Raw genomic sequence first — 57,671 nt, forward strand, 5'->3', positions numbered from 1 at the left:
CGGCCTCGTACTGGACGTACTTGGGCGATTCGGGCGTGCGTCCAGGCGGGATGCCCGGCGTCGCGCGCCTGGCAAGATCCGCCGGACAGGCCCTAAGGTGATCCGCATGCTGGTAGCCGCCGCCGTGTGCCCCTGTCCGCCGCTGCTCGTCCCCGAGGTCGCCGCCGGGGCCGCGCCCGAGCTGGACGGGCTGCGCGCCGCCTGTGACGAGGCGCTGGCGGCGCTGGTCGCGGCCGGGCCGGAGCTGGTCGTGGTGGTGGGCACCGGGCCCGAGGCCGAGGTGTGGACCGAGGGCGGGGCCGGGTCCTTCCACCGCTACGGGGTGCCGCTGGTCGCCAAGCTGCCCGGCGGGCGGGTCGAGGGGCCGGAGCTGGCGCCCTCGCTGACCGTCGGGGCCTGGCTGCTGGAGCGCGCCGGGGTGACCGTGCCGACGCACGCCTGCGCGGTGCCCGCGGACGCCCCCGTCGACCGGATGCTCGGCCTCGGCCAGGGCCTGGCCGGGCTGGCCGACAAGGTCGCCCTGCTGGTGCTCGGCGACGGCAGCGCCTGCCGCTCGCTGAAGGCCCCCGGCTACCTGGACGAGCGGGCCGAGGGCTTCGACGCCGGACTGGCCGCCGCCCTGGGCTCGGCCGACCTGCCCGCCCTGGCGGCCCTGGACCCGGCGCTGGCCGCCGAGCTCAAGGCCGAGGGCCGGGCGCCCTGGCAGGTGCTGGCCGGCGCCGCCGAGGGCGCCGGCCTCACCGCGCGGCTGGGCTACCAGGACGCGCCGTACGGGGTCGGGTACTTCGTGGCGTCCTGGGCGTAGGGCCCGTCTCCGGGCCCCGGCCGGTCAGGACTGCGGGGGCTGGCCCCCGTCGCCCGGCTTCGGCTTGTGGGCGAAGTCGCCCACCGCGCCCTTGGCCTTGTCGGCGCCGTGCTCGATCTTGTCGCTGTACTTGCCCTTGGTCGCCTTGTCGATCGCGCCGCCGGCCTTGTCGACCATCTGGTCGATCTGGTCGCTGTGCTTGCCCGCGAGCTCGCTGGCCTTCTCCTTGAGCTCCTCGGCCTTGCCCTTGAGGTTGTCCATCAGGCCCATGGTGATCTCCTTCGTTCCCTGTCTCCTGCACAACGCACGTGACCGGTCAAGAGTTCGCAAAGCCGGGCCGGGGTGCGGGGCAGGCCGGAGGCAGTCCGGGGAACAGTCACATCCTCGCGCAGTCGGCGGCGGGCGGCAGCCCGGCCCCGGGTGCCGCGACGGTTTGGGAGACTGGAGCGGTGAGCAGCTCCCGTGTGATCAGCATCGTCGGCGCGACCGCCGCCGGAAAGTCCGACCTGGCCGTCGCCATCGCCCGCAGCCTCGGCGGCGAGGTGATCAACACCGACTCGATGCAGCTGTACCGGGGCATGGACATCGGCACGGCCAAGCTGACCGTGGCGGAGCGCGGGGGAGTGCCGCACCACCTGCTGGACGTCTGGGACGTCACCGAGGCCGCCAGCGTCGCCGAGTACCAGCGGCTGGCCCGGGCCGAGATCGACCGGCTGCTCGCCGCCGGGCGCACCCCCGTCCTGGTCGGCGGCTCCGGGCTGTACGTCCGGGCCGCGATCGACGAGATGGCGTTCCCCGGCACCGACCCGCAGGTCCGCGCCCGGCTGGAGGCCGAACTGGAGCAGGACGGCCCGTACGCGCTGCACCGGCGGCTGGCCGGGCTGGACCCGGCGGCCGCCGAGGCGATCCTGACCGGCAACGGGCGCCGGATCGTCCGTGCCCTGGAGGTCATCGAGATCACCGGGCAGCCGTTCACCGCCAACCTGCCGAGCAACACCGCGGTCTACGAGGCGGTGCAGATCGGCGTCGCGGTGTCGCGCCCCGAGCTGGACGAGCGGATCACCCTGCGGGTCGACCGGATGTGGGAGGCCGGACTGCTGGACGAGGTGCGCGCGCTGGAGCGGGTCGGGCTGCGGGAGGGCCGGACCGCCTCCCGGGCGCTCGGCTACCAGCAGGTGCTCGACCACTTCGCCGGGGAGTGCACCGAGGACGAGGCACGGGCCGAGACGGTCCGGGCCACCAAGCGCTTCGCCCGCCGGCAGGAGTCCTGGTTCCGTCGGGACGACCGCATCCACTGGCTCTCCCGCCCGGCCGGGACCGACCCGGTCGAGCTGCTGGAACGCTCCCTGGAACTGATCGGCCGTCAGGGGGTTCCGGCCGCGTAGTCGGGCCCTGGGGTCCGTTCCGGCCAATTCGGCGGTGCAGCTGCGCGCGCAGGCGACCGTGCAGGACGAACCGGGGGTCACGGCCCGATCACGTGATGGCCACGGATCACCCGAGGACCCCGTCAGGCCCCGAACGTCCCCTCTGGACATGCCATCATCGATGCCGTAAGGGTCGGCCCGCGCGGGCCGACCGTGCCCGGCCGCGAGTCCGCTCGTGTCGAACTGTCAGGGGAGGCCGCGTGTCGACGGGTACCGGCCCCGAATCCGGCCAGAGCGGGAGTGTCACCGCACCGGCCGAGGAGTTCGACGAGTCGACCAGGGGCGACCTCCCCGTGCTGACCGGCCTGGAGGCGCCGACCTCGTACGCGGCCGCGGTGCCCGCACTGGACACCCGCACCCCGCCGGACGCCGCCGTGCACGAGCGGGAGATCCGGCCGCTGCGCCGGCTCCGCTGGTGGCAGACCCTGCCGATCGCCCTGCTCGGCACCCTCGGCTCGCTGATGTTCGCCTTCCCGCTCGCCTTCGGCTCGGCCGGGGCGCGGGCCACCATGGTCGGGATGCTCGGGCTGCTGTTCACCGCCGCCTCGTTCGGCTGGGGCGCGATGGCCGCCCGGCACGCCGGCTACAAGTGGCCGGGGCTGCCGCGCCGGGGCTCCGCGCAGCGGGCCGGCTGGAAGGCCATCGCGGTCTACACCCTGATCGCCCTGGCCGCCTGCGCGCTCGCGGTGTGGCGGGTCGCCTACCTGCGCTGACCCGGGCCCCGGCCTGCCCCGCCGCCGCCCTCAGTACCATCGGTGGGGTGAGCGCATCCTCTTCCCCGCGGGTCGGCCTCCCCTTCTTCAAGGGGCACGGCACCCAGAACGACTTCGTGATCGTGCCCGACCCGGACGGCGTGCTGGAGATCGGCCCGGAGGCCGTCGCCGCGCTGTGCGACCGCCGGGCCGGCATCGGCGGCGACGGGCTGCTGCGCGTGGTGCGCGCGGCCGCCGACCCGGCCGCCGCGGACCAGGCCGACCGGGCCGAGTGGTTCATGGACTACCGCAACTCCGACGGCAGCATCGCCGAGATGTGCGGCAACGGCCTGCGGGTGTTCGCCCGCTTCCTGGTCGAGGCCGGCCTGGCGAAGCCCGGCGGGCTGGCGATCGCCACCCGCTCCGGGGTGCTCACCGCGACGGTCGCCGAGGACGCCGCGGACGGCACGCCCGGCGAGGTCACCGTCGACATGGGCCGGGCGAGGCTGCCCGGGCCGGACGGCATCGAGGTCGCGGTCGGCGAGCGGCGCTGGCCCGCCCTGAACGTCAACATGGGCAACCCGCACGCGGTGGCCTTCGTGGCGAGCCTGGACCACGCCGGGGACCTCTTCACCGCCCCGCTCACCAGCCCCGCGGGCGCCTACCCGGAGGGCGTCAACGTCGAGTTCGTGGTGGACCGCGGCCCGCGGCACGTGGCGATGCGGGTGCACGAGCGCGGCTCGGGCGAGACCCGCTCCTGCGGCACCGGCGCCTGCGCCGTCGCGGTGGCGGCCATCCGCCGGGACGGCGCGGACCCGGCGGTCACCGGCGAGGCGGTCGCCTACACGGTGGACGTGCTGGGCGGCCGGCTGGTCATCACCGAGCACCCGGACGGCCGGGTGGAGATGACCGGTCCGGCGGTGATCGTGGCGGAGGGGCGGATCGACCCGCGCTGGTGGGAGTCGATCGCCCGGGCCTCGTAGCGATGGCCCGGTTTGCCCACTTCGTACGGTGACGAATCCCCCCGATCGGGTGATACCGGTCGCGGACGGGAATCACGGCGTCGCGGAACGTGCTCTGCTCGGTAGCATGGACCACCGGGTCACCCCACGGGGAGGGGCCGCACCCGGCGACGTTGCCGGAGGTGCCGATGACCATCGAAGCCGGGCAGTCCCTCACGGGGCAGCCGACGACCGCACGGCAGGCCGGGGCCAGGAGGCCCCTGGGGGAGCTCGGCCGGGCCGCGCTCGGCCGGGCCGGGCGGGCCGCCCTGCTGGCCACCGGCCGGCCGCCCGTGCCGGACGCCCTGGAACCGCTGGTCCAGGTGCACCGGCGGCACCACCCGCAGGCGGACCTCGCCCTGCTGGCCCGGGCGTACCGGCTGGCCGAGGCCAGCCACCGCGGCCAGAAGCGCAAGAGCGGTGAGCCGTACATCACCCATCCGCTGGCCGTCACCATGATCCTGGCCCAACTCGGCGCCGGGACGACCACCTTGGTCGCCTCGCTGCTCCACGACACCGTCGAGGACACCGAGTTGACGCTGGAGCAGGTGGGCGCCGGGTTCGGGCCCGAAGTCGCCTACCTGGTCGACGGGGTGACCAAACTGGAGAAGGTCGACTTCGGCGCCGCCGCCGAGGCCGAGACCTTCCGCAAGATGCTGGTCGCCACCGGGGACGACGTCCGGGTGATGGTGATCAAGCTCGCCGACCGGCTGCACAACATGCGCACCATCCGGCACATGAAGCCGGCCAGCCAGGTGCGGATCGCCAAGGTCACCCGGGACGTGCTGATCCCGCTGGCCGAGCGGCTCGGCATCCAGGTGCTCAAGGCGGAGCTGGAGGACATCGTCTTCGCCACCCTGCATCCCGAGGAGCACGCCCGCACCCGGGGCCTGATGGCCGGTCACGAGTCCGAGCCGGACGCCCTGCTGGAGCCCTTCGCCCGCCGGCTGGCCCGCCAGCTCGCCGAGACCGGGGTCGCCGCCGAGGTGACGGTACGGCCCCGGCACTGCGTCTCGCTGCACCGGGTGCTGATCAAGCGGGCCGCCGCGCCCGGGCGGGACGGCCGACCGCAGGAGCCGCAGCCGGCCGACTTCGGGCGGCTGCTGGTGGTGGTCGAGGAGAACGCCGACTGCTACGCGGTGCTCGGCGAGCTGCACACCTGCTGGACGCCGCTGCCCGGGGAGTTCAAGGACTTCGTCGCCGCCCCCAAGTTCAACCTCTACCAGTCGCTGCACACCGCCGTCGCGCTGGACGGCGGCGCGGTGGTCGAGGTGCTGGTGCGGACCCGGCGGATGCACGAGGTGGCCGAGACCGGGGTGGTCGCGCTCGGCGACCCGACCCCGGCCGGTCCGGCCCAGGACACCGACGAACTGGACCGCACCGACCCGGCCCGGCCCGGCTGGCTCAGCCGGCTGCTGGAGTGGCAGCAGGAGACCCCCGACCCGGACGCCTTCTGGTCCGCGCTCACCGCCGACCTGGCCGGGGACCGCGAGATCACCGTGGTGACGGAGAGCGGTGAAACGCTTCAGCTGAGGGCCGGGGCCAGCTGCGTGGACGCCGCCTACCTGCTCGGCGAGGAGACCGGCCACCGATGTATCGGCGCCCGGGTCAACGGCCGGCTCACCGCGCTGTCCACCCCGTTGCAGGACGGGGACGTCCTGGCGGTGCTCACCGAGAGCCTCCCGCCCGGCGGCGGGGCCCAGCCGTCCGGGCCGTCCCCGGAGTGGCTGGCGCACGCCCGCACCCCCGCCGCCCGGCTGGCCATCGAGCGCTGGCTGGCCGACCACCCGGCCCGGCTGCCGGTGGTGCGCACCGGCCCGGCCGGCGGCCAGCCCGCCCCGCCCGCGCACCGGCCCGGCGAGCGCCGCGCCGCCCCCGTCGTGGTGGCCGGCCGGCCCGGGGCGCAGGTGCGGCTGGCCCGCTGCTGCACGCCCGTGCCCCCGGACGCGGTGGCCGGCTACCCGATCCGCGGCGGCGCGGTGGCCGTGCACCGCACCGCCTGCCCCGCCGGGCAGCGGCTGCGCGCCGACGGGCGGGCCGAACTGGAGGTCCGCTGGCAGCCCGGGGACGCCCCGGCGGCCGGCCACCGGGTGACCCTGCGGGCCGAGGCGCTGAACCGGCCCCGGCTGCTCGCCGACCTCACCGCGGCGATCTCCGCCGAGGGCGTCGGCATCGTCTCCGCCGAGGTCGAACCGCCGCAGGAGCTGCGGGTCCGGCACACCTACACCGTCGAGCTGCCCGAGCCGGGCGCGCTGCCCGCCCTGATGCGGGCGATGCTCAAGGTTTCCGGGGTGTACGACGTCAGCCGCCCGCACGCCCCCGAGGGGACGCAGACCCGCCACTCCGGTGGAAATGGGGGTGACCGGCCCGCACCGGGCGTGCGACCATCGTGGGGAATTCACGGCCGGTCCACGGCGTTCTCAGGGCACAGGAGCCCCGGTGGGATCCAAGGGACCACGCCGAAGCCATCCAGCGACCAAAGGACAGAATGACCTCCACGTTCGAAGCCCGCGACCACGCCGACGCCCCGCGCCGCCTCGACGGTCTGCGAGCGGAAGCCCTCATGGACGAGGACCTCGCGGCCATCGACGAGGACCTCGGCCACAACTACGACGGCGACCAGTACGACCGCAGTGAGCGCGCCGCCCTGCGCCGTGTCGCCGGCCTCTCCACCGAACTCGAAGACGTCACCGAGGTCGAGTACCGCCAGCTCCGCCTGGAGCGCGTGGTGCTCGTCGGCGTCTGGACCGACGGCACCCTGGAGGAGGCGGAGAACTCGATGGCCGAGCTCGCCGCGCTCGCCGAGACCGCCGGTTCCGAGGTGCTGGACGGCGTCATCCAGCGCCGCGACAAGCCCGACGCGGCCACCTACATCGGCTCCGGCAAGGCCAAGGAGCTGCGCGACATCGTCGCCTCCAGCGGCGCCGACACCGTGGTCTGCGACGGTGAGCTCACCCCCGGCCAGCTGATCCAGCTGGAGGACGTGGTCAAGGTCAAGGTCGTCGACCGGACGGCCCTGATCCTGGACATCTTCGCCCAGCACGCCAAGTCCCGGGAGGGCAAGGCGCAGGTCTCGCTCGCGCAGATGCAGTACATGCTGCCGCGCCTGCGCGGCTGGGGTCAGTCGCTGTCCCGGCAGATGGGTGGCGGTGGCTCCGGCTCCTCGGGCGGCGGCATGGCCACCCGTGGTCCCGGTGAGACCAAGATCGAGACCGACCGGCGCCGGATCCGCGAGAAGATGGCGAAGCTCCGCAAGGAGATCGCCGACATGAAGAAGGGCCGCGACACCAAGCGCCAGGAGCGCAAGCGCCACCAGGTGCCGTCCGTGGCCATCGCCGGCTACACCAACGCCGGCAAGTCCTCCCTGCTCAACCGGCTCACCGGCGCGGGCGTGCTGGTGGAGAACTCGCTGTTCGCCACCCTGGACCCGACCGTGCGCCGGGCCGAGACCCCGAGCGGGCGGCTCTACACCCTGGCGGACACCGTCGGCTTCGTCCGGCACCTGCCGCACCACCTGGTCGAGGCCTTCCGCTCGACCATGGAGGAGGTCGCCGACGCGGACCTCATCCTGCACGTGGTCGACGGCTCGCACCCCGAGCCGGAGACGCAGCTGGCCGCCGTCCGCGAGGTCATCGTCTCGGTCGACGCGCAGAACGTGCCGGAGATCGTGGTGATCAACAAGGCCGACGCCGCCGATCCGCACGTGCTGCAGCGCCTGCTGCGCCGCGAGCCGCACGCCATCGTGGTGTCGGCCCGCAGCGGGGCCGGCATCGAGGAGCTGCTCAGGCTCATCGACGACGAGCTGCCGCGACCGGCCGTCGAGGTGCGGGCCCTGGTGCCCTACACCCAGGGCGCGCTGGTCTCCCGGGTGCACAAGGAGGGCGAGCTGATCGCCACCGAGCACACGGCCGACGGCACGCTGGTGCACGCCAAGGTGCCGGCCGAGCTGGCCGCCGAGCTGGAGTACTTCGCGGTGGCCCTGCAGGGCTGATCGGCGCGTTCCTGCTCGTTCCCGCTCGTCCCCGCTCGTCGGGGTGGCCCCCGGACGTACCGCGTCCGGGGGCTACTTCACGTTCTTGGCGAAGTAGTCGAAGGCCTGCTTGGCCTGGTCCTGGAGGGACGGCCCGGCCCGGTAGCCCGCCGGGCCGCGGCCGCCGAGCGAGCTGACGCTGACCAGGTTGGGCCGGCCGTCCCTGGTGATGAACCAGCCGCCGCCGCCCGCGCCGCCGCCCATGGAGCAGCCGATCGCGTACATCGGCGGGCGGGACCGGTCGAAGGACAGCCGGCCCGGCGGGGCGGGGGAGTCGCAGCGCTCCAGCTCCATGCCGTCGAAGGGCCGCTCCACCGGGTAGCCGAAGACCACCGCCGCGGTGATCTGCTCGCGCGGGGCGTTGAACCAGACCGGGACGGAACCGCCGACCGCCTCCTCCAGGGACGGGCCGGCCGCGGACTCGCCGCGCACCCGGACGATCCCGTAGTCGTACTGGTCGTGGGCGCCGACCCCGCTCTCCTGGAGCCAGGTCGGCGACACCATGGCGCGCACCGCCGTCCACCGGCCGTACGGGGCGGCCTGCTGCTCGTCGTACGGCTTGCCGCGGGCCGCCCGGCCGTCCCGGTTGAAGGCGGGGACGAAGACCAGGTTCTTCACCCAGCCGCCGCCCCTGCCGTCGTGCAGGCAGTGCGCGGCGGTGAGGACCAGGTTGCTGCGGCCCGGGTTGAGCGGGTCGGCGACCACCGTGCCGGAGCAGGCCGCGTCGCCCTGCGGCGTGGTCATCAGCAGCCTGCCGACCACGGCGGAGTCCGGGCCGTACGGGTGGGGCTGCGGCCGGGCCTGGACGACGGCCGGCGGGGCGTCGCGGTCGACGCCGGGGGGTGCGGCGGCGGTCGGGACGTACTCGGGGGTGGGCCGGGCCCTGGCGGCCTCCGTCCGGGCCGCCGTCCAGTAGCCCGGGGGCACCTGGTTGGCGAAGCCGCTGTCGGCGACGTAGCGGGCCCAGTCCTCCAGCTTCCAGCCGCTCAGGTCGCCCAGGCTGGTGGGCGCGGCCTTGGGCAGTGCCGCGGGCGGGGGGGCGGGGGCGGCGGGGCCGTCCGGTGCGCAGGCGGCCGCGGTGAGCGTCAGGGCGGCGAGCAGCGCGGCGCCGGCCGCGGCGGCCCGCCGCCCCCCGGTGCGGGGGGTGCGGCGGGTGGTGCCGGTGGAGTCAGTGGTGCTGGTGGTGCCGGTGGTGCGGGTGGTGCTGATGGTGCGCAAGCTGAGGAGTCCCCCGTGGTGGTGCCGGTCACTGCTTCCTGGAGATCCAGTCCAGGGCCTGCTTGGCGACCGTCTCCAGGTACGGGCCGCTCAGCGAGGTGTGCTCCTGGGTGCCGATCGAGGTGTTGCTGACCAGGGCGGTCCGCCCGTCCGGCATGGTGGCGAACCAGCCGCCGCCGCTGGCGCCCTGGGTCATGTTGCAGCCGATGGTCAGCATGGACGGGCGCTTGGGGTCGAAGGACAGCCGGACGGGCGTGCCGCCGTCGCACTTGTACAGCTCCTGGCCGTCGAACGGCTTGACCAGCGGGTAGCCGGTGGCCGAGACCTTGAGCTGGTCGCGGGGCGCGTCGAACCACACCGGGACGGCCGAACCGACCGTCTCCTCCAGGGACTTGCCGGTGTCGTTCTGGTTGTGCACGCGCATCACGGCGAAGTCGTACTGGTTGGCGGCGTCACCGGTCTGCCCGCCCTCGACCATCCACTGCGGGGAGGTGACGATCTGGTCGGCCCACCAGGTGCCCAGCGGGGCGAGGTCGGACAGCGGGGCCTTCTTTCCGCCGCTGGAGGCGCCCGAGTTGTTGTAGGCGGGGACGAAGACCAGGTTCTTGTAGAAGTCGCCGCCCTTGCCCTCGTGCACGCAGTGGGCCGCCGTCCAGACCAGATTGCTCCTGCCCGGGTGCTGGGGGTCGGCGATCACCGTCGCCGAGCAGTTGCCCCGGCCGCCCTGGGCGGAGAAGAACACCTTCCCGGAGGGCTGCTTGAGGTACGGGCGGGGCACCTGGACGGCCTTGACCACCGGCGGCTCCGGGTCGGTCACGCCGTCGGCGGCGGCCGGCTTGGCGGTCGGCGGCGCCGGGTCGGCGGGCTTGGCGTCGCCCATCTTGTCCGGGTTCCAGAAGTCCTTCACCACCGGGTTGTTGAAGACGTGCTTGGACGCCCACTTGTCCCAGTCGTCGTACTTCCACTTCTTGAGGTCGTCCCAGGTCTTCGGCAGGCCCTCCAGCAGGCTGGTCGGCAGGCCGGACGGCAGGGTGATCCCGCCGATGACGCCGCCGGGGGCGGCGGAGCCGCTCGCGTCCGTGCTGGGCGGCGGTGCGGCGACGGTCCGGTCGGCGCCCGCCGGGCCGTCCGGTCCGCAGGCGCTGACGGCCAGCAGCGTTCCGGCGACCAGCGCGGCGGCCAGGGCTGACCGGTGGATCGGTGGCATCGGTGGGCTTCCCCCTGTACTCGGTCGGACGGTGTCGGGTCGGTCCTCGGTGCGGCGGCCCGCCGCCCTGGAGTCTTCCATCGCCGTGGAGGACGGCGGCGGCCGCCCCCCGGGTTCCGCGACCGCCCGGAGGTCACCGATCCGTGACGCGGAACCGGCCCCGTCGTTGGCACAGCAGGGCCGCCCCGCCCGGTGACGCACTATCCCCGATCTTCACCCGGACGAGTGAGCCGTCCTTGTGATCACCCGTCAGGGATAGGTAACCCTTACCTGACGCGACGGTGCGAGCGCCCGCCCGACCCTCTCCACCACCCGCGCGCGTCCGCACCCCCACGCGCACCAAGGAGCAGCCTTGAGCACCGCCCTCACCGGAGCCCCGCCCGTACCGCCGCCCACTGTGCAGCGGGCCGCCTCCGGACCCGACCCGCTGCTGCACCCCGACCCCGCCGTCGCCGCCGAACAGGCGGCCCTGGAAGCCCTGTTGCGCTGCTGGGCCCGGGAGACCGGGGCCCGCCCCGGGCCGGACGGCCGACTGCGGATCGACGTCCTCGGCGGGGCCGCCCGGCTCACCGCCGCCGTCCGGCACTGGTCGCCCGGCGGCTGGCACCGCTTCGGCCCGGCCACCCTCTCGGCCGGGGACGGCGCCCCGGCGGGAGGCGGCGCCGCGGCCCCGGTGGACGCCGTCACCGCCGCCGCCCTGCTCGCCGCCGCGGCCGCCGAACGGCCCGACCCCGGGCAGGTCGCCGACCTCGCCGCCCGGGTCGCCGACTCGGTGGTGCGCACCGCCGAGATCCTCGCCCACCGCCGCACCGCCGCCGAACCCGGCGGGCCGGAACGCTCCGCCTTCCTCGCCGCCGAACAGGCCCTGCTGCTCGGCCACCCCCTGCACCCCACCCCGAAGAGCCGCGACGGCCTCGGACCGGCCCAGAGCGCCGCCTACTCGCCCGAACTCCACGGCTCCTTCCAGGTCCACTGGTACGCCGTCGACCGCGGCCTGCTCGCGGCCGGCTCCGCCGTCGCCGAGAGCGCCGACCGGATCACCGCCGCCCTCCTCGGCGGCCACGCGACCCTGCCGCCCGGCACCGCCGCCCTGCCGCTGCACCCCTGGCAGGCCCGCGAGCTCGCCCACCGCCCGACCGTCGCCGCGCTGCTCGCCGACGGGCTGCTGCACGACCTCGGCCCGGCCGGCGAACCCTGGTACCCCACCTCCTCGGTGCGCACCGTCTACCGGCCCGGCACCCCGTGGATGCTCAAGCTCTCGCTCGGCCTGCGGATCACCAACTCCCGCCGGGAGAACCTGCGCAAGGAACTCCACCGCGGCCTGGAGGTACACCGGCTGCTGGAGAGCGGCCTCGCCGCCGAGTGGCGGGCCGCCCACCCCGGCTTCGACATCGTCCGCGACCCCGCCTGGATCGGCGTCGACCACCCCGACCTCGGCGACCCCGGCGGGCTGGACACCGTGCTGCGTGCCCAGCCCTTCGGACCGGCCGAACGCGCCCTCTGCGTCGCCGGGTTCGTCGCCGAACAGCCGCGCGGCACCGGCGCCACCGTGCCGTCCGCCCTCGGCGACACCCTGCGCGCGCTCGCCGCCCGCACCGGCCGCCCGCTGCGCACCGTGGCCGCCGAATGGTTCCTGCGCTACCTGGACGCCGTCGTGCTGCCCGTGCTCTGGCTGGACGGCCACGGCGGCATCGCCCTGGAGGCCCACCAGCAGAACAGCATCGTCCTGCTGGACGCCGAGGGCTGGCCCCGCGGCGGCCGCTACCGCGACAACCAGGGCTACTACTACCGGGAGAGCGCCGCCGAGCGGCTCACCGCCCGGCTGCCCGGACTCGGCGAGCAGAGCGACACCTTCCTGCCGGACGACGTCATCGACCACCACTTCGCCTACTACCTCGGCATCAACCACGTGCTCGGCCTGATCGGCGCCTTCGGCTCCCAGGGCCTCGCCGAGGAGACGGTGCTGCTGGCCGGGCTGCGCCGGTTCCTGGCCGGCCCGCGGGCCGCCGCCACCGGCTCCGCCCTGCCCGCCCTGCTGCTGGACGCGCCCACCCTGCCCTGCAAGGCCAACCTGCTCACCCGGATCAACGGCCTCGACGAACTGGTCGGCCCGGTCGCCACCCAGTCCGTGTACGTGGACATCCCCAACCCGGTGGCAGGCGCCTGATGCCCGACGAGCTGCCCGGGTGGGGCGAAGTGCCCACCCCGGCCGGCCGGTTCCGGCTCCGCCCGGTCCGGCTGCCCGACCACCTGGAGCTGCTCACCGGATGGATGAACGACCCCGAGGTCGACGCCTTCTGGGAGCTCGCCGGGCCGCCCGCCGTCACCGAACGGCACGTCCGGGCCCAACTGGACGGCGACGGAAGCAGCCTGCCCTGCCTCGGACTGCTCGACGGCACCCCGATGAGCTACTGGGAGGTCTACCGCGCCGACCTCGACCCGCTCGCCGGGCACTACCCCGCCCGCCCGCACGACACCGGCGTGCACCTGCTGCTCGGCCCGGCCGCCAGTCGCGGCCGCGGCCTCGGCGCCCAGCTGCTGGCCGCCGTCGCCGCCCTCGTGCTGCGCCACCGGCCCGACTGCCAACGGGTGGTGGCCGAACCGGACGTCCGCAACCGGCGCTCCGTCCGGGCCTTCGAACGGGCCGGATTCCGGGCCGCCGCCGAACTCGACCTGCCCGACAAGCGCGCCGCGCTGATGGTGCGCGACCGCGAAGCGCCACTCCCCGCCTAGGACACCCCTGTGGACACCTCGACACCCCACGAACCCCCCTACGACCTGCTCGGCGTCGGCATCGGCCCGTTCAACCTCTCGCTCGCCGCCCTCGCCGAGCCGGTACCCGGGCTGCGCACGCTCTTCTGCGACCAGCGCCCCGAGTTCCGCTGGCACCACGGCATGCTGGTGGACGGCGCCCGGATGCAGGTGCCCTTCCTGGCCGACCTCGTCTCACTCGTCGACCCGACCAACCCGTGGTCCTTCCTCAACTACCTGCGCGCCCAGGACCGGCTGTTCCCGTTCTACTTCGCCGAACGCTTCCAGCTGCCCCGCCGCGAGTACGACCACTACTGCCGCTGGGCCGCCGACCGGCTGCCCAACTGCCGCTTCGGCACCGAGGTCACCGCCCTGCACCGGGACGGCCCGCTGTTCCGGGCCGAGCTGACCGACACCGCGACCGGCCGGCGCACCGCCGTACGGGCCCGCAACCTCGCGCTCGGCGTCGGCACCCGGCCGGTGCTCCCCGAGGCCTTCGCCGCCCTGGCCGACCGCCCGCGGGCCTTCCACTCCGCCGAGTACCTGGACCGCCGGGCCGAGCTCGCGGACGCCCGCGACATCACCGTGGTCGGCAGCGGACAGTCCGGCGCCGAGGTCTTCCTCGACCTGCTCCGCCGCCACCAGGACGACGGCGTCCGGCTGCGCTGGCTCACCCGCACCCGGGCGCTCGCCCCCATGGAGTACTCCAAGCTCGGCCTGGAACACTTCACCCCCGACTACACCCGCTACTTCCACGGCCTGCCCGGCCCGGTCCGGGACGCCCTGGTCACCGCCCAGTGGCAGCTGCACAAGGCCGCCAGCGCGGAGACCCTCGCCGAGATCCACGACCACCTCTACGAGCGCACCATCGGCCGCCCGATCGACACCGCCCCGGTCGAGATCACCCCCGGCACCGCCGTCACCGCGGCCCGGCCCGGGCCCTGCGGCGGACTCGAACTGGACTGCCGGCACACCGACTCCGGCGCCGAACACGTGCTGCGCACCGACGCCGTGGTGCTCGCCACCGGCTACCGCGCCGCCCGCCCGGCCGCGCTCGAACCGCTCGCCCACCTGATCGACTGGGACGAGACCGGGCGCTACCGGGTCGACCTCGACCACCGGGTCGCCACCCGGCCCGAGCTCACCGGCGGCCTCTACGTCCAGAACGCCGAACTCCACACCCACGGGGTCGGCGCCCCCGACCTCGGCCTCGGCGCCCACCGGGCCGCCGTCATCCTCAACGCCGTCACCGGCCGGACCGTCCACCGGCTGCCCGACCGCACCGCCTGGACCGGCTTCGCGCCGCCCGGGGCGTCGACCGCGGCGCCGGCCGCGGCCGGGCCCGTAGGCGCTCCGATCGAGCAGACCCCCGTCGTCCCCCACCCCCAGGAGCTGACCCGTGCCGCAACCGTCGGCCGCTGAACCGCCGCTCTACCTGCCCCCGCACCTCACCGCCGGGCACTGGCAGCGGGCCGGCCGCGCCCTGCTGGCCAAGATGCTTGGCGAGTTCGCCTACGAGGACCTGCTCAAGCCCGTCCCGGGCCCCCTCGACGGGGAGTACCTGCTGAAGCTCCCCGAGGCCGAGTACCGCTTCGCCGCCCGGCGCGGGGCCTACGACAGCTGGCAGGTCGACCCCGGGTCGATCCGCTGCTCCCGCCCGGACGGCCTGGACCCGCTGCGCTTCCTCCCGTACGCCCGGGACGCGCTCGGGATGCGCGGCGACACCACCGCCCACCTGGTCCGCGAGCTGTCCGCCACGCTGACCGCCGACGCCCGCCAGCTCGCCACCGCGCTCACCGCCGCCGAGCTCGCCGACCTCGACCACCCCGCCCTGGAGGGCCGGCAGGGCGGCCACCCGTGGATCGTCCCCAGCAAGGGCCGGATCGGCTTCTCCGGCACCGACGCCGCCCGCTGGGCCCCGGAGGCCCGCAGCCCCCGGCCGCTGCCCTGGATCGCCGTCCACCGCCGGCTCGCCGAGTACCGCGGCGTGCCCGGCCTGGAACGCCCCGAGCAGCTGTACGCCCGCGAACTGGACGACGAGGCCGCACTGCGCGCCCCGCTCGGCGCCGACGCCGACGACTACCTGCTGCTGCCCGTCCACCCCTGGCAGTGGGACGAGACGGTCCTGCCGCTGTTCGCGCCCTGGATCGCCTCCGGCGAGATCGTCCCGCTGGCCTCGGACGGCGACCCACGGCTGCCCCAGCAGTCCATCCGCTCCTTCTTCAACACCGCCCACCCCGAGCGCTGCACCGTCAAACTGCCGCTGTCCATCCTCAACACCCTGGTCTGGCGCGGGCTGCCGGTCGAACGCACCCTCGCCGCGCCCGCCGTCACCGCCTGGCTGCACGGGCTGCGCGACGCCGACCCGTACCTGCGGGACGAGTGCCGGGTGATCCTGCTCGGCGAGATCGCCTCCGTCACCGTCGACCACCCGCTCTACCGGGAGATGCCCGACTCGCCGTACCAGTACAAGGAACTGCTCGGCGCGATCTGGCGCGAACCGCTCGGCCCCTTCCTGGCCGGCGACGAGCGCGCCCGCACCCTCGCCGCCCTGCTGCAGAGCGGCTCCGACGGGCGCGCCCTCGCCGTCGAACTGATCGCCCGCTCCGGCCTCACCCCCGCCGGGTGGACCGCCCGGCTGTTCGCCGCGCTGCTGCCGCCGCTGCTGCACTTCCTCTACCGCTACGGACTGGTCTTCTCCCCGCACGGCGAGAACGCCGTCGTGGTCTTCGACGACCGCGGCACCCCGACCCGGCTCGCGGTCAAGGACTTCGTCGACGACGTCAACCTCAGCGACCAGGACCTCCCCGAGCTGCGCGCGCTGCCCCCCGAGGTCGCCGAGGTGCTGCTGCGGGAGAACCCCCAGGGGCTGTGCCAGTTCATCCACTCCGGGCTGTTCATCGGCGTCTTCCGCTACCTCGCCCCGCTGCTGGAGGCGCAGGCCGGCCTCGCCGAGACCGAGTTCTGGGCCCTGCTGCGCGCGGAGATCCACCGCTACCAGGCCCGCTTCCCCGAGCTGCGCGAGCGCTTCGACCTGTTCGACCTGTTCCGCCCCCGGATCGACCGGCTCTGCCTCAACCGCAACCGGCTGCTCATGGACGGCTACCAGGACCGCCCGCACCGCCCGCACGCCGTCCGGCACGGCACCGTGCCGAACGCCCTGGTCGGCGTGGAGGTGCGGCCGCCCGGCCCCCGCCCCGGACAACGGGATCGGATTGTCACCCCCGCCCCGTAGGGTGGAAGGGTCATGACGAACGACTCCGAATCCCACGACTCCGAATCCCAGCGGGCGACGGACCTCGGCGACGCGGCCGAGGAAGCCGTCGCCGTCCCGCGCTCGCGGATTCCCGAGCTCCTGCACGCCGCGGTCGAGGCCGTCGGCGGTGTGGAGCGCCCCGGCCAGATGCGGATGGCCGAGGCCGTCGCCGACGCCGTCGACCACTCCGAGCACCTGCTCGTCCAGGCCGGCACCGGCACCGGCAAGTCCCTCGCCTACCTGGTGCCGGCCCTCGCCCACGGCGACCGGGTGGTGGTCGCCACCGCCACCCTGGCCCTGCAACGCCAGCTGGTGGAACGGGACTTGCCGCGCACGGTCGAGGCGCTGCACCCGGTGCTGCGCCGCCGCCCGCTGTACGCGATGCTCAAGGGCCGCTCCAACTACCTGTGCCTGCACCGGGCCAACGAGGGCACCCCGAGCGAGGAGGGCGAGGGCCTGTTCGACCCGGTCGACGCGCTCGGCGGCCCCACCGGCAAGCTCGGCCAGGACGTGCTCCGGCTGCGCGACTGGGCCGACGAGACCGAGACCGGCGACCGGGACGACATGAGCCCCGGCGTCTCGGACAAGGCCTGGGCGCAGCTCTCCGTCACCTCCAAGGAGTGCCTGGGCGCGACCCGCTGCGCGTACGGGCAGGAGTGCTTCGCGGAGAAGGCCCGGGAGCGGGCCAAGCTCGCGGACGTCGTGGTCACCAACCACGCGATGCTCGCGATCGACGCGATCGAGGGCGCGCCGGTGCTGCCCGAGCACGGGCTGCTGATCGTCGACGAGGCGCACGAGCTGGTCAACCGGGTCACCGGCGCGGCCACCGCCGAGCTGACCGTCGGCGCCGTCAACCGGGCGGTCAAGCGGGCCGCCCGGCTGGCCAACGAGAAGGCCGTGGACGCGCTGCAGGCCGCCGCCGAGAACTACCACGGCCTGATGGAGACCGCTCAGCCCGGCCGGGTCGAGGAACTGCCCGAGTACTTGGCCTACGCCGTCACCGCGATCCGGGACGCCTCCCGGCAGGTGATCACCTCGCTCGGCGAGACCCGGGACAAGGGCCTCAGCGACGAGGACGCCGTCCGCAAGCAGGCGATGGCCTCGGCCGAGACCCTGCACGAGACGGCCGACCGGCTGCTGGAGGGCTCCGAGTACGACGTGGTCTGGATCGAGCGCAGCGACCGCTACGGGCTGGGCACCGCCTCGCTGCGGGTCGCGCCGCTGAGCGTGTCCGGGCTGCTGCGCGAGGGCCTGTACAAGGAGCGCTCGGTCGTCCTGACCTCGGCGACCCTCAAGCTCGGCGGGGACTTCAACGGCGTGGCCGGCTCGCTCGGCCTGCCCAAGGAGACCAGGCTGCCGGACCGGCGCACCCCCGGTGACAACCCGGAGGCCGGCTCCGGCTTCGGCGAGGACGCCGTCCCGCACTGGCGGGGCATCGACGTCGGCTCGCCGTTCAAGTACCCCAAGCAGGGCATCCTGTACGTGGCCAAGCACCTCGCGGACCCCGGGCGCGACCCCGAACGGCCCGACATGCTGGACGAGTTGGCCGAGCTGGTCGAAGCGGCCGGCGGGCGCACCCTGGGCCTGTTCTCCTCGATGCGCGGCGCCCAGGCCGCTGCCGAGGCGATGCGGGAGCGGCTCGACCACCGGATCCTGCTCCAGGGGGAGGACACCCTCGGCGAGTTGATCCGCGAGTTCGCCTCGGACGCCACCACCTGCCTGTTCGGCACCCTCTCGCTCTGGCAGGGCGTGGACGTGCCCGGCTCGGCCTGCCAGCTGGTCGTGATGGACCGGATCCCCTTCCCGCGGCCGGACGACCCGCTGATGAGCGCCCGCCAGAAGGACGTCGAACAGCACGGCGGGAACGGCTTCATGGCGGTCGCGGCGACCCACGCGGCGCTGCTGATGGCACAGGGCGCGGGCCGGCTGGTGCGCGCGGCGGAGGACCGGGGCGTGGTCGCGGTGCTCGACCCGCGGGTGGAGACCAAGCGGTACGGGGGCTTCTTCCGGTCCTCGATGCCGGAGTTCTGGTACACCACGGACCGCAACCAGGTGCGGCGCTCGCTGGCGGCGATCGACGCCTCGGCGGCGCCGGTGCGGCCGGTGGTGCAGCGGGGCTGAGCGGCCCCGGCGCGTGGCGCAGGACGGACGGAGGGGCTCCCCGCTGACGCGGTGGAGCCCCTTCCCGTCGTCGTGCCGACCGCTCGCGGTGGCGGCCGGGTGCCGCCGTCAGAGGCGGCGCAGGACCGCGACCACCTTGCCCAGGATGGTGGCGTTGTCGCCGTTGATCGGCTCGTAGGCCGGGTTGTGCGGCATCAGCCAGATCCGGCCGTCCTCGCGCTTGAGCCGCTTGACGGTGGCCTCGCCGTCGATCATGGCGGCCACGATGTCGCCGTTCTCGGCGACCGGCTGGCGGCGCACCGTGACCCAGTCGCCGTCGCAGATGGCCGCCTCGATCATCGAGTCGCCGCGCACGGTGAGGGCGAACAGCTCGCCCTCGCCGACCAGCTGGCGGGGCAGCGGGAAGACGTCCTCGACCGTCTGCTCGGCCAGGATCGGACCACCGGCCGCGATCCGGCCGACCAGCGGCACGTAGGAGGTGGAGGGCCGCCCGGCCGTCTCGGCGGTGTTGGGGCGGGCCACCTCGACGCCGCGGACCTCGTAGGCGCGCGGGCGGTGCGGGTCGCGGCGCAGGAAGCCCTTGCGCTCCAGGGCCATCAGCTGGTGGGCGACCGAGGAGGTGCTGGACAGGCCGACGGCCTGGCCGATCTCGCGCATGGACGGCGGGTAGCCGCGGCGCTGGACGGAGTCGCGGATGACCTCGATCACCCGGCGCTGGCGCTCGGTGAGGCCGGCCTCGTCGGTGCGGATGCCGGGGGGGCGGCCGGGCATCGAGCGGGCCGGGGAGGGATGGGTGTCGTCCATGGTGGGGGAGTGCTCGATCGGCTGGTCGGGGACGCGGCCCGTGGTGGAAACGGCCGGGCCGGAGAGGCGGTGGTCTTCGCTGCGGTCCATGCTGATGTCCACGCTCTGCTGATTCGTGGTGCGCTGCCCCACCTTGAACTGGGAGTGTTCCTGCACCGGGATGGTGTTGGTTTCGACGGTGTTCACGGCGGCCCCTCTCGACGGCTGTCCTCTCCCCTTTTCCAACCCAACGCGCCTCCTATCGAAAGGTTGCGCCAAACACACGTTCGAGTGAATTATTCGGGAGTTGACTGACTCGATCAAGGCTTTGTTGTACATCGAGTAAATGTTCGACCGGATGTCGACTCCGGAAGTCTAATCGGCGCCGACACGCCAGGGGTGTCACCTCCCCCCGAGACCTAGATGTAGTGGCTAGAGTCCTCTCCGTGCCCAGTACTAGTGGTCGCGCCGCATGATCAGCTTGCCGAAGGCGGGGGCGCATCGCATAGACTCAACCGGTCCGCACGTCCTGCCAGGGAGGGATCCCCAGGTGCACTGCCCCTTCTGCCGGCACTCCGACAGCCGCGTCGTCGACAGTCGGACCACCGAGGACGGCAGCTGCATTCGCCGTCGTCGACAGTGCCCGGACTGCGGTCGCCGTTTCACCACCGTGGAGACGGCCGCGCTGATGGTCATCAAGCGCAGTGGCGTCACCGAGCCGTTCTCCCGGCAGAAGGTCATCACCGGAGTCCGCAAGGCCTGCCAGGGCCGCCCGGTCACCGAGGACGCCCTCGCCCAGCTCGGCCAGCGGGTCGAGGAGTGCGTGCGGGCCAGCGGCAGCGCCGAGCTGACCACCCACGACGTTGGGCTGGCCATACTCGGCCCGCTGCGGGACCTCGACGTGGTCGCCTACCTGCGCTTCGCCAGCGTGTACCAGGCGTACGACGGACTCGAGGACTTCGAGGCCGCCATCGCGGAGATCCGCGCCGAGCGGCCCGCCCCCGAGGCGGACGGCACCTGCGTGCCCGTTCCCGCCGCCGCGCCCTAGGAGGCGCGCCGGGCCCCATGCGGGCCCGCCCAGGAGCCACCACCATGCGGCCCCCGTGGGCCGGTAGCACCACACCGGCCCCGCGTGGGCCCACGCGTGCCCGAAAACGGGGCACAGAACACTACAAACCGTGCGTAAGCGGACGGGGTCCCGTCTGCCCGCACACCGGAAGAACGAACCAGCGGTGCCCGGATTTTTCGGGGCACTTCGGGCGTTTGCCCAGGAGGAGGAGCGAGAAGTGACAGACACCACGAGCGGTTCCGCACGCGGGTCGAAGTCCGAGAAGGCCGTGACCAAGGGTGCCAAGGCCCCCAAGGGCGGTCTCCGGATCGAGCGCATCCACACCACCCCTGGCGTGCACCCGTACGACGAGGTCAGCTGGGAGCGGCGCGACGTCGTCATGACCAACTGGCGTGACGGCTCCATCAACTTCGAGCAGCGCGGCGTCGAGTTCCCCGACTTCTGGTCGGTCAACGCCGTCAACATCGTCACGTCCAAGTACTTCCGCGGCGCCGTCGGCACCCCCCAGCGCGAGTGGAGCCTCAAGCAGATCATCGACCGCGTGGTGCTCACCTACCGCGCGGCCGGCGAGAAGCACGGCTACTTCGCCACCAAGGACGACGCCGAGACCTTCGAGCACGAGCTGACCCACGCCCTCCTCCACCAGGTGTTCAGCTTCAACTCGCCGGTCTGGTTCAACGTCGGCACCAAGCAGCCCCAGCAGGTCAGCGCCTGCTTCATCCTGTCCGTCGACGACTCCATGGAGTCGATCCTCGACTGGTACAAGGAAGAGGGCATGATCTTCAAGGGCGGCTCCGGCGCCGGCCTCAACCTCTCCCGGATCCGCTCCTCCAAGGAGCTGCTCTCCTCCGGCGGCAACGCCTCCGGCCCGGTCTCCTTCATGCGCGGCGCCGACGCCTCCGCCGGCACCATCAAGTCCGGCGGCGCCACCCGGCGCGCGGCCAAGATGGTCGTCCTGGACGTCGACCACCCGGACGTCGAGGCCTTCATCGAGACCAAGGTGAAGGAGGAGGAGAAGATCCGCGCCCTGCGCGACGCGGGCTTCGACATGGACCTCGGCGGCGACGACATCACGTCCGTCCAGTACCAGAACGCCAACAACTCGGTCCGCGTCAACGACGAATTCATGACCGCCGTCGAGAACGGCACCGAATTCGGCCTGCGCGCCCGGATGACCGGCGAGGTCATCGAGACCGTCGACGCCAAGAAGCTGTTCCGCAAGATGGCCGAGGCCGCCTGGGCCTGCGCCGACCCCGGCATCCAGTACGACTCCACCATCAACCAGTGGCACACCTGCCCCGAGTCCGGACGCATCAACGCCTCCAACCCGTGCTCGGAGTACATGCACCTGGACAACTCCAGCTGCAACCTGGCCTCGCTGAACCTGATGAAGTTCCTGCGCGACGACGACTCGTTCGACGCGGAGCGGTTCGCCAAGGTCGTCGAGCTGGTCATCACCGCGATGGACATCTCCATCTGCTTCGCCGACTTCCCCACCGAGAAGATCGGCGAGACCACCCGCGCCTACCGCCAGCTCGGCATCGGCTACGCCAACCTCGGCGCCCTGCTGATGGCCACCGGCCACGCCTACGACAGCGACGGCGGCCGCGCCCTGGCCGGCGCCATCACCTCGCTGATGACCGGCACCGCCTACCGCCGCGGCGCCGAACTCGCCGGCGTCGTCGGCCCGTACGACGGCTACGCCCGCAACGCCACCGCCCACCAGCGGGTCATGAAGCAGCACGCCGACGCCTCCCTGGACGCCGTCTCCTTCGACGACCTGGACGCCCCGGTCTGGCTCCGGGCCAACAAGTCCTGGCAGGACGTGCTGCGCATCGGCGCGCAGAACGGCTTCCGCAACGCCCAGGCCTCGGTCCTCGCCCCGACCGGCACCATCGGCCTGATGATGGACTGCGACACCACCGGCGTCGAGCCCGACCTCGCCCTGGTCAAGTTCAAGAAGCTCGTCGGCGGCGGCTCGATGCAGATCGTCAACGGCACCGTCCCGCGCGCCCTCAAGCGCCTCGGCTACCAGGACGAGCAGATCGAGGCGGTCGTCGCCCACATCGCCGAGCACGGCAACGTGGTGGACGCGCCGGGCCTCAAGACCGAGCACTACGAGGTGTTCGACTGCGCGATGGGCGAGCGCTCCATCTCCCCGATGGGCCACGTGCGGATGATGTCGGCGATCCAGCCGTGGATCTCCGGCGCCATCTCCAAGACCGTGAACATGCCCGCCACGGCGACCGTCGAGGACGTCGAGGAGATCTACTTCGAGGCGTGGAAGATGGGCGTCAAGGCGCTCGCCATCTACCGCGAAAACTCGAAGGTCGGCCAGCCGCTCTCGGCCAAGAAGAAGGACTCCGAGACCGAGGCCAAGGCCGAGGAGGCCCCCGCCCCCGCCGCCGTGGTCGAGAAGGTCGTCGAGTACCGCCCCGTCCGCAAGCGCCTGCCCAAGGGACGCCCGGGCATCACCACCTCCTTCACGGTCGGTGGCGCCGAGGGATACATGACCGCCAACTCCTACCCGGACGACGGCCTCGGCGAGGTCTTCCTGAAGATGTCCAAGCAGGGCTCGACCCTCGCGGGCATGATGGACGCCTTCTCCATCGCCGTCTCGGTCGGCCTCCAGTACGGCGTGCCGCTGGAGACCTACGTCTCGAAGTTCACCAACATGCGCTTCGAGCCGGCCGGCCTGACCGACGACCCGGACGTGCGGATGGCCCAGTCGATCGTCGACTACATCTTCCGCCGCCTGGCGCTGGACTTCCTGCCGTTCGAGACCCGCTCGGCGCTGGGGATCCACTCCGTCGAGGAGCGCACCCGCCACCTGGAGACCGGCTCCTACGAGCCGCTGGAGGCCGAGGAGCTCGACACCGAGTCCCTCGCCCAGTCCGCCCCGGTCGCCGCGGCCAAGCCGGCCCCGGCCCCGGCCCCCGCCCCGGCCGTCGAGGCGCCCAAGGCGGCGCCGAAGCAGGCCCACAACTCGACGGAGCTGATGGAGATCCAGCTCGGCCTCAACGCCGACGCGCCGCTCTGCTTCTCCTGCGGCACCAAGATGCGCCGCGCCGGCAGCTGCTACCTCTGCGAGGGCTGCGGCTCCACCAGCGGCTGCAGCTGACCGCAGCGCTGACCCCGCGCGGGTGAGCAACCGCTGAGGCGGGGCGAGGACTTCACGTCCTCGCCCCGCCTCTTCTCGTTGTCCCGGGGCGCCGATGTCACGGATGGGGGTGGTGGTCGGTCGTAGGGGGTGTACGGGTGCGCGGGTGCTCGGCGTTCGGTGAGAGGAGTGGTGCGGTGACGGGGACGGTGCTGGTGACCGGGGCGACGGGGACGTTGGGGCGGGAGGTGGTGCGGCTGCTGGTGGCGCGCGGGGTGACGGTGCGGGGGCTGAGCCGTCGGGCGCGGGCGGCGGGTGACGGGGTCGAGTGGGTGGTCGGGGACCTGGTGGGCGGGGCCGGGATCGCGGCGGCCGTGGCCGGGGTGGAGACGGTGCTGGACTGCGCGACCACGCAGGGGCGGAAGGACGTGGCGGGGGTCGGGCGGCTGGTGGCGCAGGCCCGGCGGGCCGGGGTGCGGCACCTGGTGTACGTGTCGATCGTGGGGATCGACCGGGTGCCGCTCGGGTACTACCGGGCGAAGCTCGACTGCGAGCGGGTGGTGCGGGAGTCGGGGCTGGGGTGGACGGTGCTGCGGGCGACGCAGTTCCACGACCTGCTGTTCAAGGCCTTCGACCTGAGCGCGCGGCTGCCGGTGTTCCCGGTGGTGAGCGGCGCCGGGGTGCAGCCGGTGGACGTCCGGGAGGTGGCGGAGCGGCTGGTGGAGCTGGTGGGGCGGGAGCCGGCCGGGTTCGCGCCGGAGGTGGGCGGGCCGCGGGTGCGGTCGTACCGGGAGCTGGCGGAGGCGTACCTGCGGGCGGCGGGTCGGCGGCGGCCGGTGCTGCCGCTGCGGGTGCCGGGGGCGGTGGGGCGGGCCCTGCGGGCGGGTGGGCTGACGACGCCGGAGCGGGCGGTGGGGCGGGGGACCTTCGAGGAGGCGTTGGCGCGGCGGTTCGGCTGAGCCGCGGGCCCGCCGCTCGGCCGAACTGCCACGCAGTTGTCAACCAGGGTTGACATTCCCGAGGGTGTCAACCAGAGTTGACGTCATGAGCGAGAGCGGAGAGCTCGCGGCCGCCGCGAGCAGTCGTGACCCCGCCGTGGGGCTCCGGGCGGTCCGCGCCCTGCGTGATCTGGCGGACCGTCTGGAGGCCCTCCAGGTGGGCAACGCCCGGTCGCAGGGCTGGTCCTGGCAGGACATCGCGGTCTGCCTCGGGGTGACCAGGCAGGCGGTCCACAAGAAGCACGCACGACGGGGGCCCGGCAAGGGCGAGGACGGAGGCTGAGCGATGTTCGAACGGTTCACCCAGGAGGCCCGGAGGGTCGTGGTCGTCGCCCAGGAGGAGGCGAGGCAGCTGCGGGACGACCGGGTCGGGACGGAGCACCTCCTGCTGGGGGTCCTGGAGCAGTCGCAGGATCTGGCGGCGTCCGTCCTGATCGGGGCCGGCCTGGACCAGGAGGCCGCGCGGCAGGCGGTGCGGCGCCTGCGGGGGAAGGGGGACCGGCAGGTCCTGGCCACGATCGGGGTCGACCTGGACGCGGTGCGGGAGGCGGTCGAGGCGGCCTTCGGGGAGGGGGCGCTGGACGCCCCGCCGGAGGAGGGGCGCAAGCGCTGGGGCCGGTTCCGCTCCGGTGGCTCGACGGCCGGGCACATCCGGTTCTCGACCCCGGCGAAGAAGGCGCTGGAGCTCTCCCTGCGGGAGTCGCTGCGCCTGGGGTCGAAGGAGATCGGGGTGGGCCACCTGCTGCTCGGGGTGCTCCGCGAGGGGGAGGGGCTCGGGGTGCTGGTGGTCGCCGACCACGGGCTGGACACGGCCGCCGTGCGGCAGGCGGTGGAGGCGGAACTGGCCTGAGCGGCGGTGCCGGGAAGGGGTGGAAGGTGTCGCCGTGCGGTGTACTCGGCGTGAATGAAGGAGATTGACCGTCAACTAGCGGGTTGAGGCCAATGTCTGAATCGATATGATCGGCCGAAAGCGTGAACCGATCAGCCGCCCGGAGGCGTTTCGCGACGCCACCGGGCGGTCTGGTATGCGCCCGACCAGCTGTCGGCGGCCGCAACCGTCGCCGACCCGCCGCCCGCGCCGCCGCCCGCCGACGTTGCCGAGGACCGCCCCGATGAGAGAAGCCACCAGCCCCGACGGTCGGCCGCGCCGCCGCTCCGCGCCGCGCACCGTCGCCCTGACCGCGGCCGCCGTGCTGCTGGCGCTGGTCGCCGCGCCGGTCGGCGTCAGCCGGGCCCTGGGCGCGCACCAACCGCTCACCGCGCTCGCGGTGGCCGCCGTGGCGGTGCTCTGGCTGATCGTGGTCGGCCTGGCCGCGAGCGGCGCCGAGCGCGCCCGCCGGCTGACCGACGACCTGGCCGTCCAGCACGGGGAGACCCGGGCCGCGCTGGTCGCCGCCGGAACCGCCCGGCAGGCCGAGACGGCCGCCCAGGACCGGGCCGCCGCCGCGTTCGCCGAACGGGACGCCGCCCGCGCCGAGCACGCCCGGGTCGAGGCGGACCTCACCGCCGCGCACGCCGAACTGGCCCGGCTGGGGGCCCGGCTGGAGGCCGAGCGGGCCGCGGCCGGGGCGGAGCGGGAGCGGGCCGCCGACGAGCGGGCCGAACTGGAGCGGATCCCCGAGGGCGTCCTGCCCGAGGTGGTGGAGAAGCTCCGCGGGGGCGCGTCCGTGGACAGCGCGCTGGCCGCCCACCGCAAGCACCCCCAGTACGCGCTGCTGCGCGCGGTCGGCGAGGAGGTCGGCCGCGGCGAGCGCCTGCGGGCCGCCGCGCTCGCGGTCTGCGCGACCGCCGCCGGCCGGGTCCAGGCGCTGGCCACGAGCATGCACGCCGAACTGCGCGAGATGCAGCACCGGCACGACGAGGAGGTCCTCGGCGACCTGCTGCGGCTGGACCACTCGACCGCCCAGGCGGGCCGGATGGCGGACAGCATCGCGGTGCTCACCGGCGCCCGCTCCGGCCGCCGCTGGGCCAAGCCGATCGCGGTGGAGTCGGTACTGCGCGGTGCGCTCGGCCGGATCGGCGCCTACCAGCGGGTCCGGCTGCACAACGCCAGCACCGCCGCGGTGGCCGGCTTCGCGGCCGAAGGCGTGATGCACGCGCTGGCCGAACTGCTGGACAACGCCACCAACTTCTCCGCTCCGCCGGCCGAGGTGCACGTCTACGTCGAGGAGGTGCCGGCCGGTCTGGCGGTGACCGTCGAGGACAGCGGGCTGGGCCTGAGCGACAGTTGGCTGCGCCGGGCCGAACGGGCCGTCTCCGCCGAGCCGCTGGACCTCGCCACGCTGTCCGCCGGTACCCGGCTGGGCCTCGCGGTGGTCGGCGTGCTGGCGCGCAAGCACGGGCTGCAGATCTCCTTCCGGCCGTCGGCCCGCGGCGGTACCGGGGTGGTGATGCTGATCCCGCAGCAGGTGGTCACCCACCTGGTTCCGACGCCCGCCCCGGCGGCCGCGCCCGTGACGGCGTCCGCGCCGGCCGTGGAGTCCGTGCGCCCGGCGCTCACCCCCGCCCGCCCGGTGCCCGCCTCGCTGCTGCTCGCCTCGACCCCGGCTGCCTCGAACCCGACTGCCTCGACCCCGCCCGCCGTGGCCGTCCCGGTACCTGTCGTCCCGGCACCTGCTGCCCCGGCCCACGCCGTCGCAGCACACGCCGTCCCGGCGGCTGCCGCCCCCGCCCAGACCCCGTCCGGGCCGACCCGGATGACCGACAGCGGCCTGCCGCAGCGCCGCCGCGGCCAGACGATGGCCACCACCACCCCGGCGACGGCCCCGGCCGCGAAGCCCGTACGGACCGACGCGGTGCGCGCCGCCGCCCGGTTCGGGGCCTTCCGCCGGGCCGCCCAGCCGGCGCTGCCCGCCCCCGGGGCGGCGCCGACCGCGGACACCGACACCGAGACCACGCCCGACGCTTCCCCCGTCACCGAGAAGGACTCCTGATGAGCAGCGCCACCGACCGCGACCTCGACTGGCTGTTGGAAAACCTGCTGGCGGCCACCCCCGGCAGCCGGCACGCCCTGGTGCTGTCCGCCGACGGCCTCAAGCTCTGCCACACCGCCGGGCTGAGCGCCGACCAGGCCGACCAGCTGTCGGCGATCGCCTCCGGACTGCAGAGCCTGGCGCACGGCGCCTCGATCGAGTTCGGGGACGGCAGCGGCGGCGTGCGGCAGTCGATGACCGAGTTCCACGGCGGCATCCTGTGCATCGTGGCGGCCGGTGAGGGCGCGCACCTCGCGGTGGTCACGGACGACGAGGCGGACGTGGGCGTGGTCGGCCACAACATGCACGGCCTGATCGAGCAGATCGGCGTCCACCTCAGCGCGCCCGCCCGGGAGGCGGACGCGGAACCCGGCGCGGACGCCGCGGGCGAGAGCGCCGGGATATGAACGCCGGGCCCGTGCTGCCGGGTCGGGACGACGACCCGGACCGCCTCTACACCATCACCGGGGGCCGCAGCCGCGCCCCTTCGGTCGCCTTCGACCTGGTCACCCTGATCGTCGCGGAGCGGCAGCCGGCGCCGGGGATGCAGTCGGAGCACGTCCGGATCCTGCGGATGTGCGAGGCCCCGACCGCCGTGGTGGAGGTGGCGGCGGAGCTGCAGCTGCCGGTCTCGGTGGTGAAGATCCTGCTCGGCGACCTGCTGGAGGCCGGGGCGGTCACCGCCCGGCACCCCAGGTTCGCGCCGAACAAGGCCCGGCTGCCCGATCTCGACACGTTGAAGCAGGTGCTGCATGGCCTCCAACGGCTCTGACCTCCAGGACCTCCAGGATGTCCAGGACGTCCCGGACGTCCAGGACCTCCGGCCCGTGGGGCGCACCCCGCTGCGGGCGACCGCCGACAACGCGTTGAAGATCGTCGTGGTCGGCGGGTTCGGGGTGGGCAAGACCACGTTGGTCGGCTCGGTCAGCGAGATCCGCCCGCTGAACACCGAGGAGGTGATGACCCGGGCGGGGGAGGGCATCGACCCGGCGGGCAGCTGGGGCAAGCGCTCCACCACCGTCGCCTTCGACTTCGGCCGGATCACCCTGTCGGAGCGCCAGGTGCTGTACCTGTTCGGCGCGCCCGGGCAGGAGCGCTTCTGGTTCCTCTGGGACCGGCTGTTCAGCGGTGCGCTGGGGGCGGTCGTGCTGGTGGACACCCGGCGGCTGGAGGACTCCTGGTACGCGATCGACCGGCTGGAGCACCACGGCACGCCGTTCGTCGTGGCCCGCAACAACTTCGGCGAGCCCGGCCACACCCTGGAGCAGGTTCGGGAGGCGCTGGACCTGCCGCCGGAGGTTCCGCTGGTGGACTGCGACGCCCGTGACCGGGAGTCCGGCAAGCAGGTGCTGATCGAGCTGGTCCACCACCTGGCCGCCCTCGCCGGGGCGGACGCGGCCGCGCTGGCCGGACCCGGAGCACCCGACGCGATCTACGAGGAGAGCACCCCGTGACCGAGCCCGCCGTCACCCCGCCCCCGGGCTGCCCGGCGCACGCCGGCGCCACGCCGCTGTACGGGCCGCGCTTCCAGACCGACCCGGCCCAGCTCTACCGCGAGCTGCGCGCCGCGCACGGCCCGGTCGCCCCGGTCGAGCTGGCCGGCGGCGTGCCCGCGTGGCTGGTCATCGGCTACCGGGAGCTCCAGCAGGTCACCGGCCAGCCGCAGTTGTTCGGCCGGGACTCCAGCCGCTGGCACGCGTGGCGGACGCTGCCCGCGGACTGGCCGTTGAAGCCGATGATGGCCCCGGTGCCGTCGATCCTGTACGCGGAGGGCGAGGAGCACGTCCGGCGCTCCCGGGCGGTCACCGACGCGCTGGCCGGGATCGACCCGTACGAGCTGCGCAAGCACGCCGAGGAGATCGCCGACGGGCTGATCGACGAGTTCGCCGGGCGCGGCGAGGCCGACCTGGTCGCCGAGTACGCGCACCGGATGCCGCTGCTGGTGCTGTGCCGGGTCCTCGGTCTGGACGAGGAGCAGGCGCCGCAGCTGATCGCGGCGCTGCTGGCCATGCTGGACGGCGGTGCGGACGCCCCGGCCGGCGCCCAGCGGCTGCTGGAGCTGATGCTCGCGCTGGTGGAGGAGAAGTCCGAGCACCCGGGGGCCGACGTGGCCTCGCGGATGCTGGAGCACCCGGCGGGGCTGACCCACGACGAGGTGATGCGCGACCTGCGGGTGCTGCTGATCGCCGGTCACCAGCCCAGTTCGTACTGGATCTCCAACACCTTGCGGCTGATGCTCACCGACGAGCGTTTCGCGGCCTCGCTGGCCGGCGGCCGGCGCAGCATCAGCCAGGCCCTCAACGAGGCGCTCTGGGAGGACACCCCGACCCAGATCTTCGCCGGCCGCTGGGCGGTGCGGGACACCCAGCTCGGCGGCCAGCGGATCGCCGAGGGCGACATGCTGCTGCTGGGTTTCGCCGGGGCCAACGCGGATCCGTCGGTGCGCCGACCCGACGGCCGTCCGGCCGAGGGGAACCGGGCGCACATGAGCTACTCGTACGGCGAGCACGGCTGCCCGTTCCCGGCCCAGGAGGCGGCCGAGGTGATCGCCACCACCGCGATCGAGGTGCTGCTGGACCGGCTGCCGGACCTGCGGCTGGCGGTGGCCGAGCACGCCCTGGTGTGGCGGCCCTCGGCCTGGGTGCGCGGACTGGTCGCGCTGCCGGTCTCGTTCAGCCCGGGGTACTAGGTTCCGTCCGATGTGCCGAGGGCCCGTCTTCCGACTCCCGCCCGCGGGGCGTTCGAGGACGGGCCCCGGCGAGGCCTTGCGGATCTTGGTCGGGCGGGTCAGGATCCACAGGACGTGCACAACCGTTCGAAGAACCTTTACGTCAAGGAGAGTTGCCGCCGATGACCGCTGCCCCGGCCCCGGCCCCGATCGCCCTCGACCCGTTGGCCCGCGACAACGCCGCCGAGGGTGCCCTGCTGCGGGCCGCCGGTCCGGCGGTGCCGGTCGTGCTGCCCGGCGGGGTCGCCGCCTGGGCGGTGACCCGGCACGCGGCCGCGCGCGACCTGCTGACCGACGCCCGGCTGGTCAAGGACGCCCGGCACTGGGCGGCCTACCAGCGCGGTGAGGTGCCGAAGACCTGGCCGCTGATCGGCCTGGCGGTGCCGGGCCCGAGCATGGTGACCACGGACGGTGCCGAGCACCGCCGACTGCGGGCGCTGGTCGCCCAGGCCTTCACCCCGCGCCGGGTCGAGCTGATGCGCCCGCGGGTGGAGGAGATCACCCACGCGCTGCTGGACGCCCTGGCGGCCGGGGAGCCGCTGGTCGACCTCAAATCGGCCTTCGCCTTCCCGCTGCCGATGACGGTGATCTGCTCGCTGCTGGGCGTCCCGGAGTCGGACCACGGCCTGCTGCGCGACCTGTACGAGCGGTTCTTCGGGGTCAAGCCCGACCCGGAGGGCATCCAGGCGACCGTCGCCGGGCTGAACGCCTTCGTCAACGGCCTGGTGGCGCAGCGCCGTTCGGCGCCGGGCGAGGACCTGGCGAGCGTGCTGCTGGCGGCGGACACCGAGGGCGGGGCGCTCACCGACGCGGAGGCGGCGGCCACCCTGCGGGTGATCATCGCGGCCGGCCACGAGACCACCGTCAACCTGATCGGCAACGCGGTGCGGGCGCTGCTGGCGCACCCGGACCAGCTGGCGCTGGTGCGCGCGGGCGAGGTCTCCTGGGACGCGGTGGTCGAGGAGTCGCTCCGCTGGACCCCGCCGACCAGCAACTTCCTGTTCCGCTTCGCCGCCGAGCCGATCGAGGTCGGCGAGCTGGTGATCCCGGCGGGCGACCCGGTGCTGGTCTCGTACAACGCGATCGGCCGGGACCCGTTGCAGCACGGGGTGACGGCGGAGCTGTTCGACATCACCCGGGACCCGACCCGGCACCTGTCCTTCGGCCACGGTCCGCACGTCTGCCCCGGCTCGCCGCTGGCCCGGCTGGAGGCGGCGGTCGCGCTGCCGGCGCTGTTCGAGCGCTTCCCCGGGCTGGCTCCGGCGGTGCCGGACGGCGAGCTGCGGCCGAGCCCGTCGCTGGTGGTGAACAGCCTGCGGGAGCTGCCCGTCCGGCTCTGGTGACCGGCCCGACCGGCCCGACCGGCCCGACCGGCCCGACCGGCCTGGCCGAAGCGTGTTGACAGTACGTCAGATGAGCGGCCCCGTCCGGATTCCGGGCGGGGCCGCGGGCGTTCGCCGGTTTCGGACGTGATGATCGGGGCACCGGTGTGGGGAAGGTCGACCATGGACCTTGGCGGCGGCGGAAGGCTGCGTTAACGTCGTCGAATCGGTTCGGCCGCCCGCTCGCCCAGCGATCCCTGCACGCCCATCTCCGGTACAGCGCAATGTCGTTCAGCCCACCCGAGGCAGCATGCCCTGGCGAGGAGGACCGCATTGACCTTCAACCCGACCGCGCCGTACGCGAGTTCGCGCCGTCGACCGCTGGCCGTATCCGCTCTGCTGGCGGCGCTGGCCCTGACCGCGGCCTGCTCGAACAGCTCCGGCGGTTCGGGCGGCGGCGACGGGGCGGCCCGGACGCTGACCGGTGACTGCGCCAAGTACCAGCCGTACGCAGGGCATTCGGGCACCACGGTGACGATGTTCGCCTCGATCCTCAGCCCGGAGTCGGACAACCTGGAGAAGTCCTGGGCCGAGTTCAGCTCGTGCACCGGGATCAAGATCAGCTACGAGGGGTCCAACGACTTCGAGTCCCAGCTGCCGGTCCGGGTGGCCGGCGGCAACGCCCCGGACTTCGCGATCATCCCCCAGCCGGGCCTGCTGGCGCAGATGGTGAAGAGCGGCAAGGTGGTCAAGCCGCCCGCTGAGACCGTCGCCAACCAGGGCAAGTGGAGCCCGGTCTGGAAGACCTACGGCTCGGTCGACGGTACCTTCTACGCGGCGCCGATGAGCGCCAACATGAAGTCCCTGGTCTGGTACTCGCCGAAGACCTTCAAGGCGGCCGGCTACGAGGTGCCGAAGACCTGGGCGGACCTCATGGCGCTCAGCGACCGGATCGCTAAGGCGGGCGGTCCCAAGCCCTGGTGCGGGGGCATCGCCTCCGGCACGGCCACCGGCTGGCCGGCCACCGACTGGCTGGAGGAGGTGGTGCTGGGCACGTACGGCGGTGAGGTGTACGACCAGTGGGTCGGCCACCAGGTGAAGTTCTCCGACGAGAAGATCGCCACGGCGATGCGGACGGTCGCCGACTGGATGCAGAACCCGGCCTGGGTCAACGGCGGCTACGGCGGCGTCAAGTCGATCGCCACCACCACGTTCCAGGACGCGGGCGCGCCGATCCTCACCGGCAAGTGCGCGATGCTCCAGCAGGCCTCCTTCTACGAGGCGCAGTGGCCCAAGGGCACCAAGGTCGCCCCGGACGGCGACGTCTTCGCCTTCCACCTGCCCGCCGTCAACCCGTCGATCGCCAACCCGGTCGAGGGCGGCGGCGAGTTCCTGGCCGCCTTCTCCAGCAAGCCCGAGGCGCAGGCGGTGCAGAACTACCTGTCCAGTGCGGACTGGGCGAGCAGCCGGGTGAGGACCGCGACCGGCTGGGTCTCGGCCAACCAGGGCGTGGACAAGAGCCTCTACACCGACCCGATCGACAAGCTCTCCGCGGAGGCGCTGACCGACCCGAGCGCCACCTTCCGCTTCGACGCCTCCGACATGATGCCGGCGGCCATCGGCTCCGGGCAGGAGTGGACGTCGCTGACCGCCTGGTTCGCCGAGGGGCAGTCGATCCAGAAGGTCGCCGCCGACATCGACGCCGCCTGGCCGAAGTAGCCGCCCGAGCGGCCGCCGACCGAGCAGCTGACTGAACAGCTGACTGAGCAGCTGGCAGGGCAGCCGACCGAGCGGCCGCCGGAGCAGCCCGCCCGGCCGGCGTCCGGGACCACCCGCCGAGGGCGGTGCGGGGCCACCCACCCGCACCGCCCGCCCCTCCTCCTCTCTCACCTGCTCCCCTGACCTGCTCCCCGACCCTGCTTCCCGACCCTGCTTCCCGACCCGCTTCCCCTTCCCGCTGGACGAACCGAAGGGACGTGCAGCCATGCCCGTAACCGGCTCCCCGCCGGCCGCCGACTCCCTGGCCGTCGGCGCCTGGGGCGACGCGGCGATCAAGTTCGGCAACAGCTTCGGCGCGATCGCGGGCTTCCTCGGCGTCCTGCTGGTGGTCTTCCTGGTCGCCGGGCGCGCCCGGGGCCGGCTGGCCCGCCCGCTGGCCGTCCTGGTCCTCCTCGGCCCGGCGGTGCTGCTGCTGGCGGTCGGCCTGGTGGTGCCGCTGATCCGCACGGTCTACCTGAGCCTGCACGGCCCGGACGGCAGCACCTTCGTCGGCGCTGAGAACTTCGGCTGGGCGTTCACCACCGAATCGGTGCGGAAGGTGCTGCTCAACACCCTGCTGTGGCTGGTGGTCGCGCCGCTGGTGGCGACCGGTCTGGGCCTGGTGCTGGCCCTGCTGGTGGACCGGATGCGCGGCCAGTCGGTCTACAAGTCGCTGATCTTCATGCCGATGGCGATCTCACTGGTGGGCGCCTCGATCATCTTCAAGTTCGTCTACGAGGCGCGCGGCAAGGACCAGCCGCAGATCGGCCTGCTCAGCCAGCTCGCCCACGCGGTGGGCTGGTCGGACCCGCCGAACTGGCTGCTCAGCCAGCCGCTGAACACCTTCCTGCTGATGGCGGTGATGGTCTGGGTGCAGACCGGCTTCGCGATGGTGGTGCTCTCGGCGGCGATCAAGGCGATCCCGGACGAGGTGGTGGAGGCGGCCCGGCTCGACGGTGCGACCGGGGTGAGGCTGTTCTGGCACGTCACCGTGCCGATGATCCGCACCACGGTGATGGTCGTCCTGACCACGGTCATGATCATCACTTTGAAGGCCTTCGACATCGTCCGCACCATGACCGGCGGCAACTTCGGCACCCAGGTGCTGGCCAACGAGATGTACACGCAGTCCTTCGCGCAGTTCGACGACGGGCGGGGCGGCGCCCTCGCGGTCCTGCTGTTCCTCGCGGTGCTGCCGCTGGTGGCCTACAACATCGTCCAGCTGCGGAGGGAGCGTGAGGTGCGGTGAGCATTCCTGAGGCGAAAGCCGTCAGCCGCCGTCCGGTCGGGGGGAGCCCCGTGCGGAAGGCTTTCAGCAGCCCCCTGGCCTCGCTGTTCGTGATCGCCGTGACGGTGCTCTGGACGGTCCCGACCCTCGGCCTGCTGGTGACCTCGCTGCGCCCCAAGCAGGACGTGACGAAGGACGGCTGGTGGAACGCCCTGCTCCACCCGGACTTCGGCCTCGGCAACTACCACACGGTGCTGTTCGAGGGCGGCTCCGGCGGCTCCACCGGCCTGCTGCCCTTCCTGGTGAACTCGCTGGCGATCAGCATCCCGGCCACCCTCTTCCCGCTGGTGCTCGCGGCGATGGCGGCGTACGCGCTGGCGTGGGTGCGGTTCCGGGGGAGCGACGCGGTGTTCTTCACGGTGTTCGCGCTCCAGGTGGTGCCGCTCCAGATGGCGCTGATCCCGCTGCTGCGGCTGTTCTCCGGCGGTGCGCACCTGGGGGCGCTGACGCTGATCCCGGCGGTGGACCTCAAGGGCAGCTACGCGCCGGTCTGGCTGGCGCACACCATGTTCGCGATGCCGCTGGCGGTGTTCCTGCTGCACAACTTCATCGCCCAGCTGCCGCGCGACCTGATGGAGGCGGCGGTGGTGGACGGAGCCTCGCACTTCAAGATCTTCCGTTCGATCGTGCTGCCACTGTGCGCCCCGGCGCTGGCCTCGTTCGCGATCTTCCAGTTCCTCTGGGTCTGGAACGACCTGCTGGTCGCGCTCACCTTCGCCGGCGGCACACCGGAGGTGGCGCCGATGACGGTCCGGCTGGCACAGCTGTCCGGGTCGCTGGGCGGGCGTTGGGAGCTGCTCACGGCGGGGGCGTTCCTGTCGATCATCGTGCCGCTGATCGTCTTCTTCGCCCTCCAGCGGTACTTCGTCCGCGGACTGCTGGCGGGTTCGGTCAAGGGGTAGGGCGGACGGCCCGGCCCGGCCCGGCTCGGGTTCGGCTCGGGTCCGGCTCGGGTCCGGCTGTGGCGGGCGCCGGGGTGGCGGCCCTCCGGGCTCTTCTGAACGCGTTCAGAACCAACTTTTGAACTTGTTCAGAATCGTCTACAGTCGGCTGCGGGAGGCGTCGAGTACGCCCGCCCCGCGGACCGCCCGGAGGACGGCTTCCGCATGCCCGCCGACCACCGAGGGGGACTCATGCCAGGCCCGTCCACGCCTGCCCCGACCGATCCGCAGCCCGGAGCCGAGCACGGCCCGTCGGCCGGCCACAGCCTGTCGGCCGGCCACAGCCCGTCGGTCGAGCACAGCCTGTCGGCCGAGTACGGCCCGTCGGCCGAGCCGGACGCGCAAGCCGCCCCGGACTCGCCGTTCGACATGTACCGGCCCGGCGCCCCGCACCGCGCGCCGGACGCACCCGTGCCCCCGCAGCCCGGCCGGCTGCGCGCCACCGACCCCGAGCGGCACGCGGCCGCCACCCCCCGGGTCCTCCTGCTCGCCGTGCTCGCCGGACTGCTGACGGCCTGGCTGCTGTACGACGGGATCGGCGCCAACCTGCTGATCTGCGGCGCCGCCACGGCCGGCGTCGCCGGCCTGGTCGCCCGAACCGCCGGCCGCCGGATCCGGCCCTGGACGCTCGCCTGGAGCCTGCTGGCCCTCGCCCTGCTCGCCGTCCCGGCCCGCTGGGACGCGGGCTGGCCCGCCCTGCTCGCCTCCGGCTGTGCGCTGGGACTGGCCTCGCTCGCCCTGCACGGCGGGCGCCGCTGGCCGGGGGTGCTGCTCGCCCTGCCCGCCCTGGTCTGGCAGCTGATCCCGGGGCTGAGCTGGATCTGGGAAAGCCTGGAGGGCCGCCCGCTGCCGGGAGCCGGACGGCTCGTCCCGGTGCTCAAGGCGCTCGCCGTCGCCGCCGTCCTGCTGACCGTCTTCGGCCTGCTGTTCGCCGGCGCCGACGCCGCCATGGCGGACCTGCTGGCCGGCCTGGTCCCCAGCTTCGACGTCCACCAGCTGCCGGGGCGCGGCACCCTGTTCGGGCTCGGCACGCTCACCGCCCTCGGCTTCGCGCACATCGCCGCCGGGCCGCGCCGCTGGGACCGGCTGGAGGTCCGCCCGGGCCGCGAACGGCGACGGCTGGAGTGGGCGCTGCCGCTGGTCGCGCTCGACCTGCTGTTCGGCGCCTTCGCGGTGATCCAGGCGGTCATGGTGCTCGGCGGCGCGGACGCCGTGCTGGCCAACACCGGGATGAGCCGCTCCGCGTACGCCCGGCAGGGCTTCTGGCAGCTGAGCGTGATCACCGTGCTGACCCTGGTCGTGGTGGCCGTCGCCAAGCGCTGGGCGCCGCGCACCACCCCGAGTGACCGCCGGCTGGCCCGGATCCTGCTCGGACTGCTCTGCCTGCTCGCGCTGGCCGTGGTCGCCTCGGCGCTCGGCCGGATGTGGTTCTACGTGGACGCCTCCGGGCTGACCACGCTGCGGCTGTGGGTGCTGGTGGTCGAGATCTGGCTGGGCGCCGTGTTCCTGCTGCTGCTGGCCGCCGGGCTCACCCGCCGGGGCGGGGGCTGGCTGCCGCGCGCCGTAGTCCTCAGCGGGATGCTCACCGTCGCCGTCTACGGGCTGATGGGGCCGGACGCGATCGTCGCGGAGCAGAACGTGGCCCGGTACGAACGGTCGCAGCAGATCGACCTGCGCAACGTCCGCGACCTCTCGGCCGACGCGGTGCCCGCCCTGGACCGGCTGCCCGAGCCGCAGCGGTCCTGCGCGCTGCAACTGATCCGACGCGACCTCGACCGGGACACCCGGCCCTGGTACGCGGCCGGCGGCTCGGTCACCGGGGCGCGGCAGGTGCTGGCCGAACGGCCGTTGGTGGAGGGGCCGCGGTCGGGGCGGGGGCCCTGCGAGTGGGCCGGGCTGGCGTCCGAGCGGGGCTGGTAGCGGCCGCCGGGCCCGGGCCGGGGGCGGCTGGGAACGCCGCGGGGCCGGCCGGGAGCGTGCTGCTCCCGGCCGGCCCTCGGCGGTTCCGTGCCCTGCGGCGGTTCCGGTGCCCCTCGGCGGTTCCGGTGCCCCGCGGGGGCCCGGTGCCCTGCGGCGGTTCCGGTGCCTCGCCGGGGCCCGGTGCGGATCAGTGCATCGCGATGCCGGCGCTGTCGCCGCTCGGCAGGTCGCTCGCCTTCGCCTTGACGACGAAGACCGCGATCAGCAGCGCGATCCCGGCGAGCACCGCGCCGACGATGAAGCCGTGCGAGATCCCCTGGGCGAGCACCGAGTTGGCGGCGTCGGAGCCCGGGAGGAACTCGTGGTGCTGTTCGAAGTAGCTGTGCTCCGCCGGACTGCCGTTCTGCAGGAACGCCGGCATCTGGAGCTTGCCCTCGGCGGTCGCGTAGTGCGCGAAGACCGTGGTCAGGATCGAGAGGCCGAGCGAACCGCCGATCTGCTGCATCGAGTTGAGCAGACCGGAGGCGGCGCCGGTCTCCTCGCCCGGGACGCCCGCGACCGAGAGCAGCATCACCGGGACGAAGATCAGGCCCATGCCGAAGCCGAAGATCACCGTGGGGCCGAGGACACCGTCGAGGTAGCCGCTGTCCTTGCCCATCTGGGTCAGCCAGGTGAGGCCGACGGTGACCAGCAGCGCACCGCCCGCCATGAACGGCTTCGGGCCGTACTTGGCCTGGAAGGTCGAGGCGAGCTGCGCGGCGATGATGATCGCCACGCTGATCGGCAGGAACGAGACACCGGCCTTGAGCGGGCTGTACCCGAGCGGTCCCTGCACGAACAGGACGACGTAGAAGAAGATGCCGAACATGGCCGCGGCCAGGCAGAGCATCATCACCAGGCCGCCGGTGCGGTTGCGGTCGGCGAACAGGTGCAGCGGGGTGATCGGCTGGTCGGTGCGCCGCTCGATCACGACGAAGGCGGCCAGCAGGACCGCACCGGCGGCGAAGGAGCCGAGCGTCAGGGGGTCCGACCAGCCGTCCGAGGCGGCCCGGATGAAGCCGTAGACGAGGCCGACCAGGCCGAGGGTCGAGGTGAAGGCGCCGGGCAGGTCGAAGCGGCCCGGGTGGCGCTCGGACTCGGCGATGTAGCGCGGCGCGGCGATCGCGATCAGCGCGGCGATCGGCACGTTGACGAAGAACACCCAGCGCCAGTCCAGGTACTCGGTCAGCAGGCCGCCGGCCAGCAGGCCGATCGCCGCTCCCGAGCCGGCCACCGCGGAGAAGACGCCGAACGCCTTGTTGCGTTCCGGCCCCTCCTCGAAGTTGGTGGCGATCAGGGCGAAGGCGGTGGGCGAGCAGATCGCGCCACCGATGCCCTGGAGCGCGCGGGCGGCCAGCAGCAGCGTGCTGTCCTGGGCGAAGCCGCCCAGCAGCGAGGCCAGGCCGAACAGCAGCGTGCCGAAGATGAACACCCGGCGGCGGCCGAGGATGTCGCCCGCCCGGCCACCGAGCAGCAGCAGGCCGCCGAAGGTCAGCGTGTAGGCGTTGATGACCCAGGACAGGTCGGTGGTCGAGAAGTTCAGCGCGTCCTTGATGTGCGGCAGCGCGATGTTCACGATGGTCGCGTCGAGCACCACCATGAGCTGGGTGGCCGCGATGACGGCCAGGGTGATGTTCTTCCCCCGGCCCTGGCCGGTCTTCGGTGGTGGGTTCTTGCTGAGCGTGTCGGAGATAGCCACGAATGTGCCCCCTGCTGGCTACGCGCGCGGTGCGGTGGGTGCGATGGGTGTGGTGGGTGTGGTGGTGCGCTCGGTGCGCGGGAACTGCGGTGCGTCAGTGGTGTGTCGGTGGTGCGTCAGCGGTGCATCGGCGGTGCATCGGTGCTGCTTCGCGTGTTCGGGGGCGCAGCGGATCCGCCGCCCCGAACGCGCAGCTGCGCGTCGGCGCAGACTGGGAAGGAACGATGCCGTTCACTAATCTGGACGATAGCCTGGGCTCGATAGTGAACGCAAGCGTTCCTTAAGGATGGTGGCAATGGATCGGTTGATACGGCGACCGGCGGCGGACCGGGCGCCCGGGGGGCCCGCCGTGCCGCTGCCGTCCGGCGGACTCCCGGCAACGCCCGGGTTGTCGGGAGGGTCGGCGGTGTCGGCGGTATCGGCGGTGTCGGGTGTGCCGGGGGAGGGGGCCGAGCACTGCTGCCCGGTGCAGGCCGTCCGGGAGGCGCTGGCCCGGCCGGTGCGGCGGCGGGGGAAGGAGTTGGAGAGCGCGATCTTCGAGGCCGCGCTCGACCAGCTCACCTCCGGCGGATTCGCGCGGCTGACGATGGAAGGCGTCGCCGGCGCGGCGCGGACCGGGAAGGCCGCGCTCTACCGGCGCTGGGCGTCCAAGGACGAACTCGTCATCGACGCCCTGGATGCCACTCTGCCACGCCCCTACGGCATCCCCGACCTCGGGTCCGCCCGGGCCGAGTTGCTGCAGCTCATCGAGCTGTTCACGGGCGCGATCTGCTCCCGGGCGGGCGCCGCCCTGCACGCGCTGATGGCCGAGCTCTCCCAGCAACAGGCCGAGGTGTTCAAGGACTTCATCGTGCAGCGGGTGATCGGGCCGACCAAGGACAGCATCCTGGACATCCTGCGCCGCGGCGTCGAGCGCGGCGACGTGCGCCCCGACGCGGTCACCCCACTGGTTGCCGACGTCGTCCCCGCGATGCTGATGTTCCAGGTGAAGGTCGCCGAACGCGACCTGGCCCCCGACTTCGCGGTCCGGCTGGTGGACGACGTGCTGGTCCCGATGGTCCGGCGGACGTAGCCGGTCCGGGGCCCGTGCGGGCGGGCTTAGGCTGGAGAGCGCCCCACCGCAGGGGGGGCCGCACTGCCGAACGGAGTCCGTGATGCCCATCGTCCCGCCGACGCACTCCGTCGAACGCTCGCTCCGCCGGGCCGGCGCCAAGGTCGTGGTCGGGCTGGACGAGGTGGGGCGCGGCGCCTGGGCCGGACCGGTCACCGTCGGGGCCGCCGTCACCGGCCTGCGCAAGCCGCCGGAGGGGCTCACCGACTCCAAGCTGCTCACCGAGCTGCGCCGCGAGGCCCTCGCGCCGGTGCTCGCCGACTGGGTCACCGCGTACGCGCTCGGTCACGCCTCGCCGCAGGAGTGCGACGAACTCGGCATGACGGCGGCGCTGCGGCTGGCCGCCGTCCGCGCGCTGGAGGCGCTGCCGGTCGAACCCGACGCGGTGATCCTGGACGGCAAGCACGACTACCTCGGCGGCCCCTGGCGGGTGCGCACGGTGATCAAGGGCGACCAGTCCTGCATCTGCGTCTCCGCCGCCTCGGTGCTCGCCAAGGTCCACCGTGACGGGCTGATGGCCGAACTCGGCGAGACCTGCCCGGAGTACGGCTTCGCGGACAACGCCGGCTATCCGTCCCCGGTGCACCGTTCCGCACTGGAGGAGTTCGGCCCCACCGACCACCACCGGCTCTCCTGGGCGTACTTGGACGCACTGCCCAAGTGGCGCCATCTGAAGCGCGGTCGGGACGCCTTCGGTGCCGGTCAGGGATCCGCCGACGAACAGTTGACGCTCGGTTTCTGACGGTCCGTCTGGAATTGCCCGGGGTGGGGGTGACGGAAGTCCCGTGCCCAATGGGTGGGGCGCCCGTGCGCGTTCGACCGGCATTTGATAGATATCCGGGTATGCCTGTCTTCCCCGAGGAGCCGGAGATTCACGAGAGCCTCCCGGGCCCCGGCGTTCCCTTCCCCCGCGAGTCGGACGCACAAGCCCTCCACGCGCCTGCCAACGGCGGCGCACCCGCCACCGCACCCACCACCGCCGCGCCGCTCCCGGTGCCCGGCCCGCGACCGGCGCCCCGTCCGGCACCGCCGCGTGCCGACCGCCCGGGACCGTCGCGCCTGATCCCCAAGCCCGGTCCGGCGCCGCGCCGCCCGGCCCCTGTCCCGGCCCCGGTCGCGTCGTCGGCCACGTTGCCGGCCCAGGCCACGTCGTCGGCCCCGACCACGTCGCAGGTCGAGGTCCAGCGCATCGCCGCCACCCCGGCGCAGGCGCTGGAACGCGCCGACGACGCGGTCGACCTGCTCCTGGACTCGGGCCGCAACCCGGGCGAGATCCTGGTGCTGACCGTCGGCGACGCCCACCCCTGGCAGCAGCACGAGCTGTCCTTCGGCGAGGAGCGCTACTGGGCGCAACTCGCCGAGGGCGGCGACGTGTTCTACGCGGACGCGGCGCCGGCCAGGCCGGTCCGCCGCGACGTGGTCGTCCTGGTGGTCAACGGCGGTCCGCCCGCCCGGGCCGCCGAGGCGTACGCCGACGCGCTCGGCCGGGCCAACGCCCTGCTGCTCGTGTGTGGGGAGGCCGGCCCGGCCGCCACGGCGGCGTCCGCAACCGCACCCGCGCGTCCGGTCAAGGCTTGACCGGAACTCCGACCGTCGTCCTCGCTCCGGGTCCGGTGCCTACGGTGCCGGGCCCGGGCCCGTCCGCACGGCCGGCGGCCCGTGGCCGAGGCCCGGACCGAGTGCTGAGGGTCAGGCGCCGAGGACCGAGCGGTGAGGGCTGCGCGGTGAGGGTCCAGCGGTGAGGGCCGAGCGCTGAGGACCGATCAGCGCGTCCCGGTGCGACGGCCCGGTTCCACGGCCGTGACCCGCGCCGGGATCCAGGGCGGCTCGGCCTGCGCGGAGCGCTGTGGGGCGTCGACCCGTTTGGCCTGCTCGGCGGCCTGCTGCCGGGCCCGCTGGCTGCGCGGGGCGTCGTCGAGCACCGACCGCGGCGGCAGCTCCGTCACGATGTGCAGCGGTCCGTCCGCCCACGAACCCGCGTGCGGGTTGCGTCCGCCCCGCCCGTCGCCGAGGATCTGCCAGCCCGTCGCGGTGAGCCCGATGTACGAGCCGCAGCGCAGCCCGTGCAGCCCGGCCGCGTCCCGCAGTGCCCACATCCAGGCGCCGTCCTGTTCCGTCCAGCCGGGCGCACCGTCGCGGCAGCGCAGCAGCACGGCCGTCCGGGTCGGCTCGGGCTGGCGCAGGTCGTGCGGGGTGACCCGGCGCAGGTGCGTCAGCAGGGCGTTCCGGTGCTGCCAGCCGTCGGTGTCGTGCGGCCAGGGCGTGAACGAGGCCGAGGCGGCCAGGTGGTGGAGCGCGTCCAGGACCGCCACCACGACCGTGCCCGGCTGGGGCAGGTGACGCTGGTGCAGTTCCAGGACGAACTCGCGCGGATCGCGCAGCAACGGGATCCCCGAGGCGGTCCAGGTCTCCAGGTCCAGCAGCCGTCTGGGCGCCGAACCTCCGGAGAGGGGATGCTGACCTCGGCCGATACCGTTGATCACGATCCTCCTTCCTGGCCCGTGGGCAGGCGGGTGCCTGGGTACGCCGAAGGGCGGGCCCAGCGGACCGGATTTCGGGTACCTCCCAATTCTCAGGGCAACGGGGCCGGAGCGGCAACGATGAAATGATGAACGCCACCCGATAGCCCATGTTCTGCCGGATATGTTCCACGTCGGCCCGAGTGGGGTTCGGGTGACGCCCGACCTTGATCCACACCACGCGAAGGGCATGTCGAACCGTTGTCGGCACGCTGGGCCCTCCTTATCTCGGGTCGGATCTCCGGTGTGATCGAAATCGCCCTGGCAACTCCTTTCCGTTAGACCATTCGAGTGATGACGGCCTCGGGAGCGGCGGCCGCCCGCCGCCCGCTCACCCCTGCACCCCCAGGACCAGCGGCAGCACCGCGCCGGCCCCCGCGCGGCGCAGCAGCCGGGCGGCCACGGTGACCGTCCACCCCGAGTCCACGAGGTCGTCCACCAGCAGCACCGGTCCGCCGGCGGCCGCCACCGCCTGCTCCAGCTCCGGCGGCAGCACCAGCGATCCGGCCAGTGAGTGCAGCCGCTGGGCGCTGTTGCTGCGGGCCCCGTGCGGCGGCAGCCCGCCGGCGTACTCGATCCGGCCGAGCAGCGGCAGCCGTCCGACCTCGGCGATCCGCGCGCCGAGGCTGCCGACCAGCTGCGGGCGGGTCGAGGAGGCCATGGTCACCACACCGACCGGCCGCTCCAGCCGGGTGCCCTCCGCGGTCGCGGGCCCGGCCCAGCCGCCGGGGCCGCGGGCCCAGTCGGCGAGCACCGCCACCAGGGCGTCCACCGCCTCGCCGGGCACCGGCACGTCCGGCGCCTGGTCGGCGAGCAGGGTGCGCAGCCGGGTGCCCCAGCCGATGTCGGACAGCCGGCCGAGCGCCCGGCCGGTCTCCGCCTGTTCGCCCGCCGGGATCCGGCCCTTCAACGGCACCCCGAGCGAGTCCATCCCGGTCGGCCAGAGCCGGCGCGGTTCGAAGCTCACGCCCGGGCGGCCGAGTGCGGCCCGGGCGGCGGCCAGTGCCTCCGCGGAGACCTCCGGGGTGTGCAGCGGCCCCGCGCAGTTGTCGCACCGCCCGCACGGCACGGCCTGCTCGTCGTCCAGCTGGCGGCGCAGGAACTCCATCCGGCAGCCGGTGGTCGCCGCATATTCGCGCATCGCCCGCTGTTCCGCCTCCCGGGAGGCGGCGACCTTGGCGTAGCGGGCGGCGTCGTAGGCCCAGCTCTGCCCGGTGGCCGTCCAGCCGCCCTTGACCCGGCGGACGGCTCCGTCCACGTCCAGCACCTTGAGCATGGTCTCCAGCCGGGCGCGGCGCAGGTCCACCCGGGGCTCCAGGGCGGCGGTGGAGAGCGGGCGGCCGGCCTCGGCGAGCGCGTCGATGGTGCGCCGCACCTGCTCCTCCGGCGGGAAGGCGAGCGAGGCGAAGTAGCGCCAGATCGCCTCGTCCTCGCGTCCGGGCAGCAGCAGCACCTCGGCCCGGTCCACCCCGCGGCCGGCCCGGCCGACCTGCTGGTAGTAGGCGATCGGGGAGCTGGGCGAGCCCAGGTGGACGACGAAGCCGAGGTCGGGCTTGTCGAAGCCCATGCCGAGCGCGGAGGTGGCGACCAGCGCCTTGACCCGGTTGGCCAGCAGGTCGGCCTCGGCGGTGCGGCGTTCGGCGTCCTCGGTGCGGCCGGAGTAGGAGGCCACCGGGAAGCCACGCTCGCGCAGGAAGGCCGTCACCTCCTCGGCGGCGGCCACCGTCAGGGTGTAGACGATGCCCGAGCCGGGGAGCCGGTCGAGGTGGTCGGCCAGCCAGGCGAGCCGGTGCGCCGGGTCGGGCAGCGCGAGCACGCCCAGGGTGAGGCTCTCCCGGTCGAGCGGTCCGCGCAGCACCAGGGCGTGCTCGTCGGTGCTGCCGGTGCCGAGCTGCTCGGCGACGTCGGCGGTGACCCGGGCGTTGGCGGTGGCGGTGGTGGCCAGCACCGGGACGCCGGGCGGCAGGTCGGCCAGCATGGTGCGCAGCCGGCGGTAGTCCGGGCGGAAGTCGTGGCCCCAGTCGGAGATGCAGTGGGCCTCGTCGACCACCAGCAGGCCGGTGGAGGCGGCGAGCTTCGGCAGCACCTGGTCGCGGAAGTCCGGGTTGTTCAGCCGCTCGGGGCTGACCAGCAGGACGTCGACCTTCCCGGCGGCGACCTCGGCCTGGACCTCGTCCCACTCGTCGGTGTTGGCCGAGTTGATGGTGCGGGCGTGGATCCCGGCCCGGGCCGCCGACTCGACCTGGTTGCGCATCAGGGCGAGCAGCGGGGAGACGATCACCGTCGGCCCGGCGCCGCGGGCCCGGAGCAGGGCGGTGGAGATGAAGTAGACCGCGGACTTCCCCCAGCCGGTGCGCTGGACGACCAGTGCGCGGCGGTGGTCGACCACGAGGGCCTCGATCGCCGTCCACTGGTCCTCGCGCAGGCTGGCGGCGGGGCCGGCCAGCTCGCGCAGGACGGCCTCGGCCCGCGCCCGGACCTCGGCGCGGTCGGCGGTGGCGGTGCTGTGGATGTCGGGCTGCTGCATGGCGTCGATGTAACCCCATGCCGCCGACAAGGGGCGAATGCGGGTGGGGTGGTGGAGTGGAAGGCCGGGTGTATTTCATCCGCTGATCCGCTGAACGGCCGCCAAAATTCACTCTCCGGAGTGGCCGTTCTGTGCTCCGATCGAGCGAAGGAAAATTCGGGGGCCGAGTTATCCACAGGAAAAAAGAAAGTGCCGGAGTCGTTCGCGCATTGCGCCCACGCTTGCGGCCATGAACGCGATGAACAACGAACACGTCACCCTGTCCCTGGGTCCGGCTTCCGAGCAGCGGCCCGTCGTCATGCGCGGTCCGGCCGATATGGCCGAGCTGTTGCCCTATCTCCTGGGGTTCTACCCCGACGACAGCATCGTCGCGGTGGGTCTCCAGGGCCCCGACCTCCACCAGGGCGGGGTCATCCGGGCGGATCTCCCGCTCTCGTCCGCGGACTGGCCGGCGGCGGCGGAGGAGACGGCCGCCCTGCTGGTCGCCCTCTCCGAGCGGCACGGCGGCCGGCCGCTCGAAGTGCTCCTCTACCTCTGCCAGGATCCGGTCACGGCGCACGCCCCGCCCGCGGTGGCCGAACTGCGGCCGCTGGCCGACCAGCTGCGCGCGGCCTTCGGGCGCAGGGGAGTGGCGGTCAAGGAGTCGCTGTGCGTCTCGGACGGCCGCTGGTGGTCCTTCCTCTGCCGCCGGGAGGGCTGCTGCGATCCGGCGGGCAACCCGGTGCGGCGCGGGCCCGATCCGGGCCCGGCGGCCGCCGCTGCGACGGTGGCCGGCCTGGTGCCGCGCGGCAGCCGGAAGGCGATCGTCGGTGCGCTGGCCCCGGTCGGCCCGCCGGCGGACGCCGCGCAGCGCGAGGCGCTCGCCCGTGCCGAGGCGCTCGCCGGGTCGGTCTCCCGGGAGCAGGGCCTCGAACTGCTGGAGCAGGCCTTCGCCGAGTTCGCGGCCGGTGCCCGGGAGCTCGACGAGGAGCGGACGGCCCGGCTGCTGTTCGCCCTGCGCGACCGCCTCACCCGGGACCGCGGCGTCGAGTTCGTCCGGCCGGCCGAGCTCGCGCCCGCCGAGCGGCTCTGGCGCTTCCTCGTACGGCGGGCCGTTCCGCCGTACGAGGGCTGCGCGGTGGCCCCGCTCACCCTGTTGGCCTGGGCGTCCTGGGTCGCGGGGGACACGGCCACCGCCCGGGTGGTGCTCGGCCACGTCCTGCGGCTCTCGCCGGGCTACCTGCTGGCGGAGCTGTTGTACGAGTCGATGAACGACGGCATGACGCCCGGGGCGCTGCTGTCCGCCGTCGAGGCCCAGCGGCGGCGCCGCGAGGAGCGCGCGGCGGCGGTGCGGCGCGGTTCCGGGCCCGCGGCCGAGGACGGGCCGGGGGCGCCGCCGGGTGCCGAGCGGGCCCCGGGCGGCGAACCCGGGCCGCGCTCAGGCTCGCCGGGCAAGGCGCGCCGACGGCACCGGGGCGGGCGCCGGAAGGGCGGTTCCGCGGCCCCGACGCCGACCGCGACGCCGACTCCGGAGGATCAGAGCCAGGGCGGTCCCGACCACCCCGGTGGGCCGGGGCCGGCCGGTCGACCCCGGGGCTCGGTCGCCCTGCTCCCGGCCCCGGGCTGCGGGCCTGCGGCCGGGGCACGGCCCACCCGGGGTGTGCGCCTCGGCCGGGCGGCGGCCTGCGCCTCGGCCGCCGTCCGGTCCGGCGCCGGCCTGCACCGGGGCCGCGGTGCCCGACAGGGGGCGGGAGGAGCCCACCGTGCGCACTGAACCGCCCGCCGCCCCACCGGTCGGCAGGGTGCTACGCCTCCCCGTGCGCCATCTTGATCAGCCGGTCCAGCACCTTGCCGCCGCTCGTCCGCAGGCCGTCGTGCTCCCACTCGTTGGTGATCCAGGTCCGCAGCCCGCGCACCGCGCGGGCGGTCTCCAGCGAGTCGGCGGTGTCCACGTACATGTCGTCGTGGTACACCGCCGCCACGACGGGCACGGTGTTGGCGGCCAGCCGCGCCGGGTCGTAGAGGTCGGGCCAGTCGGTGCGGGCGGCGAGCAGGTCCGCCGTCTCCTTGAGCGGGCGCAGCGCCGGGTCGGTGTCGAACATCCAGGGGTAGATCATCTCCCCGGTGAACAGCACCGGGCCGTCGCCCTCCAGCGCGGCCCGGGCGTCGAACTGCGGGAACTCCTTGCGGACGCGCTCCGCCGACCAGGCGGTGCCGCCCTGGTCCACCGAGCGCTGACCGTAGATCGACTCGTGCAGCACGGCGTACAGCGGGCCCTCGGCGAAGGAGAGCCGGGCCTGGACGCCGGCCAGGAAGGTGTCGGAGAGCTCGGCCCCGGCCGGGCCCTCCACCCAGGCCTCCTCCAGGAGGTAGTGCAGGGAGCCGGAGCCGCTGCCCCCGCCGAGCATCATCCCGAGCACCTGGAAGGCCTCGACGGTGAGCAGTCCGCCGTCGGGCAGCGTGGCGGGGGAGTCGGCCAGGTGGGCGGCGATCCGCCGGACGGCCTCGACGTCCTGCGGGAAGCGGGCGTAGTGGTCCTCGTTCTTGCGGACGACGCGCGGGTAGGCGGCGCGGTAGACGTCGTCCGCCGAGCTGCCGAGGCCGGAGAGGCCACCGGTGATGAAGGCCTCCGTCAGGCCTTCGGGAGCGAAGGAGAGGTAGGTGAGGGTGCAGAAGCCGCCGAAGCTCTGGCCGAGCACGCTCCAGCGCCGGTCGGCGCCGAGCAGCCGGTGGCGGATCAGCTCGGCGTCCCGGACGATGGCGTCCGCGCGGAAGTGGGCGAGGTAGTCCGCCTGCTCCTGCGGGCCACCGCGACGGGCGAGGGTCTGCCGGGTCGCGGGGGTGGACCGGCCGGTGCCGCGCTGGTCGAGCAGCAGCACCCGGTAGTCGTCGAGGGCGCGCTCCAGCCAGGCTTCCCGGCCGAGCGGGCGGGCGGCCTTGCCTCCGGGGCCGCCCTGGAGGAACAGCAACCAGGGCAGGTCGCCGCGCTCGCGGCCCGAGGCCACCACCTCGCGGGCGTAGACCTCGATCTGCTCGCCCTCCGGGGAGGCGTGGTCGAGCGGGACCTGGAAGACGTGGTCGGTCGTGACAATCCCGGGCAGCCGGCTGACGGTGGACATGCAACTCCTCGGTCTCTGCTGGTCACAGCGGTTGCGTCGCGGTTCACGGGGTCACCGGGTACGGGCGCCGCGACCCCCGCACCGTATCCTGACCGCGGTCGAGCACCGGTTCGACCGCCTCCGCCCAGCGGACCGGGCGGCCAGCAGCGCCCCGGCCCCGGAGTGCGGCCCGGGTCAGGGGCGGCTCCGAGCTCCCGGGCAGGCCTCCGGTGACGGCCCGGCAGGGGCGGCGCCACCGTCGGGGGGCCGGGTGCGACCAGCGACAGTCCCGGCGGGCGTGACCTGGCGGCGGTGCGCGGCGTTCACCCCCCGGGGCCCTGTGTCCGGCGGGCGCGGGTCGCGGGGCGGGGTGGCACGGGCGGGGCGTCACCGGTAGGCCGGGGCGCCGGGTGTGACGGAGTACCGGGCACGACGGGTGTGCCCGACGCGAAAGGCGCGGAGCGCCGGTACCGGACCGGTACCGCACACCGCATGGCACGGCCCACCGTCGGGTACGGCCAGACACGGCACGACCGCCGACGGGAGCGTCCCCGTCGGCCGGGCACCACCAGCACGCGATCGAGCATGCTCGCGGCCCACCGGCCTGACGGCCACCGGACCGCCGAGGGGAGGAGAGTCCGGTGACCGCCATGAGGCCACTGCAGGCCATGCCGGCCGAGAGCGTGGTCGGCGCGCCCAGACCGGTCGGCCGTCCCGACCAGGTCCCGCCGGCCGGGCCCACGGGCGCACCCGCCGGCCCCGGCCGACCGGCGGCCCCGCCGCGCCCCCAGCCCCCGGCCGTCCACCACGCGCTGCTCTGCGTCAACGCCCCCGCGATGGCGGCCTCCGGCCCGGACGGCCAGCTGCGCGGCCACGGTCTGCACGGCTTCTACCGCAACGGCGTCCGGGTGCTGGCCCGGATGGAGCTGCGGCTGGGCGGGATGGAGCCGCTGCCGCTCCAGGGCACCCTGACCAGCACCGCCCAGGCCCGCTTCCTCGGCGCCGTCCGCCTCCCCGGCGACCCCGACCCGGACCCGGCGCTCACCGTCGAGCGGCTGCGCCACGCGGACGGCGTGGAGACCGTCACGGTGCGCAACACCGGCGCCCGGCCCGCGCGGCTGCCGCTGGAGATCGCCCTCGGGACCGACCTGGGCCCGGTCGCCGAGATCGCCGCCGGGCACCGCCCGCCCGACCTGCCCGGCCAGGTGCAGTCGGCCGGGCTGCGCTGGTCCGGCCCGGTGCACAGTGCCGTGGTCGGCGCCAAGCCCTCGCCGCACGCCGTCCTCGCCGGGGCCGGGGTGCTCCGCTGGGACTTGGAGGTCCAGCCCGGTGCCCGCTGGTCGGTCGAGCTGCGGGTCGAACTGGAGAGTGTCCCCGGCGGCCCGCGCCCGCCCGGCGGGCGCGGCACCGGCGTCCCGCTGCCCTGGGCCGAACCGGAGGTGCGCTGCGACGACCCGCGCGCCACGCTGCTGGTCGACCGCTCCCTGGACGCCCTCGGCGGGCTGCTGTTCGCCGACCCGGACCGCCCGACCGACCTCTACCCGGCCTCCGGCGCGCCCTGGCGCTTCGGACTCGCCCCGGCCGACGCGCTCTGGGCCGCCCGGCTGGCGCTCCCGCTCGGCACCCGGCTCGCGGCCGGCACCCTGCGCGCCGTGGCCCGCCGTCAGCAGCTCGCCCCCGCCCCCGGCCGCACCGAGGGCCTGCTCCCCGGCGCCCTGCGGCACGGCGGCCCCGAGCTGCCGCCCACCTGCACGGCCACCGAGGCCACCCTGCTGTTCGTCACCGTGCTGGCCGAGGCCTGGCGCTGGGGGCTGCCCCGGGCGGAGGTCGCCGAGCTGCTCCCGTCCGCCGAGCGGGCCCTGGCCGCCCTGCGCGAGGGCCTGGTCGACGGCTTCGTCACCGACCTCGGCCGCCCGGCGGAGGACCGCGCCGCCCAGCCGGTCGCCGCCCGTGCCGAGGTGCAGGCACAGGCCCACCGCGCCGCCCTGCACGGCGCCGAGCTCCTGGAGGCCTTCGGCAGGCCGGGTGCCGGGGAATGGCGGGCCTGGGCCGCCGGGCTGCGCGGACGCTTCCGCGAGCGGTTCTGGATCGACGACCTCTCCGGCGGCCGTCCCGCCGCCGGGCTGGCCCCGGGCGGCCAGCCGCTGCCCGCCGTCGCCTCCTCCCTGGTGCACCTGCTCGACACCGGGCTCGCCGCCGACGGCGGCCGGCACGAGAGCCTGCTGGACCGCGAGCACACCCGGCTGCTCGCCCAGCGGCTGGTCGCGCCCGAGCTGGACAGTGGCTGGGGCCTGCGCACCCTCAGCGCCAAGTCACCCCGCTTCAACCCGCTGGGCCACCGCGGCGGCGCGGTGCGGATCCACGAGACCGCGCTGGCGATCGCCGGGCTCGCCGAGGCCGGCCACGAGAACGAGGCCGGCGCCCTGCTGGAGGGCCTGCTCGCCGCCTCCGCCCACTTCGAGGGGCGGTTGCCGGAGATGTACGCGGGCGAGCAGCGCACCCCCGGCTGCCCACCGGTGCCGCACCCGGCCGCCTGCCGCCCGGCGGCGGTCTCCGGGGCCGGAGCCGTTCACGCGGTGTTCGCACTCGCCGGAGTCCGGCCGGACGTCCCCGGCGGCCGGGTCCTGGTCCGCCCGGCCAGCACCGCCCCGCTCGGCGAACTCGAACTGACCGGCCTGCGGGTGGCGGGGGAGCCCTTCTCGGTGCGGGTGAGTCGGATCGGAGTGGCGATGGTGGAGGAGGCCCCCGCGCACCTGCAACTGGTCGCCCGCTGACACCGGCTCCCGAGCCGGGACCACCCGTGCGCGAACCGTCTCGGACGGACGGCGGCCGGCTGCTGTGCGCTCCGCGTACGGGCCTGTGCTTATCGTCAGAGAGACGACTATGATCGTCGCCATGTCGCGCTACGATCCGTCGGCCTTCCCCCCGTTCGCTGTCACGGTTGACCTGGTGGTTCTGACGGTGCGCGACCACTCGCTCTGCGCCCTGCTGGTCAGACGGGGTGAGCCGCCCTACCAGGGGTACTGGGCGCTGCCCGGCGGCTTCGTCCGACCGGACGAGGGCCTGGCCGAGGCGGCCTCCCGCGAGCTGGCCGAGGAGACCGGTCTGCGCGCCCACTCCGCCCCCGGCCACGAAGCGGTCGGCCCCGGCGCGGCCGGTGCCCACCTGGAGCAGCTCGCCACCTACGGCCACCCGCAGCGCGACCCCCGGATGCGCGTGGTCAGCGTCGCCTACCTGGTGCTCGCCCCCGACCTGCCGACCCCCCGGGCCGGCGGTGACGCCAGCGGCGCCCGCTGGGCGCCGGTCGGCGAACTCCTCGGAGGGAGCCCGGCCGACGGAGTCCCGCTGGCCTTCGACCACGGCCTGATCCTCGCCGACGGTGTGGAGCGCGCCCGCTCCAAGATCGAGTACTCCTCCCTGGCCACCGCCTTCTGCCCGACCGAGTTCACCGTGGGTGAGCTGCGCCGCGTCTACGAGGCCGTCTGGGGCGTCGCCCTCGACCCGCGCAACTTCCACCGCAAGGTCACCGGCACCCCCGGCTTCCTCCTCCCCTCCGGGGGCACCACCACCCGCCAGGGCGGTCGCCCGGCGCAGCTCTTCACCGCCGGCGGCGCGACCGTCCTCAACCCGCCGATGCTCCGCCCCGACTCCTGAGCCCCCACCGAACGGCCCCGGCCCGGGAGCCGGACCGGCGGCACCGGGGCACAGTGGCGGTGGACGCTTCGGTCACCGGACCGAAGGCCTGCGGACCCTGGGAGCCCTGCGATGGCCGTCACCGACGACTGCGCCCGGCAGCGAGGCATCATCGAGACCTTCGTCGCGGACTTCGAGAACCTCACCGAGGTCACCGAACGGACCGAGAAGGAGCTGGCCGCGCTGAAGGCCGCGCACGGTGACCCGCAGGCGATCGCCTCCGTGGAGGAGCGGCTGAGCGCGGAGAAGGAGCAGTTGGCCGAGACCGCCGTCCAGGGCCGGGCCGCCGTCGACGAGTACCGGGGCGAGTGCGTCGGCCAGCCGCTCCCGCCCGGTGCCAAGGTCTTCGTGTCGCCGTAGGGCGCGCCCCGCGGACCTTGTCCGACCCACGGCCCACACGACTCTCCCCGGCCGCCTCCTCCGGTGAATCGCAGGATCGGATTGTCCCCTGATCGGGTGAGGTGGGCAGGCGGTGGGCCCGTCGCGGTTCGGTAATGCCCGGAATCGGCGCTGCTGACCCCTAATGTGCTGGCGTCGAGCAGGTCGGCCGAGGGCATGGGAGCAGCCAGCGATGATCCAGATCACCGGACTGACCAAGGTCCATCGCAAGGGCGCCCCGCCCGCGGTGCTCGATCTGACCTTCGACGCCCGGCCCGGGATGGTGACCGCACTGCTCGGCGACGAGGGGGCGGGCAAGTCCACGGCGCTGCGGCTGATGCTCGAACTCGAACGCGGCCAGGGCATCACGCTCTTCGAGGGCCGCACCTACCGCCGGATCCGCCGCCCCGAGCGCGAGATCGGCGTGCTGCTGCCGGCCTTGGGGGAAGGTGCCGCGGCGGTGTCCGGGAACCCGGGCCGCAAGGCGCGCGGCCACCTGCGGATGCTGGCCGCGGCGGTCGGGGTCCCGACCCGGCGGGCCGACGAACTGCTGGAGCAGACCCGGCTGGCCTCCGTCGCCGGACAGCGGCTGCGCACCTTCTCCCCGGGGATGCACCGCCGGCTCTCGCTGGCCGCCGCGCTGCTCGGCGATCCCGGCACGTTGCTGCTGGACGCCCCGACCGAGGGCCTGTCCCCGCGCAACGTCGAGTGGTTCCACTCCTTCCTGCGCTCCTTCGCCGTCGCGGGCGGAACCGTGCTGGTGACCACCCGCACCCCGCAGGAGGCGGCCCAGCTGGCGGACCGGGTGGTGACCCTGGACCGTGGCCGGATGCTGGCCGACCAGCCGGTGGCGGAGTTCTGCCGGACCAGGCTGAGCCCCGAAGTGGCCGTCCGGGGGCCGCAGATGGCACGGCTCGCGGACCTGCTGGTCAGTCAGGGCGCCGAGGTCCGCCGGGACGGCGGGGCGGGGATCGCGGTGGCGGGCATCGACCGCACCGAGATCGGTGAACTCGCCTACCGCCACGGGATCCTGCTGCACGAGCTGGCCGACCGGGTGGTCGAGCAGCCGGTGCCCCGCACCGCCCTGCCGGTGGCCTCCGGCCGCTCGGGCCGCCTCCCCCTCCAGCCGGAGGCCGAGGCCGCCGTCGAGGCAGCCGCTGGTCCCGTCCCCGATCCCGTCCCCGATCCCGCCCCCGAGCTCGCCGCCCCCGAGCCCGGGCTCCCCGCAGCCGCCGTCCCGGAGCCCGCCTCGGAGGGCCGTTCCCGCGAGGACGCGCTCCGGAGCACCCGGGCGCTCCCGGTCGCCGCCGTGACGGCCGCCCTGCCCGTTCTCGCCGCCCCCGCGCGGAAGCCGGCCCCCGCGCCCGCGCCCACCGTCGCCGTGGAGCGGCTCTTCCGCGACCGTCCCGCCCCGGCACCCGGGCCCCTCCCCGTCGAGCCCCTCCCCACCGCCCCGGTCCGCACCGTGGCCGAGGCCGCCACCGCGACCGCCACCGCGACCGAGGCGGTGCCCCCGGCCGAGCCCGTGACCGTGCGCACGCCCGAGCCGCGGCCCGCCGTCGGGAGCGGGGCCGACCTGCTCACCGACGACACCGTCCGCCTCGGCCGGGTCATCCCCGGCAACGGCCCCGCTGTCGCCCCCGCCACCCCCGACGACCACCGGAGCGAGTGAACCGTGCGTGTCCTGGCCTACGAGCTGCGCCGCCTGCGCGGCCTGCGTTCCACCTGGCTGCTGCTCGCCGCCGTCCTGCTCTGCGACGCGGTCGTGGCCGCCGTCCTGGCGAGCCAGGCCCCTCCCGGCCCACTGGCCGGTCCGGCCGGGGTGCGCCTGCTGACCGCCGCCGTCCCGCTGATCCCGCTGCCCTTCGCGGCGCTCGGCGCCGGTGTGCTGGGCGCGCTCTCGTACGGCCACGAGGTGCGCCACCCGGGGCTGGCGGCCTCGCAGGTGGCGTACGGGCGCCGGGTGCGGCTGCTGCTGGCCAAGCTGCTGGTGGTCGGTCCGGTGGCGGCGCTGCTGGCGCTGGCCACCCTGCTGGTCGACCTGGTGGCCGTGCACCTCGCGCTGCCGGACGGCGTGACGGTGGCGGCCCGGACGGATCCGGGCGCGCTGTCCGGCGGGGCGTCCGCGGCACTGGGCGCGGTCGGGCTGGACCGGCCGGCCGACCTGCCGGGCCTGTTCGCCCCGCTGGCGCCGGCGACCGGTCACGGGGTGCCGGGCGCGCTGCTGGCCTTCGTCCTGCTGACCGTGGTGGCCGCCTGGACCGGTGTGCTGACCGCCTCGCTGACCCGCAGCGCCGCCGCCGGGGTCTTGCTGCTGTGCGCGCTGCCGCCGCTGCTGGAGTCCGGCGTCGCCCTGCTGCTGCGGCGCACCGGCCGTCCGTGGCCGACCCGGGCGGCGGAGCTGCTGCCCTTCCAGTCCGGCGTCGAGTGGGCCTACGGCTGGGTGTACGGCGGAACGCGCGAGGCGGCGGCCGGGGGCGCGGCGTTGACGGACCCGGCGCTGCTCGCGGCGGTCGCGGCCCCCGCGGGGGCCCTGCTGCTGGCCGCCCTGCTCGTCCAGGCCCGCCGCCGCGCGCTGTGACCCACGGGTGACCCACCCCGTGGACCTCGGGCCCGCGCCGCGGACCCGCCGCCGCGGTACCGGTGCTGCGGTACCGGTGCTGCGGACCGGTACCGCCCGTCCCGGGGCGGTGCGCCGTCCCGAAGCACCAAGATCGACCAGCAGTGACCGCAATGCGCGGTTCTTCCTGATAAGAAGTCAATTATCCAGTCACGGTCGATCACCCTTTCGTGTGCTTTTCACGAGAATTCTCAAGCTGCGCCTGCCGATCGCCGACAAAGGAGGCGTGAGTACCCTTGCGCACCCCACCATGACCCCCGCCCGTTCCGCCGACGGGCCGATCCACGGCCCCGGCGACCTGGACCGCTTCTCGTACGCCGACCGGCCGATGCCGCCGGCGCCCCGTTGGGAGGGCGCCGAGTCCGACATCGGCCGGGTCGGCCGCAAGACCACCAGCAGCCGCGGTCGCGGTCTGCACGGCCAGCTGGTCCAGCAGCTCGGCCAGATGATCGTCTCCGGCGACCTCGGCGCCGACCGTCCGCTCGTGCCGGAGGAGATCGGCCAGCGGTTCGAGGTGTCCCGGACCGTCGTCCGCGAGTCGCTGCGCGTGCTGGAGGCCAAGGGCCTGGTCAGTGCCCGCCCGAACGTCGGCACCCGGGTCCGCCCGGTCGGCGACTGGAACCTGCTGGACCCGGACATCATCGAGTGGCGGGCCTTCGGGCCGCAGCGGGACGAGCAGCGCCGGGAGCTGTTCGAGCTCCGCTGGGCGATCGAGCCGCTGGCCGCCCGGCTCGCGGCCGGCCACGGCCGGGAGGACGTCCAGCAGCGGCTGGTCGAGCTGGTCGAGATCATGGGCCACGCCGCTGCCCAGGCCGACCTGTCCACCTACACCCGGGCCGACGCCGAGCTGCACGTGCTGATCCTGCAGATGGCCGGCAACCGGATGCTGGAGCACCTGTCCGGGATCGTCTCCTGCGCGCTGCAGGTCTCGGGCGGTCCGACCATCTCCTGCGAGCGGCCCTCCGAGTCCTCGGTCAACCTGCACGCCCGGCTGGTGGATGCGCTGGGCACCGGCGACGGCACCGCGGGCGAGGCCGCGATGCGCGCGCTGCTCACCGTCCACCCCGAGCTGGAGCCCTCCGTCCCCGCCCCCCGGGAGCACTGAGCGGGCTGTTCTCCGCGAGCGGGCCCGCCGGGTGCGGGCCGCTCCGCCAGGGCCCTCCGGCCGCCGCACCGCGCGGCGCAGCCGGAGGGCCTTCGCGTGGGGTCGGCGTCCCGCCCGGGTCCAGCCCGTGCCCGCCCATGTCCCGCCCGAGTTCTGCCCCCGTCCGGCCCCGCGCCCCGCCAATGTTCCGCGCATGACAATAGACTTCACCGCGAGTGCGCGATGATGGATGGCGGCCCGGGGTCGAGGGCACCGAACGGTGTGACCCGCGACACCAAGGCCATGCGTAACACTTGACGAGTAGCAGCGATGTCTCCTGAGCGGGAGCAGCTCCGGAATACTCCAACATGTCAGAATGCTGTGTTGGTCCGCGGCGCTGCTGCCGTCCTGCAAACCCAGTCCTCAAGCCCGAGTCGGTCGGAATCGACACCGCGCGTCCGACGCGCGATTTCCTTCCCCGCCCGCTCGGGCGGCCGGTACGGGTTCGAGTCCACTCATCGTCCGAGAGGTTGTTCGTGTCGGCCAGCACATCCCGTTCGCTTCCCCCCGAGATCGCCGAGTCCGCGGCTCTGCTGGCGCTCATCGAGCGGGGCAAGGCCCAGGGGCAGATCGCCGGTGACGACGTGCGCCAGGCGTTCGAGGCGGACCAGATCCCGGTCACCAAGTGGAAGAACGTCATGCGCAGCCTCAATCAGGTGCTGATTGAGGAGGGCGTGGACCTCATGGTCAGCGCGGCCGAGCCGGCCGGCGCCAAGCGCAAGAGCGTTGCCGCCAAGAGCCCCACCAAGCGCACCGCCACCAAGGCTGTCACCACCCGGACCCCGGCCGCTCCGTCGGCCCCGACCAAGCCGCCCGTGCGGATCGCCCCCGGCGCTCCCGTCGCGGCTCCGGCCGTCGCCGCCGCCGCGGCGCCCGCCCCCACCGTGTCCGCCGACATCACCGTCGTGGAGACGACCACGGTCGTCACCGAGGCGAAGGCCGTCGCGGCGAAGAAGGCCGCGCCGGCCAAGAAGGCCGCGGCCAAGAAGACCGCCGCCCCGGCCAAGAAGACCGCCGCCAAGAAGACCGCCGGCGGCAAGGCCGGCAAGGGCGACGAGGAGCTCATCGGCGAAGAGGAGCTGCTCGAGGACGTCGCGCTGCCCGGCGACAAGGCGGGCGAGGAGGCGGAGCCCGAGGAGGAGTCGCAGGGCTTCGTGCTCTCCGACGACGACGAGGACGACGCGCCGGCCCAGCAGGTCGCCGTCGCCGGTGCCACCGCCGACCCGGTCAAGGACTACCTCAAGCAGATCGGCAAGGTCCCGCTGCTCAACGCCGAGCAGGAGGTCGAGCTCGCCAAGCGCATCGAGGCCGGCCTGTTCGCCGAGGACAAGCTCTCGGCCGCCGACAAGCTCGCCCCGAAGCTCAAGCGCGAGCTGGAGATCATCGCCGAGGACGGCCGCCGGGCCAAGAACCACCTGCTGGAGGCCAACCTCCGCCTGGTGGTCTCGCTGGCCAAGCGCTACACCGGTCGCGGCATGCT

Annotated in this window: 45 protein-coding genes (1 of these 45 running past the window's edge); 37 read left to right on the forward strand and 8 right to left on the reverse strand. The window is 74.2% G+C overall.

The features are described from left to right. Positions 1–106 precede the first annotated feature (106 nt). A complete protein-coding gene (locus tag ACFXOZ_RS14730) occupies positions 107–805 on the forward strand; it encodes a class III extradiol dioxygenase subunit B-like domain-containing protein (protein ID WP_380590459.1) in 699 nt (232 codons plus the stop codon). Positions 806–829: 24 nt separating this feature from the next. Here ACFXOZ_RS14730 and ACFXOZ_RS14735 read toward each other — a convergent pair whose 3' ends face one another. After that, positions 830–1,075 carry an antitoxin gene (locus ACFXOZ_RS14735; protein ID WP_380526486.1) on the reverse strand — a complete coding sequence of 82 codons (246 nt, stop codon included), beginning with the start codon at positions 1,073–1,075 and terminating at the stop codon, positions 830–832. Positions 1,076–1,254: 179 nt separating this feature from the next. Between ACFXOZ_RS14735 and miaA the strand changes: the two genes are divergently transcribed. The 5 genes from miaA (at position 1,255) to hflX (ending at position 7,913) form a co-directional block, all read left to right on the forward strand. Beyond that, on the forward strand, positions 1,255–2,190 hold the full coding sequence (gene miaA / locus ACFXOZ_RS14740; RefSeq protein WP_380590462.1) for a tRNA (adenosine(37)-N6)-dimethylallyltransferase MiaA: 936 nt from the start codon (positions 1,255–1,257) through the stop codon (positions 2,188–2,190). A gap of 239 nt (positions 2,191–2,429) precedes the next feature. Next, positions 2,430–2,942 (forward strand): hypothetical protein, encoded by a 513-nt coding sequence (locus ACFXOZ_RS14745; RefSeq protein WP_375889370.1) that lies wholly within the window; start codon positions 2,430–2,432, stop codon positions 2,940–2,942. Positions 2,943–2,989: 47 nt separating this feature from the next. Beyond that, positions 2,990–3,904, forward strand: coding sequence for a diaminopimelate epimerase (dapF, locus tag ACFXOZ_RS14750; protein WP_380590464.1), 915 nt, complete (start codon positions 2,990–2,992; stop codon positions 3,902–3,904). A gap of 167 nt (positions 3,905–4,071) precedes the next feature. After that, entirely contained in the window at positions 4,072–6,414 is a 2,343-nt protein-coding gene (locus tag ACFXOZ_RS14755) for a RelA/SpoT family protein (RefSeq protein ID WP_380590466.1), read from the forward strand. After that, positions 6,411–7,913 (forward strand): GTPase HflX, encoded by a 1,503-nt coding sequence (gene hflX, locus ACFXOZ_RS14760; protein WP_375889364.1) that lies wholly within the window; start codon positions 6,411–6,413, stop codon positions 7,911–7,913. Before ACFXOZ_RS14755 ends, hflX begins: the two co-directional genes overlap by 4 nt. A 72-nt stretch (positions 7,914–7,985) precedes the next feature. Here hflX and ACFXOZ_RS14765 read toward each other — a convergent pair whose 3' ends face one another. Then, positions 7,986–9,170 (reverse strand): trypsin-like serine peptidase, encoded by a 1,185-nt coding sequence (locus tag ACFXOZ_RS14765; protein WP_380590469.1) that lies wholly within the window; start codon positions 9,168–9,170, stop codon positions 7,986–7,988. Positions 9,171–9,198: 28 nt separating this feature from the next. After that, entirely contained in the window at positions 9,199–10,377 is a 1,179-nt protein-coding gene (locus ACFXOZ_RS14770; protein ID WP_380526495.1) for a trypsin-like serine peptidase, read from the reverse strand. Between the two features lie 352 nt (positions 10,378–10,729). On the opposite strand from ACFXOZ_RS14770, the gene ACFXOZ_RS14775 reads away from it, so the two are divergent. The 5 genes from ACFXOZ_RS14775 to ACFXOZ_RS14795 are packed head-to-tail and all read left to right on the forward strand — an operon-like array spanning position 10,730 to position 18,505. Continuing rightward, positions 10,730–12,544 (forward strand): IucA/IucC family protein, encoded by a 1,815-nt coding sequence (locus ACFXOZ_RS14775; RefSeq protein WP_380590472.1) that lies wholly within the window; start codon positions 10,730–10,732, stop codon positions 12,542–12,544. Beyond that, positions 12,436–13,110, forward strand: a complete 675-nt coding sequence (locus ACFXOZ_RS14780; RefSeq protein WP_380590533.1) for a GNAT family N-acetyltransferase — start codon at positions 12,436–12,438, stop codon at positions 13,108–13,110. Before ACFXOZ_RS14775 ends, ACFXOZ_RS14780 begins: the two co-directional genes overlap by 109 nt. A 9-nt stretch (positions 13,111–13,119) precedes the next feature. Then, positions 13,120–14,550 carry a lysine N(6)-hydroxylase/L-ornithine N(5)-oxygenase family protein gene (locus tag ACFXOZ_RS14785; protein ID WP_380526497.1) on the forward strand — a complete coding sequence of 477 codons (1,431 nt, stop codon included), beginning with the start codon at positions 13,120–13,122 and terminating at the stop codon, positions 14,548–14,550. Beyond that, entirely contained in the window at positions 14,528–16,363 is a 1,836-nt protein-coding gene (locus tag ACFXOZ_RS14790) for an IucA/IucC family protein (RefSeq protein ID WP_380590475.1), read from the forward strand. The genes ACFXOZ_RS14785 and ACFXOZ_RS14790 overlap by 23 nt, the downstream gene beginning before the upstream one ends. Positions 16,364–16,375: 12 nt before the next feature. Beyond that, positions 16,376–18,505, forward strand: coding sequence for an ATP-dependent DNA helicase (locus ACFXOZ_RS14795; protein ID WP_380590478.1), 2,130 nt, complete (start codon positions 16,376–16,378; stop codon positions 18,503–18,505). A 108-nt stretch (positions 18,506–18,613) separates the two neighbouring features. Here the strand turns inward: ACFXOZ_RS14795 and lexA are convergent, their stop codons facing one another. Continuing rightward, on the reverse strand, positions 18,614–19,309 hold the full coding sequence (gene lexA, locus ACFXOZ_RS14800; RefSeq protein WP_350507843.1) for a transcriptional repressor LexA: 696 nt from the start codon (positions 19,307–19,309) through the stop codon (positions 18,614–18,616). Positions 19,310–19,838: 529 nt separating this feature from the next. On the opposite strand from lexA, the gene nrdR reads away from it, so the two are divergent. The 15 genes from nrdR to ACFXOZ_RS14875 all read left to right on the forward strand — a co-directional run bounded on the left by nrdR (position 19,839) and on the right by ACFXOZ_RS14875 (position 37,384). Beyond that, positions 19,839–20,336, forward strand: coding sequence for a transcriptional regulator NrdR (gene nrdR / locus ACFXOZ_RS14805; RefSeq protein WP_360237507.1), 498 nt, complete (start codon positions 19,839–19,841; stop codon positions 20,334–20,336). Positions 20,337–20,574: 238 nt separating this feature from the next. After that, positions 20,575–23,478 carry a vitamin B12-dependent ribonucleotide reductase gene (locus tag ACFXOZ_RS14810; protein ID WP_380590481.1) on the forward strand — a complete coding sequence of 968 codons (2,904 nt, stop codon included), beginning with the start codon at positions 20,575–20,577 and terminating at the stop codon, positions 23,476–23,478. A gap of 176 nt (positions 23,479–23,654) precedes the next feature. Further along, on the forward strand, positions 23,655–24,416 hold the full coding sequence (locus ACFXOZ_RS14815; protein ID WP_380590484.1) for an SDR family oxidoreductase: 762 nt from the start codon (positions 23,655–23,657) through the stop codon (positions 24,414–24,416). 85 nt (positions 24,417–24,501) lie between these two features. Next, a complete protein-coding gene (locus ACFXOZ_RS14820; protein WP_350513675.1) occupies positions 24,502–24,738 on the forward strand; it encodes an RNA polymerase subunit sigma-70 in 237 nt (78 codons plus the stop codon). A gap of 3 nt (positions 24,739–24,741) precedes the next feature. Beyond that, entirely contained in the window at positions 24,742–25,305 is a 564-nt protein-coding gene (locus ACFXOZ_RS14825) for a Clp protease N-terminal domain-containing protein (RefSeq protein WP_380590487.1), read from the forward strand. A gap of 262 nt (positions 25,306–25,567) precedes the next feature. Next, positions 25,568–27,388 carry a sensor histidine kinase gene (locus ACFXOZ_RS14830; RefSeq protein ID WP_380590490.1) on the forward strand — a complete coding sequence of 607 codons (1,821 nt, stop codon included), beginning with the start codon at positions 25,568–25,570 and terminating at the stop codon, positions 27,386–27,388. Continuing rightward, positions 27,388–27,834, forward strand: coding sequence for a roadblock/LC7 domain-containing protein (locus ACFXOZ_RS14835; RefSeq protein ID WP_375889342.1), 447 nt, complete (start codon positions 27,388–27,390; stop codon positions 27,832–27,834). Before ACFXOZ_RS14830 ends, ACFXOZ_RS14835 begins: the two co-directional genes overlap by 1 nt. After that, entirely contained in the window at positions 27,831–28,199 is a 369-nt protein-coding gene (locus ACFXOZ_RS14840) for a DUF742 domain-containing protein (RefSeq protein WP_375889341.1), read from the forward strand. The genes ACFXOZ_RS14835 and ACFXOZ_RS14840 overlap by 4 nt, the downstream gene beginning before the upstream one ends. Beyond that, positions 28,180–28,881, forward strand: coding sequence for an ATP/GTP-binding protein (locus ACFXOZ_RS14845; protein ID WP_380526512.1), 702 nt, complete (start codon positions 28,180–28,182; stop codon positions 28,879–28,881). The genes ACFXOZ_RS14840 and ACFXOZ_RS14845 overlap by 20 nt, the downstream gene beginning before the upstream one ends. Then, positions 28,878–30,116, forward strand: a complete 1,239-nt coding sequence (locus ACFXOZ_RS14850; protein ID WP_375889338.1) for a cytochrome P450 — start codon at positions 28,878–28,880, stop codon at positions 30,114–30,116. The genes ACFXOZ_RS14845 and ACFXOZ_RS14850 overlap by 4 nt, the downstream gene beginning before the upstream one ends. 161 nt (positions 30,117–30,277) lie before the next feature. Continuing rightward, entirely contained in the window at positions 30,278–31,498 is a 1,221-nt protein-coding gene (locus ACFXOZ_RS14855; RefSeq protein ID WP_375889336.1) for a cytochrome P450, read from the forward strand. Positions 31,499–31,810: 312 nt separating this feature from the next. Further along, positions 31,811–33,196 (forward strand): ABC transporter substrate-binding protein, encoded by a 1,386-nt coding sequence (locus ACFXOZ_RS14860; protein WP_380590493.1) that lies wholly within the window; start codon positions 31,811–31,813, stop codon positions 33,194–33,196. A 265-nt stretch (positions 33,197–33,461) separates the two neighbouring features. Then, positions 33,462–34,484 (forward strand): carbohydrate ABC transporter permease, encoded by a 1,023-nt coding sequence (locus tag ACFXOZ_RS14865; protein WP_380590496.1) that lies wholly within the window; start codon positions 33,462–33,464, stop codon positions 34,482–34,484. Positions 34,485–34,534: 50 nt separating this feature from the next. Beyond that, positions 34,535–35,425, forward strand: coding sequence for a carbohydrate ABC transporter permease (locus ACFXOZ_RS14870; protein WP_380526516.1), 891 nt, complete (start codon positions 34,535–34,537; stop codon positions 35,423–35,425). A gap of 231 nt (positions 35,426–35,656) precedes the next feature. Beyond that, the gene (locus ACFXOZ_RS14875) at positions 35,657–37,384 is read left to right on the forward strand and encodes a DUF4153 domain-containing protein (protein WP_380590499.1); all 1,728 of its coding nucleotides are present in this window, start codon (positions 35,657–35,659) and stop codon (positions 37,382–37,384) included. Positions 37,385–37,571: 187 nt separating this feature from the next. Here ACFXOZ_RS14875 and ACFXOZ_RS14880 read toward each other — a convergent pair whose 3' ends face one another. Further along, positions 37,572–39,023, reverse strand: a complete 1,452-nt coding sequence (locus ACFXOZ_RS14880; RefSeq protein WP_375889459.1) for an MFS transporter — start codon at positions 39,021–39,023, stop codon at positions 37,572–37,574. A gap of 505 nt (positions 39,024–39,528) precedes the next feature. Between ACFXOZ_RS14880 and ACFXOZ_RS14885 the strand changes: the two genes are divergently transcribed. The 3 genes from ACFXOZ_RS14885 (at position 39,529) to ACFXOZ_RS14895 (ending at position 41,811) form a co-directional block, all read left to right on the forward strand. Then, positions 39,529–40,194 (forward strand): TetR/AcrR family transcriptional regulator, encoded by a 666-nt coding sequence (locus tag ACFXOZ_RS14885; RefSeq protein WP_380590502.1) that lies wholly within the window; start codon positions 39,529–39,531, stop codon positions 40,192–40,194. Between the two features lie 82 nt (positions 40,195–40,276). Further along, the gene (locus tag ACFXOZ_RS14890; protein WP_375889325.1) at positions 40,277–40,975 is read left to right on the forward strand and encodes a ribonuclease HII; all 699 of its coding nucleotides are present in this window, start codon (positions 40,277–40,279) and stop codon (positions 40,973–40,975) included. 389 nt (positions 40,976–41,364) lie between these two features. Further along, a complete protein-coding gene (locus ACFXOZ_RS14895; protein WP_375889322.1) occupies positions 41,365–41,811 on the forward strand; it encodes a hypothetical protein in 447 nt (148 codons plus the stop codon). Between the two features lie 185 nt (positions 41,812–41,996). On the opposite strand, the gene ACFXOZ_RS14900 is transcribed toward ACFXOZ_RS14895, so the two are convergent. Then, the gene (locus ACFXOZ_RS14900; RefSeq protein WP_375889320.1) at positions 41,997–42,716 is read right to left on the reverse strand and encodes a hypothetical protein; all 720 of its coding nucleotides are present in this window, start codon (positions 42,714–42,716) and stop codon (positions 41,997–41,999) included. Positions 42,717–43,083: 367 nt separating this feature from the next. Then, entirely contained in the window at positions 43,084–45,279 is a 2,196-nt protein-coding gene (locus ACFXOZ_RS14905; RefSeq protein ID WP_380590506.1) for a RecQ family ATP-dependent DNA helicase, read from the reverse strand. A gap of 229 nt (positions 45,280–45,508) precedes the next feature. Here ACFXOZ_RS14905 and ACFXOZ_RS14910 point away from each other — a divergent pair, with 229 nt between their 5' ends. After that, positions 45,509–47,032, forward strand: coding sequence for a DUF4192 domain-containing protein (locus tag ACFXOZ_RS14910; RefSeq protein WP_380590509.1), 1,524 nt, complete (start codon positions 45,509–45,511; stop codon positions 47,030–47,032). 31 nt (positions 47,033–47,063) lie between these two features. On the opposite strand, the gene ACFXOZ_RS14915 is transcribed toward ACFXOZ_RS14910, so the two are convergent. Then, a complete protein-coding gene (locus tag ACFXOZ_RS14915) occupies positions 47,064–48,377 on the reverse strand; it encodes an alpha/beta fold hydrolase (RefSeq protein WP_380590512.1) in 1,314 nt (437 codons plus the stop codon). Between the two features lie 629 nt (positions 48,378–49,006). Between ACFXOZ_RS14915 and ACFXOZ_RS14920 the strand changes: the two genes are divergently transcribed. The 7 genes from ACFXOZ_RS14920 to ACFXOZ_RS14950 all read left to right on the forward strand — a co-directional run. Next, positions 49,007–51,130 carry a glycogen debranching N-terminal domain-containing protein gene (locus tag ACFXOZ_RS14920; RefSeq protein WP_380590537.1) on the forward strand — a complete coding sequence of 708 codons (2,124 nt, stop codon included), beginning with the start codon at positions 49,007–49,009 and terminating at the stop codon, positions 51,128–51,130. A 121-nt stretch (positions 51,131–51,251) separates the two neighbouring features. After that, the gene (locus ACFXOZ_RS14925; protein WP_375889312.1) at positions 51,252–52,010 is read left to right on the forward strand and encodes an NUDIX domain-containing protein; all 759 of its coding nucleotides are present in this window, start codon (positions 51,252–51,254) and stop codon (positions 52,008–52,010) included. 111 nt (positions 52,011–52,121) lie between these two features. Beyond that, a complete protein-coding gene (locus ACFXOZ_RS14930) occupies positions 52,122–52,409 on the forward strand; it encodes a hypothetical protein (RefSeq protein WP_375889310.1) in 288 nt (95 codons plus the stop codon). A gap of 211 nt (positions 52,410–52,620) precedes the next feature. Then, positions 52,621–54,099 (forward strand): ATP-binding cassette domain-containing protein, encoded by a 1,479-nt coding sequence (locus ACFXOZ_RS14935; protein ID WP_380590515.1) that lies wholly within the window; start codon positions 52,621–52,623, stop codon positions 54,097–54,099. A gap of 3 nt (positions 54,100–54,102) precedes the next feature. Further along, positions 54,103–55,008: a hypothetical protein gene (locus tag ACFXOZ_RS14940; protein WP_375889305.1), complete on the forward strand. Its 906-nt coding sequence runs from the start codon at positions 54,103–54,105 to the stop codon at positions 55,006–55,008. Between the two features lie 211 nt (positions 55,009–55,219). Beyond that, on the forward strand, positions 55,220–56,152 hold the full coding sequence (locus ACFXOZ_RS14945; protein WP_375889304.1) for a FadR/GntR family transcriptional regulator: 933 nt from the start codon (positions 55,220–55,222) through the stop codon (positions 56,150–56,152). Positions 56,153–56,661: 509 nt separating this feature from the next. After that, on the forward strand, positions 56,662–57,671 hold the 5' portion of the coding sequence (locus tag ACFXOZ_RS14950) for an RNA polymerase sigma factor (RefSeq protein ID WP_380529962.1). 640 nt of this gene lie beyond the right edge of the window; only the first 1,010 of its 1,650 coding nucleotides appear in the window; the start codon lies at positions 56,662–56,664; the stop codon falls past the right edge of the window.

The organism is Kitasatospora sp. NPDC059160, from assembly GCF_042755465.1.
GTDB lineage: Bacteria > Actinomycetota > Actinomycetes > Streptomycetales > Streptomycetaceae > Kitasatospora.

Excerpts from the sequence above, each read along its gene's own strand:
- ACFXOZ_RS14730 (WP_380590459.1), top strand. The coding sequence starts at position 107 with ATGCTGGTAGCCGCCGCCGTGTGCCCCTGTCCGCCGCTGCTCGTCCCC.
- ACFXOZ_RS14735 (WP_380526486.1), bottom strand. The coding sequence starts at position 1,075 with ATGGGCCTGATGGACAACCTCAAGGGCAAGGCCGAGGAGCTCAAGGAG.
- ACFXOZ_RS14755 (WP_380590466.1), top strand. The coding sequence starts at position 4,072 with ATGACCATCGAAGCCGGGCAGTCCCTCACGGGGCAGCCGACGACCGCA.
- hflX (WP_375889364.1), top strand. The coding sequence starts at position 6,411 with ATGACCTCCACGTTCGAAGCCCGCGACCACGCCGACGCCCCGCGCCGC.
- ACFXOZ_RS14770 (WP_380526495.1), bottom strand. The coding sequence starts at position 10,377 with ATGCCACCGATCCACCGGTCAGCCCTGGCCGCCGCGCTGGTCGCCGGA.
- ACFXOZ_RS14795 (WP_380590478.1), top strand. The coding sequence starts at position 16,376 with ATGACGAACGACTCCGAATCCCACGACTCCGAATCCCAGCGGGCGACG.
- lexA (WP_350507843.1), bottom strand. The coding sequence starts at position 19,309 with ATGGACGACACCCATCCCTCCCCGGCCCGCTCGATGCCCGGCCGCCCC.
- ACFXOZ_RS14820 (WP_350513675.1), top strand. The coding sequence starts at position 24,502 with ATGAGCGAGAGCGGAGAGCTCGCGGCCGCCGCGAGCAGTCGTGACCCC.
- ACFXOZ_RS14825 (WP_380590487.1), top strand. The coding sequence starts at position 24,742 with ATGTTCGAACGGTTCACCCAGGAGGCCCGGAGGGTCGTGGTCGTCGCC.
- ACFXOZ_RS14830 (WP_380590490.1), top strand. The coding sequence starts at position 25,568 with ATGAGAGAAGCCACCAGCCCCGACGGTCGGCCGCGCCGCCGCTCCGCG.
- ACFXOZ_RS14835 (WP_375889342.1), top strand. The coding sequence starts at position 27,388 with ATGAGCAGCGCCACCGACCGCGACCTCGACTGGCTGTTGGAAAACCTG.
- ACFXOZ_RS14840 (WP_375889341.1), top strand. The coding sequence starts at position 27,831 with ATGAACGCCGGGCCCGTGCTGCCGGGTCGGGACGACGACCCGGACCGC.
- ACFXOZ_RS14845 (WP_380526512.1), top strand. The coding sequence starts at position 28,180 with ATGGCCTCCAACGGCTCTGACCTCCAGGACCTCCAGGATGTCCAGGAC.
- ACFXOZ_RS14855 (WP_375889336.1), top strand. The coding sequence starts at position 30,278 with ATGACCGCTGCCCCGGCCCCGGCCCCGATCGCCCTCGACCCGTTGGCC.
- ACFXOZ_RS14865 (WP_380590496.1), top strand. The coding sequence starts at position 33,462 with ATGCCCGTAACCGGCTCCCCGCCGGCCGCCGACTCCCTGGCCGTCGGC.
- ACFXOZ_RS14875 (WP_380590499.1), top strand. The coding sequence starts at position 35,657 with ATGCCAGGCCCGTCCACGCCTGCCCCGACCGATCCGCAGCCCGGAGCC.
- ACFXOZ_RS14880 (WP_375889459.1), bottom strand. The coding sequence starts at position 39,023 with ATGGTGGTGCTCGACGCGACCATCGTGAACATCGCGCTGCCGCACATC.
- ACFXOZ_RS14890 (WP_375889325.1), top strand. The coding sequence starts at position 40,277 with ATGCCCATCGTCCCGCCGACGCACTCCGTCGAACGCTCGCTCCGCCGG.
- ACFXOZ_RS14905 (WP_380590506.1), bottom strand. The coding sequence starts at position 45,279 with ATGCAGCAGCCCGACATCCACAGCACCGCCACCGCCGACCGCGCCGAG.
- ACFXOZ_RS14910 (WP_380590509.1), top strand. The coding sequence starts at position 45,509 with ATGAACGCGATGAACAACGAACACGTCACCCTGTCCCTGGGTCCGGCT.
- ACFXOZ_RS14915 (WP_380590512.1), bottom strand. The coding sequence starts at position 48,377 with ATGTCCACCGTCAGCCGGCTGCCCGGGATTGTCACGACCGACCACGTC.
- ACFXOZ_RS14920 (WP_380590537.1), top strand. The coding sequence starts at position 49,007 with ATGAGGCCACTGCAGGCCATGCCGGCCGAGAGCGTGGTCGGCGCGCCC.
- ACFXOZ_RS14925 (WP_375889312.1), top strand. The coding sequence starts at position 51,252 with ATGTCGCGCTACGATCCGTCGGCCTTCCCCCCGTTCGCTGTCACGGTT.
- ACFXOZ_RS14930 (WP_375889310.1), top strand. The coding sequence starts at position 52,122 with ATGGCCGTCACCGACGACTGCGCCCGGCAGCGAGGCATCATCGAGACC.
- ACFXOZ_RS14935 (WP_380590515.1), top strand. The coding sequence starts at position 52,621 with ATGATCCAGATCACCGGACTGACCAAGGTCCATCGCAAGGGCGCCCCG.